The sequence below is a fragment of the Candidatus Pelagibacter ubique HTCC1062 genome (assembly GCF_000012345.1).
Taxonomy (GTDB): domain Bacteria; phylum Pseudomonadota; class Alphaproteobacteria; order Pelagibacterales; family Pelagibacteraceae; genus Pelagibacter; species Pelagibacter ubiqueversans.
Map to the genome: position 1 here is coordinate 1 of NC_007205.1, position 57,671 is coordinate 57,671.

Here is a 57,671-nt window from a genome sequence, read left to right on the forward strand (position 1 = left end):
TCATCTGTTAAATTTCTTGCATAAGTTACACTTTCTTTTATTGCATCCAAAACTTGTTCTGGAGTTTTATTTAATTTGTGTTTCATGTGTAATGGACTTGTGGAAATAAAAGTATGAATTCTAAATCTTGGGGAAGCTTTTAATGCTTCATGACATGCATCTATATCCTTTTTGCTAGCTCTTGATAATCCACATGGAATAGAATTTTTTAGAATTTTACTTATTGCAGTTACAGCCTCAAAGTCACCAGGGGATGCAATTGGAAAACCAGCTTCAATTACATCTATGCCTAATTCATCAAAAATTCTAGCAATTTGAATTTTTTCTTCAAGACTCATTGATGCACCAGGTGACTGCTCACCATCTCGCATCGTAGTATCAAATATAAAAATTTTATCTTTGTCGCTCATAACCAATAATTTTAGAAAATCTATAATACAATCTATAATAGAGATTGCAAAATAAATGTTGTATTTTGGTTATAATTTATGATCGATTGAGGTTTTTAGTAAAAATTAACTCTTATCACTATCTATTAATTTTTTCTTACCAATCCAAGGCATCATGGCTCTAAGTTCAGCACCAACCTTTTCAATTGGATGATCCGCAAGATCTTTTCTCATTTTTAAAAAGTTCTTTTGGCCACCTTCACACTCTTTCATCCAGTCTTTTGTGAACTTACCAGATTGAATATCAGCTAGAACTTCCTTCATTCTTTTCTTGCTCTCACTATCAACAACCTTTTTACCAGATACATACTCTCCATACTCTGCTGTATTGGAAATTGAGTAATTCATATTAGCAATTCCACCTTCGTAAATTAAGTCTACTATCAACTTTACTTCATGTAGACATTCAAAGTATGCCATTTCTGGTTCATAACCAGCTTCAGTTAGGGTTTCAAAGCCATTTTTAATAAGCTCAACTAATCCACCACATAAAACTGATTGTTCACCAAATAAATCTGTTTCACACTCATCTTTAAAGGTAGTTTCAATAATACCAGATTTCCCCCCACCTATTGCTGAGGCATATGATAATGCAAGGTCTCTTGCTTTACCTGTTCCATCTTGATGAACTGCAAATAAACATGGAACTCCACCACCTCTTTCAAACTCACTTCTAACCAAGTGACCCGGTCCTTTTGGAGCAACCATAAATACATCTAAATCTTTTCTAGCATCAATCAGCTTGTAATGAATATTTAATCCATGAGCGAAAGCTAAACTTGTTCCTTGTTTGATTCTTTGCTCAATATGATTTTTATAAATTGAAGCTTGCAATTCATCAGGTGTTAAGATCATTGCAACTTCTGCCCATTCAGCAGCATCTGACATATTCATAACTCTTAATCCTTTTGACTCAGCTTTTGCTTTACTTGCTGACCCATCTCTAAGCGCTACAACAACTTCTTTGGCTCCACTATCTTTTAAATTTAGTGCATGTGCATGACCTTGGCTTCCATAACCAAAAATTGCTATTTTTTTACTTTTAATTAAATCTACATCTGCATCTTTTTCATAAAACATTTTCATTTTTTTTCTCCTATTGGTAATTAATTTAAAATTTCTGCACCTCTAGTCATTGCTACCGCTCCCGTTCTTGAGGCACTGACAAGACCAAGTGGTTTTAAATTCTTTATCATACTATCTATTTCTCTTCTTAATGCTGTTATTTGAATTACAGCAGATTTATTTGTCTGATCTAATATAACTGGATTATACTTTTTACAAGCATTTAAAGCTTTCTTAATTTTGATAGAATTTGCAACAATTTTTAATAGTGCCATTTCTTTAAATATCACTTTTTTATCTTCTCTTTTAAAATTAACAACATTATGCACTGGAACTAATTTTTTAAGCTGCAATACAATTTGTTCTATAACTTGTGGTGTCCCTGTTGTGACAATAGTAATTCTAGAAAGATTTTTTTTATGGTCAATTTCAGCAACTGCTAAAGATTCAATATTATATCCTCTACCTGAAAATAGCCCTACCACTCTGGATAAAACACTTGCTTCGTTATCAACCCATACAACAATAATGTGTGTATCAATTTTTCCAGATTTACTTGGTGTGCTATATGCGGATTTAGATTTTACCATTTAAACTAATGCTTTTCCTTTTCCTGTAATTTTATTTGCGTCTTGATCCTTTGGGCCTAAAAGCATTTGGTTGTGAGGTTTTCCAGATGGGATCATTGGAAAACAATTCTCTCCTTGATCTACAAGACAGTCAAAAATAACAGGTCTATCTGTGTTAATCATTTCTTCAATTTTTTCATCCAATTCACTTGGATCTTTTGCTCTAATACCAACACATCCATAAGCTTCTGCTAATTTAACAAAATCTGGTAGAGCTTTTGAATAACTTTCAGAATAATTTTTTTCGTGTAGTAGCTCCTGCCACTGTCTAACCATTCCCATATATTGGTTATTTAAAATAAATATCTTTATTGGCAAATTATACTGAACTGCTGTTGATATCTCCTGCATATTCATAAGAATTGAGGCTTCACCTGCTATATCTACCACTAGTTTTTTTGGATGAGCTACCTGAACACCAATAGCTGCTGGTAATCCATAACCCATAGTTCCAAGACCCCCAGATGTCATCCATCTATTAGGTTTATCAAATTTATAATGCTGTGCTGCCCACATTTGATGCTGTCCGACTTCAGTTGTAATATAAGTGTCACTGTTTTTTGTTAATTCGTACAATCGTTGAACTGCATACTGAGGTTTAATAATTGTATCGCTGTTCACAAAACTTAAAGATTGTTTAGTCCGCCATTTTTCAATTTGTAACCACCAGTTTGAAATTTTTTGTTTATTAGATTTTTCTAGATTTAATTTTTTCTTTTTTAATGTTTTAGTCGTTGAACTGATTACATCCGATACATCACCAACTATTGATAAATCAACTTTAACTATCTTATTGATTGAGGATGGATCTATATCAATGTGAACCTTTTTTGATTTCGGAGAGAATTCATCTATTTTTCCTGTGATCCTATCATCAAACCTTGCACCAATATTAATTAATAAGTCACAGTCATGCATTGCATTATTAGCTTCATAAGTTCCGTGCATTCCAAGCATTCCTAAAAATTGATTATCATTTCCAGGATAAGCACCTAGGCCTTGTAAAGTTGAGGTTATAGGAAACCCTGTTAAAGAAACTAGTTCTCTTAACAATTCGCTTGCTTTGGGTCCTGAGTTAATTACTCCACCACCAGTATAAAATATTGGTTTTTTAGACTTACTCATTAATTCAATAAGTTGATCTATGTTTTTTTGATTAAATCTATTTAAATTTTTAGTAACAACTTTTTTATCTTTATTTGGTTTTGAGTATTTTGTTTTTGCAAATTGAATATCTTTTGGAATATCAACTAATACTGGTCCTGGTCTTCCTGTTGTTGCAACCTCAAAGGCTTCATGCATAATTCTTGGTAAATCATTTATATCTTTAACTAACCAGTTATGTTTTGTGCAAGGTCTTGTAATTCCTGTAGTATCACATTCTTGAAAAGCATCTGTTCCAATTAAGTGTGTGGGTACTTGTCCTGAAATACAAACTAGAGGAACTGAGTCCATATACGCGTCGGTTAATGCAGTTACAACGTTTGTTGCACCTGGTCCTGAAGTAACCAATACAACACCTGGTTTTCCAGTTGATCTTGCATAACCTTCTGCAGCATGACCTGCTCCTTGTTCATGCCTAACTAAAATATGTTTTATAGTTGGATGATTTTTTAGTTCATCATAGATAGGAAGAACTGCTCCACCTGGATATCCAAAAATATGTTCAACTTTTTGGTCTTCAAGACACTTGAATACTATCTCTGCTCCTGAATATAATTTTGGCATCCAGGCAATCTATCGGACTTTATGTTAATTGGTCAAGTTTAAGAGAAGATTTTTTTAATTTTTTTATATAACCATCTAATTTGATTGGATCAACTTTAATCCACGATGTCATCCTAGTTCTTGCCCAAGTCGCTTGTCTTTTAGCGTATTGTCTTGTTTTAATTGATATTAACTCTTCTGCTTCATCCAAGGTAATTTCATCATTTAGATACTGTGTCAATTCGGCAATCCCAATTACCTTGTTTACACTCTGATCTTTTTTAATTTTTAGTTTAAGAAATTTTTTAACTTCAGAAATGGCTCCATTATTTAGCATGCTAGAAGTTCTTAAATTAATTTTTTCAACAAGCTTTTCTCTTTTTGTATCAATATGTAGTTTTAAAAAGTCACTATCATTAAATTCAGATTTAGTCTTAGCTAACCAATCATACATAGATATATTTGTATAAGATTTAATCTCATAAGCTCTTATGGATCTTTGAGTATCATTTGGATCAAATTTGTCTTTGATTTTAGGATCAAGTTTTAAAAGTTTTTTATAAAATTTTTTTTGTCCTTCTTTTTTAGACATTAGTCTAACTTTATTTCTAAACTTAAGAGGTATCTCTGGAATTTTAACTAGTCCATTGATTAATGATTGAAAATATAGACCTGTTCCACCAACTAAAATTGGAATTTTTTTCTTTTTTTGAATATTTTCAATTTTTTTAATTGTTAGTTCTAACCATTGTCCAGTTGAAAATTTTTCATTTAAATCAACAAATCCATATAAATGATGTTTAATATTTTTTTGTTCTTGCTTGTTGGGTCTTGCAGTTAATATTTTTAATTTTTTGTAAACCTGCATACTGTCGGCATTGATGATTTCTCCTTCAATTTTTTTTGCAATCTTAACAGCAAAATTTGATTTACCTGATGCAGTCGGTCCTGAAATTAAGATAATTTTGGACTGCTTGTCCATTATTAATCTAGCTTAACACCAATATATCTTCTTTGGTTTTGATTATTGTAAATTACAATCAAAATAGTTTTTTGATTAGATTTTAAAACAGTGCCTACAATATCTTCAAGATCTTTAGTAGATTTTATTTTTTTCTTTTGAGCTTCAACAATAACATCTCCAACATTTAAGTAATCTATTGGGCTATTTTTTCCAATATTTGTTATAACTAAACCTGTTGTTTGATTGGGTAATTTTCTTTGCTCAATATCTTCATCATTCAATGGTCTTACAATTATTTTTAAAGATTTAATTTCAGAAATTTCAGGTGTTTCTTCTTTAGTTTCTTTTTTTTCTACTTTAAAATCCTCTGAAGTTTCAAGTCTTCCTAGTTTAATTTTTTTTGTAATCTCTCTTTTATTTCTCCAGATTTTAACATCTACAGTTTTACCAACTTCTGTTTGTGCAACAATTATTGGTAATTCTTTCATCTCTTTAATCTTAGTGTTATTAAACTCTAATATAATGTCTCCTGCTTTAATTCCTGCTTTGTCAGATGGGCTATTTTCTGCAACACTAGCAACTAATGCTCCTCTAGGTTCATCTAATTTTTCAACTTCAGCAATTTCTTCAGAAACTACCTGAATTCTAACACCCAGCCATCCTCTTTTAGTTTCACCAAATTCTATCAATTGATTTACAACTCTTTTTGCATCGTTCGATGGTATTGAAAAACCTATCCCAATAGAGCCACCTTTACCCAAAATTGCTGTGTTAATTCCAATTACATCACCATTCATATCAAATAAAGGTCCGCCTGAGTTTCCTGAGTTTATTGATGCATCAGTTTGAATGTAATCTTCATAACGAGACAGTCCGATTGATCTATTTCTTGCTGATATTATTCCTGCAGTAACCGTTCCTCCTAAGCCAAAGGGATTGCCGATTGCGATAACCCAATCACCAATTCTTGCTTGATCAGAATTTCCAAATTTAACTGGTATAAATTTTTCTTTTGAATCTATTTGAAGGACTGCAATATCAGATAAGGGATCAGCACCAACAACCGTCGCTTTATATTCTTTATCACCATCAACTCGAACTAAAATATCTTCTGCATTTTGAATAACATGATTGTTAGTGATTACAATTCCACTCTCTTCTATTATAAATCCTGAACCAAGTGCAGCAGACTTCCTTGTTTGAGGTGTTCCAAATTCTTTGAACATATCTTCAAAAGGTGATCCTGGGGGAAACTGAAAACCAGGAAATGGATTAGAATTTGTAGTAACTGTTGTCGTTGTAGAAATGTTTACAACAGATGGCATTAATTTTTCTGCCAGATCCGCAAATGAAGCTGGTGCGTCTTTTGCAAACCCTTGTGATGCAAAACTTATTGCAAAAAATATAATAAATAATTTTTTAATTCTGTTCATTTTAACTTTTTATATACCAAATAATTATAAAACCTATAACTGCAAAAATTAACCCACCACTTCTTAATTGTGAATCTTTTATCATCTCCATTTTTTTTAACATACTTTTCATTTTTGATGGAAATAAGGCATATAAAATTCCTTCTATAAAAAGAAAAAGTCCAAAAGCTATAATTAGCTCTTTCATTATTTTAGATTAATTTTTAGGTTTTATGTTACCAAAAAATTTAAAGAATTCACTGTCAGGTGATAAAATTAAAGATGTCTGTCCACCAATTAAAGCAGTTTCATAGGCTTGCATCGCTCTGTAGAAAGCAAAAAATTCTGCATCTCTTCCAAAGGCTTCTGCAAAGATCTTATTTCTTTCACCATCACCTTGACCCTTCATGATTTCAGATTCTTTATTAGCATTTGCTAAAATTACAGAAACATCTTTGTCTGCAGTTGAAGTAATTGTAACCGCCATCTCTGCACCTCTTGCTCTAAATTCTTTTGCTTCTCTTTCCCTTTCAGTCTGCATTCTTCTATAAATTGCATCACTGTTTGCTTGTGGAAGGTCCGCTCTTTTAATTCTAACATCTACTATTTTAATTCCAAAACTTTCAGCTTCAGTATTTACACCTTCTTGTATTAAAGCCATTTGTTTAGTTCTGTCTTTTGAAAGTAAAGTTTGTAATTCTTGCTGACCTAGTACATTTCTCAGTCTTGAGTTAATAATTGTTGCTAGTCTTGATCTTGCAACTCTTTCATTGCCAACTGAAATATAAAATTTTAAAGGGTCTACAATTCTAAATCTTGCAAATGCATCAACAATTAAACGTTTTTGATCTGATGCAATAACTTCTTCTGGTGGTGTATCTAAATTTAAAATTCTTGTATCTAGAAAAACTACGTTTTGAATAAAAGGAATTTTAAAATTTAAACCTGGTTTTGTAATAATTCTTTTAGGATCACCAAATTGAAGAACAATCGCTTGGTTTGTCTCTTTAACTATAAACATAGATAGAAACGCTAACGCTCCTACTGCAATAATTATTGGTAATAAAATTTTTTGTACTTTCATTAGTTACTTGCCTTTTTTTTACCTAGCTCTGGTAATGGTAAATACGGCACCACACCTGAACCTGCATTTTTTTCTATAATTACTTTATCAATATCAGCTAAAACTTTTTCCATAGTCTCTAAGTACATTCTTTCTTGAGTAACTTCTTTTGCTTTTGCATACTCTTCATAGATAGATACGAATCTGCTAGCTTCACCTTCTGCTTGAGCAACCACTTGTTGTTTATAAGCTTCAGCTGCTTGCATAATTTTTGCAGCTTCTCCTCTAGCTCTTGGGATCACGTCGTTTGCATAAGCCTCGGCTTCATTTTTTGATCTTTCCATATCCGCCCTTGCAGCTTGCACGTCTCTAAAAGAATCAATTACCTGATTAGGTGGGTCTGCTTTTTGCGTTTGTACTTGAGTTACCTGAATACCACTATTGTATTCATCTAATATCTTTTGAATAATTTCTTGTGTTTCAATTTCAATTTTAGCTCTTCCTTCAGTTAAAATTGATTGAATATTACTTTTAGCAACAACTTCTCTCATTGCAGTTTCTGCAGCAGCTTTCACAGTGCTTTCTGGGTCTTGGACCTCAAATAAGAATTTTCCTGCATCCTTAATTATCCAGAATACTGAAAAATCGATATTAACAATATTTTCATCCCCTGTTAACATTAAACTTTCTTGAGGGATATCTGCCACTCCTCCACCTTGTGAAAAACCACTTTCTCTTTCAGATCTAAAACCAATATCCATTCTATTAACTTTTGTAACTTTTGGTGTTTCAACAGCCTCTACTGGAAAAGGAATATGATAATTTAATCCTGGTTGTGTAGTTTTAATAAATTTACCAAATCTAAGAACAACACCTTGTTCATCTGGAAGTACTCTATATAGACCACTTGCTAACCATACGAAGGCTAAAATAATTAGAACTAATATAATTGGTTTTCCTCCTGATGAGCTTCCACCAGGTAAAAATTTATTTATTTTACTTTGAATATCTCTAATAATTGCATCTACATCAGGTGGTGTAGGTCCTTTTCCCGAACCATTTCCTCCTCCTGGAGGTGTTCCCCATGGGCTTCCACCTCTACCTTGAAAATCGTCTGACATATGGCAAAGTATATAATGTCTTTCTCACAAAAAACAAGTAATGATAAAAATATGACAGATAAAAAGCCAGAACTAAGTGACGCAATGAAGAAAAAATTGGAGCCTAGAAAGTTCACTAAAAATCCTATTTTGGGAACAAAATTTACAATAGCTGTTTCAAGTGCAAAAGGAGGGGTTGGAAAATCAACCTTTGCAACTAACCTTGCTTTAGCTTTAAAACAAATTGGCTGCAAAGTAGGTTTACTTGATGCTGATATTTATGGTCCTTCAATTCCAAAGATGTTTGATATTAATGAAAAACCAAAAAGTGATGGTCAAACCTTAACGCCAATTACAAAATATGACATTCAATGTATGTCCATTGGTTTTCTCGCAGACCAACAAACTCCAATGATTTGGCGTGGACCTATGGTTACTAGCGCAATCAAAACTTTCACACAAAAAGTTGGATGGAAAGATTTAGATTTTATCATTGTTGATATGCCTCCAGGGACTGGTGACACTCAATTAACTTTTTCTCAAGAAATTAAAATGGATGGAGCAATCATTGTTTCAACTCCTCAAGAAGTAGCTCTTCTTGATGTTAAAAGGGGTATCAAGATGTTTGATAAACTTGGAGTTAAAATTTTAGGTTTAGTTGATAACATGAGCTATTTCACTGGTGATGATGGTAAAAAATATAAAATATTTGGTGAAGGTGGGGTTAAGCGAACTGCGGAAGAATTTGAAAAAGAATTTTTAGGAGAAATTCCAATAAATCCTGAGGTTGGAAAATGTGGAGATGAAGGAAAGCCAATTGTTGAGGCTAATCCTGAACACGAAATTTCTAAAATATATTTAGACTTTGCTAGAAAAATTAAATCAACTTATCTTTAAGATCAAAAGAAACCATAAGTTCATTCCATTCTCTTTTGGATAAGCCTGAACTATCTGGATTAACATCCTCACCTTTAATAAGTTTTTGAATGATAATTTTTCCTTTAGCTGAAACTTCTGTGCCCCCTACTCTATAATCCATGAACGCATCATAAGTTATAGGTACCCATTTCTTAACAGTATCTAACATGATGTCAGCATAAACTCTTATTTCATACTGAGCATGACTATCAGCTCTTAATCTTAAAAAATTCATTAAGTTTAATAAATCAGTTTTCCAATACCACTGGGTATAAGTGTTTAAAGTTAAATTCATTCTTGCAAGTTCTCTTGCTAACCCTTTTTTATTTTCATCAATCGTTGATCCATCAAATCTTTGATTGAGCATCATCTCATAGTTGTCATAAGTTTGTTCAGCATCATTTTTTAAAAGTTCTAAAACTTCTTTTGCTTGTTCACCTTCAATAACATCACCTCTACCTTGTCTGTTGCTTGAAGATTGAGCTGCTAAATTTTCTGCAGATGGCAAATAAAATTCTTTATCTAAAATTGAATACCTAGCTGAGTACTCATTAACATTTGCTGTTCTATGTCTTATCCATTGACGAGCAATAAAAATTGGAAGCTTCACATGATATTTGATTTCACACATTTCAAATGGAGTGCTGTGCCAATGTCTCATTAAATATTTAATTAAACCTGCATCTGTTGAAACTTGTTTGGTTCCTTTTCCATACGAAACTCTAGCTGACTGAACAATTGAAGTGTCATCTCCCATGTAATCAATAACTCTTACAAAACCATGGTCTAATGCTGGCATTGCCTCATACAGAATATTTTCAAGCGCTGGGGCAGTAACCCTTTTCGTTTGATTTTGCTGACCTTGTTGATCTTTGATCTCTTGTGATTGTTCTTTAGTTAATTTCATGATTTTTATTGAATCTCTCTCAAATGCTTTTATAGTAATAGTGTTGGCTTGCCAACTACGACGATAAACGAATTTCGTAATAACCATTACGGACGTGGGGGCAGTACCCACCACCTCCACCATTTACAACTTACGGGGGTGAAATAGGATCGACGGGTGACTAAAGGCTATTCTTTCGTTCGGGATTGTTCCACCGTAACGGGCTAAACTTTAAATGCTGACGAAAGTTACGCACTTGCTGCATAATTAACTTAGGTTAATTTTAGAAGCACGGTCTGGGGCACCGGGTAACAGAACGCCCCTACTAATTTACAAATTTAGTTAGATCAGGTTTAAAATATTTAGGGCCCTTCATAACTTTTCCAGATTCGTTATAAATTGGTTTACCATCTTCACCTAATTTGCTCATATTTGAGTTTTGCACTTCTGCAAAACACTTATCAAGATCAATGCCAAACGCATGTCCAGCCCCATAAGTTACATACAATATATCTGTTAAAGCATCTGCAACTTCCAAAAGATCTTTATTTTCCATTGCTTCTTTAAGCTCTTCTAATTCCTCTTTTATTAAATCATATCTAAGACTATTGATCTTATCAGTGCTAAAAGATGGCTTAGTTTTGACTTCTTGACCAAAGGTTTCCATAAAAGTTTTTACTTTGTTAAAATTTGACATTTAGCTCCTGTAAGTTTTTAAAAATTAATATATAAGTATACTAAATTACTAATTATATATTAATCAATGAAATTAAGAAAAGAATTCGATAGCATTGGAAGTATCAACGTACCTAGTGATAGATATTGGGGTGCATCAACTCAAAGATCTAATAAATTTTTTAATATTGGAAAAATTTTAGTTAATATTTCAATAATAAAATCTATTGCGATCATTAAAAGATCTGCTGCTTTAGTGCATTATAAAGAAAAGCAAATAAATAAAAAAATTACTAATTCAATAATTAAAGCTTCAGATGAAGTTATTAAAGGAAAACTAGATGAAAATTTTCCTTTAAAGGTTTGGCAAACAGGATCTGGCACACAAACTAATATGAATGTTAATGAGGTAATTGCAAACCGAGCAATTGAAATATTGGGTGGAAAAAAAGGTTCAAAAAAACCAGTTCATCCAAATGATCATGTAAATAAATCTCAATCAACAAATGATGTTTTTCCAACAGCTATGCATATATCTGTTGCTCAAGAGACTATATCAAAACTATTACCTAACTTAAAAATTTTAGAAAAAGAATTAGCAAAAAAATCTAAAGAATTTAAAAATATTATTAAAATTGGCAGAACCCATTTACAAGATGCAACACCATTATCACTTGGGCAAGAATTTTCAGGCTACCAGGTACAGCTAAAAAAATGCATTGAAAGAGTAGAGCTTTCACTTAAAGAAATATATTTTTTAGCGCAAGGTGGGACGGCTGTTGGAACAGGTATTAACTCTAAAAAAGGTTTTGATAAAAAAATTGTTAAAGAGATTGCTAAATACACAAAAATCCCCTTTAAACCAGCTCCAAATAAATTTGCAGAACTTGCAGCTCACGACTCTATTGTAAATTTTTCAGGCACACTAAATACCTGTGCTGTTGCATTAATGAAAATATCAAATGATGTGAGATTTTTAGGTTCAGGGCCTCGTGCTGGATATGGTGAATTAATATTACCAGAAAATGAACCTGGTTCATCTATTATGCCAGGAAAAGTTAACCCTACTCAATGTGAGGCAGTAACAATGGTTTGTGCCAAAGTAATGGGCAATCATAATGGAATTACAATTGCTGGATCACATGGGCATTTTGAATTGAATGTATTTAAGCCAATGATTGCTCATAATGTACTTCAATCGATAGATCTTATTGCTGATAGTACTAAAAATTTTGCGATTTATTGTGTTAAAGGAATAAAAGCTAACAAGAAAAGAATTAAAGAGCATCTGGATAATTCTTTAATGCTAGTAACAGCGCTAGCCCCGCACATTGGATATGATAATGCAGCAAAAATTGCAAAGACTGCTTTAAAAAATGGGACAACACTAAAATATGAAACTCTTAAAACAGGTCTTGTTGATGAGAAAGATTATGAGAAAATAGTAGATCCTAAAAAAATGATTTACCCCTCATAAAGACCTATTAGTTCGTTTAATAATCTTCTACTTTTAGTTAAATTATTAAAATTAGTATCATTAAAACCTTCAGTTATATTGTAAAATTGATCACTTACTTTATTCTCGTCTATCTTAATATTTTTAAATGCAATTTCATCACCCAATAGATCATAAATTATATTTAACTTAATATTTCTAATGTTTTTTCTTGAATTTTTACTGGTGTTTAAAAAAGAGTATAATTTATCAATATCTTTAATGTCTATTGATAAATTAGCAGTTAAAATTAATCTATCATTTTCTAAAAATAAATCACTATTTGAAACTTCTAATAAACCAATATTGTTGTTGATAAACATTGATTTATCAAAATTTATTTTACCATTTAAAACTTTTAACTCTAGTTTAGCTTCATTAAAGATTTTATCTTTTTTTGTAGATTTAATATTTACTAAAGTTTGTACACTAATATTTTCATTAAACAATAAACCTGATTTAATAAATTCATAAATGATAGAATTTGGTGTAAATAAATTTGAAATTTTATAATCGTATAAATTAATTTTTAGATTTAGATCAAATGGATTTATTGCAAGTTGTCCATTGTAATCTATTTTAGAGTTATAAATTCTAGAACCATCTGATTGAAATATAACTATTTGATCCTTAATACTGTATTTCGTATTGATAGATGAATTTAGTATAGAAATATTATTCATTCCACTTTTTAAATCTTCATCTTTTTTAAAAAATTTATCTATAATTTTAAGTTTAAGATCAGGAGCCTTTATATTAATATTTTTTTGTGAATTTATTGTATTTTGATAATTTAATGTAAAAGGTATATTGAAAATTTCTCCATTTAAATCAAAAAGGTTAAATAAATTTTTTTCATCAAAAAATAAAAATGCATTGGAGATTTTTATAATTGAAATTACTTCATTTAAATTATCTTTTAAAAAAATATTACTATTATTAATTTTTATTTTTTTTTTTGAAAATTTATTTTCACTGTCTTTATAAAGTGGTTTTAAATTATTACTTAATAAAGAAAAATTTGCCTCTTCAATAACTACTTCGTTTATTCTAATACTATCCTTATTGAAAAAATTATTTTGACTAATAAAAACATTTAATGTTTTAATCTCTGCTAAAGAAATTTTGCTGTCTCTAATTAAATAATGAGGTTTTGGTAAAATACGATATGAGATATCAAAAGAGTTACTTAGATTTATATTAAATTCATTACCTAATTTAGTTACAACTTTATTTTGTATCCAATTTTTGTCATATAAAAGAGGTATTAATAAATAAAAAATATAGGTAAATAATATAATAATTGTTGTTATTATATATTTATTAAAAGTACTAACATGAAACTTATTATTTGTTTTATTTTTAAGTTTGAATATTGTCTTATTAATTAAGTTATTAAAATTTTTAACAATTTGTTTCATAAATCATATTGAAAGTTTTAATAGCTTATAATCAAATTTAAAAAATGATAAACTCTGAATATTTAAACAACCTGAATAATGCTCAAAAAGAAGCTGTTTTATATCTTGATGGACCGTTACTAATTGTTGCAGGAGCTGGATCTGGAAAAACGAAAGTTCTCACTTCAAGAATTGCTCATATAATCAACGAAAAAAAAGCTTTTCCAAACCAAATCTTATCAGTGACTTTTACTAATAAGGCTGCAAAAGAAATGCAAAACAGAGTAAGCTCAATATTAAATTCTGAGGCTATAGGACTTTCTTGGCTTGGAACCTTTCACTCTATATGTGCAAAACTACTTAGAAAGCACGCACCAGCAGCTGGATTAACTTCAAACTTTACAATTATTGATACAGATGACCAGGTAAGATTAATCAAAAATATATGTAAAGCTGAAAATATAGACATAAAACAATTAGCCCCAAAATTTATTCTTTCAATAATTGATAGGTGGAAAAATAAAGGCTTCCATCCAGATGAAGTCGTTATCAATAAAAATGATATTTTTGAAAGAACTATACGTCCTCTATATAAAATTTATCAACAAAAGTTATTAGATTTAAATGCATGTGACTTTGGAGATTTAATTTTACACGTGGTTAAAATTTTAGAAAAAAATCATGACATTAGAAATATTTATTCAAATAATTTTAAATATATACTTGTAGATGAGTATCAAGATACTAATTATATACAAAGTAGATGGCTAAACTTGCTCTCAGAAAAGCATAAAAATTTATGCTGTGTTGGAGATGATGATCAATCCATTTATAGTTGGCGTGGAGCAGAGATAAAAAATTTCTTAGAGTTTGATCAAGTATATAAAAATTCAAAAGTAATAAGATTAGAAGAAAATTATCGTTCCTCACAAAATATATTATCTGTTGCTTCAAATCTTATAGCTAACAATCAAAACAGAGTTGGAAAAACTTTAAAGACAACTATGGAGGAAGGAGATCTTGTTAAGCTTAATTGTTTTAAGAATGGAAAAGATGAAGCAATAGGGGTTTCTGATGAAATTGAAAAAAAACTTAAAAAAAAATATTCTTTTAATAATATTGCTATTCTAGTTAGAGCTATTTTTCAGACAAGAGAATTTGAGGAAAGATTTTTAAAAATTGGCTTACCCTACAGAATTCTTGGTGGGACAAAATTTTATGAAAGAGCAGAAATTAAAGATTGTGTTGCCTATTTAAGATTGATTCACCAGCCAAAAGATGATTTAGCTTTTGATAGAATAGTCAATAATCCCAAAAGAGCAATTGGAGAAAGTACTATAAAATTAATTCATGAGTTTTCAAAAACAAACGCTGTTAGTTTAGAAATTGCTTCTAAAAAATTAATTGAAGAAAATTTAATTAAACCCAAAACTAAAATTGGTCTAAGCTCTTTTTTATTCTTAATGGATAAGTGGAGGAATGACATTAATATTAAAAAAATTAACCATGTTAAATTATTACAACTAGTTTTAGATGAATCTGGTTATTCAAGTATGTTAAAAAACAAAAAAGATTTGGAAAATGAAAACAGACTTGAAAATATTAAAGAGCTTTTAAGTGCGATGAAAGATTTTGATAATTTAGAAAATTTTCTAGAACATGTGGCTCTTGCCACCTCAGTTGATCAGGATTGGGATGGGGAAAAAGTTAACATGATGACAATGCATGGATCTAAAGGACTTGAATTTGATGTGGTTTTCTTACCCGGTTGGGAAGAAGGTCTTTTCCCACACCAAAAATCCATTGAAGAGAAAGGCCAAAATGGGCTTGAAGAAGAAAGGCGATTGGCATATGTGGGAATAACAAGGGCAAAAAAAAAAGCACTGATATCTTTTGCTATGAATAGGTTTTATCAAGGAAATTGGATAGATAGTATGGCTTCAAGATTTATTGAGGAATTACCAGAAAAATTTTTAGAAAAGAATTCTTTTTTTGACGACTCTAAAGATAATGAAGAAGATTTTGAATTTAATCAAGATTTTGAAATTGAAGAAGGAACTAGAAGTCCTGGATGGATAAGATATCAAAAAAGAATTAAATGATTTTAAAAAAAATAAAAATTCTAAGAAAAAAATTTAAACAATATAACATTGATGGTTATATTATTCCAAAAAATGATGAATATTTTTCTGAATATGCAAAAAATGATAGGTTAAAGAATATTACAGGATTTTCAGGTTCTGCAGGTTTTACAGTAGTTTTAAAAAAACAAAATTATCTATTTGTCGATGGAAGGTATACTATTCAAGCGCATCAACAATCATCTAAAAATTTTAAGATTATTGAAATTCATAAAAAACTGCCTCACACAATTATTAAGAATTTTAATTTAGGCTATGACCCAACACTATTTACATCAAAATTACTTAATAAATATTTCAAGAATAATAACTTAATTTCAATTGACCAAAACTTAATTGACCAAATATTTAAATTCAAAGAAAAACCTACTAAACCATTCTACTCTTTAGACACAAAAATTGCAGGTGAGCCATATAGTTATAAAATTTCTAAAGTAGTGCGATTTCTTAAAAAAAACAAAGCAGATTATTGTTTCATTTCTGCACCTGAAAATGTGGCATGGCTTTTGAATATTCGTGGATATGATAATCCAAATAGCCCAATTGCAAATGCAAGATTGATACTAAATAAAAAAAAAGAATTTTTTTTAATAGCAAATGAAAAAAAATTAAAAAATCTTCTATTAGATAAAAAGATTAAAAAAAAACAAATTTTACCAATCAAATCACTTCCACAATTTTTAGATAATTTAAAAGGTAAAAATTTTATTATTGATAATAAAACCTGCTCGATTTTTTATGAAAAAATAATTAAATCAAATTTTAATATACTTAAATTTGATGATCCTGTTTATGAATTAAAATCAATGAAAAATTCTAATGAAATAAAACATATGATCGAAGCCCATAAAAAAGATGGCTTAGCGTTAACAAAATTTATTTATTGGATTAAAAATGTTAATAAAAAAAAAATTACAGAAGTGTATGCACAAAACAAATTAGAAAAATTCAGAAAACTAAATAAAGATTATTTATTTCCAAGTTTTGACACTATTGCTGGCGCTGGCTCAAATGGGGCAATTGTTCATTATAGGGCTAATAAAAAAACAACTAAAAAAATTGAACAGAATGATATTTTATTGGTAGATTCTGGTGGACAATATCATTACGGTACTACAGATGTTACGAGGACTATTTCATTCTCAAAACAAAATAAATTTATCAAAAATGCTTATACGAACGTATTAAAAGGACATATTGCAGTTGCCTTAACAAATTTGAATAAAGATGACACTGGAAAAAAAATCGACATAAGAGCTAGAAAATATTTAAAAAAAGAAGGTCAAGATTATGCTCACGGAACAGGCCATGGAGTTGGTTTTTTTTTAAACGTCCATGAAGGACCTCAATCTATCTCAAAACATAATTCGATAAAGATAAAAAATGGAATGATCCTGAGTAATGAACCAGGTTTTTATAAAAAAAACCACTTTGGTATTAGGATCGAAAACTTAATCTATGCCAAAAAAACCAAAAGAAGCTTTAACTTTGAAAACCTCACACTTGCTCCGTTAGAAAAAGATTTAATTAACTACGAGTTATTAAATAAAATAGAAAAAGATTACTTGTTTAAATATCATTTAAATATTTATTCAGAATTTTCTAGTTTACTTAATAAAAAAGAAAGAAAGTGGTTAGCCACTCTTATTTAACATTTTTAACCATTCTGTCTGATTAATAATTTTTATATTCCACTCCTTAGCTGTGTTTATTTTTTTTAGAGTTGGTTTGTCTCCAGCAATTAAATAATCAAGTTTTTTATTAACGTTACTAATTATTTTTCCTGAATTTTGTTCTATCAATGATTTTGCCTCCGCCCTACTTATTCCATTTAACTTCCCAGTTAACATAAAAGTTTTATTTTTCAACAATCCATTATTATTAATTAAAATTACATCTTTGATTAATAAATTTTTTTCTAACTCAGACAGCACTTTAAGATTAGTTTTATTTAGAAAAAATTTTTTAATGGATTGAATTTGAGTTATTCCAATTCCATCAATATTAGATAAACTTTCAATATTCTTTTCACCTGATAATCTAAAAAAATTAGATGCTGTTTTAAGGTGTCTTGCAATAAGCTTAGCATTTTCTTGTCCAATATGTCTTATTCCTAATGAATAAATAAATCGCTCTAGAGAAATATTTTTTTTTTCTTCAATTGAGAATCTTAAATTAGCAACTGATAATTTTCCCCATCCTTCGAGTTCTTCTATTTTATTATAATTAAGCTTAAATATATCCTGTGGAAGTCTTACTAATTTTAGATTCCAAAAATTTTCAACAATTTTCTTGCCAAATCCGTCTATGTTAAATGCGTCCTTAGAAACAAAATGTTTAATTCTCTCTATGGCAATTTTTTCACATTCAAACCCCTCACTAGCACACCTTCTTACAGCATCCTGTCTTTTAGTTGTCTCATTATAATCTTTAATTGTTTTGCTTCCACACGATGGGCACTTTAATGGAAAAATAAATTTCTTTGAATTTTGTTTTCTTTTTTTTAAATCTACTGAAACTACATGTGGAATTACATCTCCAGCTCTTTCAACAGTGACCGTATCCCCTACTCTTATATCTTTTCTAACAATTTCATCTTCATTGTGAAGCGTTGCATTTGAAACAATTACTCCCCCTATATTAACTGGTTTAATTTTTGCAACCGGGGTAAGTGCCCCCGTTCTACCAATTTGTATTTCAATATTCATTATTTCTGAAATTGAGCTATTAGCTGAAAACTTATGTGCTATCGCCCATCTTGGTGCATTAGCAGCAAAACCCAGTCTTTTTTGTAAATCAAAATCATTAACTTTATAAACAATTCCATCTATATCAAATGCCAGCTCTTTTCTTTTTTCCTCTAATTCTTTATGATTTAACATTAAATTTTTAACCCCAATAATTTTTTTATTAAATGGGTTTGTTTTAAACCCCCATAATTTTAAATTTTCTAAGAAACTTGTTTGATTTTTGATATTCATTTTTTTTTCATAACCATATGTGTAAGCAATAAATTTTAATGGAATTTTTGCAGTTATTAATGAATTTTTTTGTCTTAATGATCCAGAAGCAGCATTTCTAGGGTTTGCAAATTTGTCTTTAATTTTTTTAAAATCATTATTTTCTATAAAAACTTCACCTCTAATATCTATTTCTTTAGGGAAGTTACTCTTAGTAATCTCTAAAGGTATATCCTTAATGGTTTTTAAATTTTGTGTAATATCCTCTCCTTCATTACCATCTCCTCTAGAAAGCCCTTTGGTTAATTTTCCATCAATATAAATTAGGGATGCAGATATTCCATCAATTTTTGGTTCAGCACTATATTCGATAGTATTTACATCTTTTAAACTTAAGAAATTAATTATTTTTTTTTCAAAATTTTTTAAGTCTTCTTCATTAAAAGCATTTCCAAGCGACAACATCGGAACTTTATGTTTTATTTTTTGAAAGTTTTTTGATGGTTTAAATCCTATGGATTTAGTGGGAGAATATTCACTTTTTAAAAATTTATATTTTCTCTCTAAATCTATTATATCTTTTTTTAAAAGATCAAATTCTTGATCTGATACGATAGGTTTGTTTTTATCATAATAATGCTTGTTATGTCTCTGAAATAAATCAATTTTTTTTAAGTATTCAATTTCAAGATCTTTATCATTCATTTTACTCGAACAATCCCTTAAATCTTTTTATTAAACCTATCTTTTTCTTTTTATCTTTTTGTAATTCTTTTACACCATCTCTATAATCTTTATTAAATACTTTGTAAGAATTTTTATACCAATCAGAAGATTGGTAATTGTATCCTAAAGTGCTTGCATATTTTTTTGACTCATTAATTAATCCAAGTCTATAATTAATTTCAACCAGTCTATGAAGAGCTTCCTCTGTATAAATGGTTGTATTGTAATCTTTAACAACTGTTTTAAATCGATTAAGTGCTGGAATCCACTTAGTTTTTTTTAGATAATATCTAGCTATGTACATCTCTTTTGCTGCTAAAATTTCATTAATTAAATCTATTTTAAATTTAGCATCCATGGCAAATTCTGTACTAGGATAATCTCTAATTATAGTTTCAAATTGCTCCTTAGAATCTAATATTGATTTTAAGTCTTTTTTTTCATCAACTATTTGTTCATAAAAACTCATACCTAGAAGAAAATGTGCATAAACTTTATCTTTATGATTTGGATATGTTACTAAATATCTTTCTAACTCAAAAATTGCATCACTGTAATAATATTGAGTATAGTATGCATAAGCTGCCATAATTGCAGATTTTGCAGCCCAGGGTGACTGTGGAAATAACAACTCAGCCTCATTAAATTTTTTAGCTGCTAATAAAACATCTCCTCTTTGAAGTTCAAAATAACCCTCTTTGTATGCATCTGACATCTGCATTTCCATATCCACTTCTACAATTTCAGATATTTTTTTTGTTTTATCTCCACAAGACCAAATAAAGGTAAAAGTGATTAAAAGAAGTATAATTTTTAATTTTGAAAGCATGGTCTTATTCTAACAGATTATGAATAAAACTCTATTTTTTAAGCAATAGATCTTAGGTGACTCTTATTTATGAAGGTATTTGGCAAATGTTTTTCTGTAATCTCTATTAATGAAAAATTTTCGTCTTGTTGAAAAACTTTTCTCAATAATTGGTTAGTTAATTTATGCCCTCCTTGAGAACAAATAATTTTTCCAATTATTTTATAACCTGCTAGATATAAATCTCCCATACAATCTAAAATCTTATGGTTTACAAATTCTTTTTTATTTCTAAGACCTTTTTCATTTAAAATTTCATTGTCCTTAACAACTATTGCATTTTCAAGACTTCCTCCTTGAGCTAATCCCATTTCTTTTAGCTTTGCAATATCCTCAAAAAGACAGAAGGTTCTTGAATTATAAATATCAGTCAAATCTGACTCGAATACACTTACTAAATTTCTTTGCGTTCCAATTAAATTATTTTCATATTTTAGTTCAAAATCTATATCCAAACTAACTTTGCTTGGCTCTATAGAAATTGTTTTTTTACCATCATTAAATTCAATTCTTTTTTCAATTTTAATAATCTTTATTGGCGCTTCACTACTTTTTATTCCAGCTTTTGATATTTCTTCAATAAAAATTTTTGCTGACCCATCAAGAATTGGTACTTCCTGATTATCAATCTCTACTAGGACATTATCAATTCCTAAACCATATAATGCTCCCATTAAATGCTCTATTGTTGAAATACTAACCCCACTTTCATTTGCTATGGTTGTACAAAATACTGCACTACTAACATTAAAAATATTTGGAACTACTATATTATTTTCTTTTAAATCAACTCTTTTAAAAAGGATTCCCGAATTTGGTTTTGCTGGCTTAACCGTCATAGTTACATTTGCTCCACTATGAAGCCCAACGCCTTTAAAAATAATATCTCTATTGATAGTTTTTTGATTAAGAACAGACATTATTATTCTTATAAATAATTGGTTTAAATTTAGAAAAACAACAAATGTTACGAGAAAATACTAGTCTATTTGAAAAAATGAAAAAGTTTTTCAAAAAAACCTTGTTTTATTTGTTTTTTTGGCACAACTACAACCTCTTGTTTGTCATACATTTTTCTTAGTTTATACCCAGATTGACAAACATCACCTAGGGTTTCCTCTAAAAAATCAATATCTTTAGAAAATGAAATTTTATCTTTAAATTTATTATCTAAAATTTTTGATCCTTCTCCCATCAGTATCATCTTAGATTGGGTCTTTACCTTTGCATTTGAGACAAGAGATTTATCACATAATTCAAGAATCTCTTCCGTTCTAGCAAAAGCTATTTTTTGTAGCATTTCCAAAGAAAAATTTGGATTATCAGTATGTTCGTTATTTTTTTCAAAATTTAATTTAAGTTTTTCTGCTTCATTAATATCAATTTTTAAAAGTAGAGAAATATCTTTAGTAATATGGTTTCCACCTATCGGCAGAACGTCCAAAAAGATTAATTTATCATTATAAAAGGAAATAATTGATGTTTTTTTAAAAGCAATATCAATGAAAGATACCTCTCCTGTTAAATTTAAATTATTTTTATAATTAATTGATTTTGCATAACTAGAGCAAATTATTTGATTAATTGATATATTTAATTCTGAAAAAATATTTTTAAATCTAAAGACTAATTCACTTGGAAGACAGATAAAAATAATGTCTAGCGATATAAATTGGCAATCGATTTCATCTGGTAACTCAGAATAATCAACATTATCAATTTTATAATTATTTATAATTATGTGTGCAATATTATAATCTGAATAATATTTTTTTATTTGCTGCTTTGCTTCTTGAATTAAAAATATGATATCATCTTGTCTTAATTTCAGTTCTTCAATTTTTTTAAATACAGAAATTGCAATAGAAATCGTTTTTGAACTATCTATCATCAAATTTATATTATCAATAAATTCATTTGAGGATTTTTCTAGCGATGCAATAACTTTTTGAATATCTGGTTTAAGATTAAATTGCTCTGTATAAAAATTACTCTCAATAAAAAAAGGGTTATTCTTACTTTCTTCATTAAATGCGCCTGCTCTTATTTTTGAAGAACCACAGTCAATTATTATTTGAAATTTTTTATCACTCATTACTTAGCAACTAAATGACTTTTAATTCTCAAATCAATAAATTTAAAATCTTTAAAATTATCATTATTGATAAGTTCCTTAGATAAGTTTAATGACGCTACAATATGTTCTTGTGGTAGCTTAATCAAAATATCCTTATCAGTTAAAATATCCCATCTACCTGATGGGAAAAAAGATAATTCTTTTAAATTTGAAAAAGACCACATAGATTTTTCAATATTTTTTTTAAATGATAAAAAATCTTGAGAATTAAATTCACCAAAAATGTATGGGAGTAGTTCGTTGTTACTTTTATCTTCAATTAACTTACCATTGGCACCTACTAGATATTGACTATTATTAGAAACTCGAGCAATTAATTTAGTTGGTTTAATTTTAATGTTAAGTGTTGATGGGTAAATTTTTTTTATATTAAACTCTTGTATAATATTATGTTTTTCTAAAATTTTTATTATTTCTTCCTCATTAATGACAAATATACTTTTGTATAAAAGGTTATTAAGGTTATCTAAGATCTCCAAATTTTTTCTCTCAGAAAGACCTGTAATGTTTATTTTAGTTATTGATGAAGATAATTTTTTTTGATCGTTAATAAATTTTGCACTAGTAGTGCTTAAAATGAATAAAAATAATAAATAAATTATTATTTTATTTTTTTTACCTATTGATTGATGCATCTTTTAAAATCCATTCAATTAATTTTATAAAGCTTATACCCTTATGTTTTGCAATCTCAGGGACTAATGAAAGTTTAGTCATTCCAGGCTGAGTATTAATCTCTAACAAATAAAACTTCCCATTAAAAAATTTAAAGTCAGATCTTGTAACACCTTTACAACCTATAATTTTATGAGCTGCTCTTGCTATGCCAGTAATTTTAGCAAGATTATTTTTACTCAAATCTACAGGAATTAAGTGCTTAGTCTTAGCACTAGAATTATATTTTGCCTCATAATCATAAAACTTTCTTCTAGGCTCAAGTTCAATTGCACCAAGTGATTTATTATTCATTATTGCAACTTGGATTTCTCTACCTGGTATAAATTCCTCAATTAATATTTCATTATAACTTTTTAATACTTTTAAGTTTTTTAATATATTGGTCTTGTCACAAATATATACATGAACGCTAGACCCTTCATTTATAGGTTTTACTACTACAGGGAATTTTAAATTTTTTTCAATTAATTTTATAATGTTAAGTTTATTTTTTTTATGATTAAATTTAATATATTTCGGAGTTAGTATTTTATTTTTTATAAAAATTTTTTTTGAAATTTCTTTATCCATTGCTATTGATGATGCAATTACACCTGAGTGTGTGTATGGAATTTTTTTAGTCTCTAAAATTGCTTGAATGTATCCATCCTCACCAAATTGTCCATGTAGCGCATTAAAAATAACATCTGGTTTAAATGAAGTGATATTCTTTGAAAGATTTTTATCAGGCTCACTAATTAAAACCTTATATCCATTTTTAATTAACTCTTTGGCAACTTGCTTTCCAGTATCTAAGCTAATTAACCTTTCCTTAGATATACCACCAGATAATATTAAGATTTTTTTTGTCATTTTATTTTAAAATTTTAATTTCTTTTTCTAGCACTATTCCAGTTTTTTTTTCCACACTTATCTTAACAAATTCAATCAATTTATTCATATCCTCAAAACTAGCATTATTTTTATTTACAAAAAAATTACAGTGCTTATTTGAAATATGAGCATCCCCAAAGCTTATATCTAGTGGTACAGAATCTTTTATCAGCTTCCAGACCTTTTTATCAGTTTGATCAATTGGATTCTTGAATGTACTACCACTTGTTTTTAATTTTGTTGGTTGTGCTTTATCTTTCTTTTTCTTTAATTCTAAAACTTCGTTTTCTATTTCTTCTTTATTTTTTTTTGTTCCTTTAAAAGATGCACTTAAAAAAATTAAGTCCTCTTTTAAATCATTGCTTCGGTATTTAAATATAACTTTACTCGCTGGTATTGTAAAAACCTGTCCATTTTTATCAATTGCTTGGATTGATACTAGCACATCTTTAAACTCTTTATTAAAGCATCCAGCATTCATCTTTAATCCACCACCTATAGTACCAGGTATGCATGCTAAAAATTCAAATCCACCTATTCCATTATTCAGTGCAAAATCAGAAAGCTTTTTATCAAGACAGGCACTGCCAGCTATAATGACATCATTTGGTAATATAGAGATGTTGGAAAAATTTTTTCCTAGTTTGATAACAACACCATCAAATTTTTCATCACTTATAAGAGTATTCGAACCTGCACCTAAAATATGTATTTTTTCTTTTTCTCCAAATTTTTTTAAAAACAAAATTAAGTCAGGTAAATTATCTGGTCTAAAGTAAACTTTAGTTTGTCCACCAATATTAAACCAATTGCTCTTTTTTAAATCATAATCAAAGTTAATTTTACTACTAATTTCATTAGAAAATTTTCTTATTTCTTCAATGCTCATTAGATCAATTCTGGTAATTGTCTCATCCATGCTGAAATTGTACCAGCACCCATACCAACAACTATCTTTTTGCCAAAAATAGTATTTTTAATAAATTTTGCTAACTGGTACTGATCTTCAACCATAAACAATCTTACTTTTGAATTTTTAACAATATCTTTTGCAAAATTATTATATTTAAAACCTAATTTTATTTTTTCTCCAGCGGTATAAATAGGGCATAATATTACAACATCAGCTTTTTTAAATGATAAGCTGAATTCTTTTTTAAGATCTTTTAATCTGGAAATTCTGTGTGGTTGAAATATGCAAATCACTTCTTCATTTTTATAAGCAGCTCGCACACCATTTAATACTTCTCTAATTTCAGTTGGATGATGGGCATAATCATCATAAAAATTAGTTTCTCTATGTGTAAAAATTTTATTAAATCTTCTTTGAACACCCTTAAATTCTTTTAATCCTTTTTTGATTATATTTTGTGATATTCCTATTGTTACTGCCACAGCAATTGCTGCTGTAGAGTTTCTAATATTGTGAATTCCTAATAATGGTAATTTAATTTTTCTTATAGTTAAATTCTTTTTTCCTGGCAAATTTATAGCTAAATCATATTGAGAATATTCTTTTTCTTGTTTTATATTCTTAATATAGAAATTTGATTTATTATCAGTTCCATATGTATAATAATTCTTCATTTTTAATTTACTTAATAAATCTTTATTGTTCTTGTCATCTATACAAATAAAAGACTTCCCAAACGAAGGGACCTTATTGATAAATTTTATAAATAATTCTTTAAGATCTTTCATTGAATTATAAAAATCCATATGCTCACGATCAATATTTGTTACTATAGAATAAGTTGGTGGCACATGTATAAAACTACCATCTGACTCATCAGCTTCTAATATACACCAATCACTTTTACCTAGTTTTGCAGAATTTTTTATTGCATTAAGGACACCTCCATTAATAATTGTTGGGTCCAATTTTGTCTTTGAAAATATTGAGGCTAATAAAGATGTAGTTGTTGTTTTTCCATGTGAACCGGTAACAACTATATTTTTTGTTAAAGAGACTATATTTGCCAACATCTCTCCTCTTTTATAAATAGGTAATTGTTTTAGTTTGGCTTCAATTAATTCAGGGTTATTATTTTTAATAGCTGACGAAATGACAACAATTGTTGCTTTTGCTATATTTTTTTTAGTATGACTAATTGTAATTTTAATCTTATCTTTTTTTAATCTTTCAATATTTTTATTTCCAAGGACGTCACTCCCTTGAACATTAAATCCCATCCTTTTCATAATGAGTGCAAGGCCACTCATTCCAATACCCCCTATACCAACAAAATGTATAATTTCAGTTTTAGCTAATTCAATTTTCATTAATAACAGATATAATTTTCAGATTTATATTATTCCATGTGTTTTCATAGTTAAAATCCTTCATGTTCTTTTTTTTAACAAGATATTCTTCTTTATTATCAATAATATTAATTAGTTTATTGAGTAATGTTTTCTCATCTATTTCTTTTTGATTTAACAACCAATTAAAGCCAAGTTTATTATAAAAATGTGCATTTTCAAATTGATGGTTATCTTTCGCAGTTGGCAAAGGTATTGCTAAATATGGAGTCTCAGTAAAATTTAACTCTGCTAATGTTGATGCTCCTGCTCTAGTAATGCACAGGTCTGTTTTTTGCATAAAATTTACGACATCATCGTTAAAATTGAATAATTCACATTGAATATTCTTATCTTCGTAAATTTTTTTAAAACTTTCAAAGTTAATAGAATTAGTTTGTTGGTAAATTTTTAGTTTATAGTTTTTAGCTAATTCAATAATTGCATTTTTAACTAAATCATCAAATATTTTAGCTCCTTGACTACCGCCTATTATAAGTAAATTAATTGTATCTAAGGATTTATTGTAATCTCTCTTATTATAAAAATTTTTTCTTAATAATGCTGGAATTACTTTAATTTTATTTTTAAATTTAATAGGAAATTTTTTGATATTATTAGAATAACAAAATATTTTTTGACAGTAACTTAAAAAAAATTTATTTGATCTACCTAAAACCATATTTGGTTCAAATAACAACAGCTTAATATTTAAAATTCTAGCTCCTAAGCATAAGGGTAGTGACATGTATCCACCTGTTGAAATTAATGTATCAATTTTATTTTTTCTAAAAAAAGAAATTGATTTAAAAATCAAAAATATCATAAAAATAAAATCAAGTGGTATGATTAATAAGTTTTTTGAAATTGGCCTCACATTAAATATTTTTAAATTATACTCATCTTTGTTTAAAAATTTGACACCCCTAAAGTCAGATGTCATTGAAACATCAAAATTGTCCTCTAAATGTTTATATATTATGGTTGCGGGTATAACGTGACCTCCTGATCCACCAGTACTAATTAGTATTTTTTTATTCATTTAATTAATTTTTCTTTTTGTTAAATTTAAAATTATTCCAGATAATATAGAAACTCCTATAATTGAAGAACCTCCATAACTTAAAAATGGCAATGTCATTCCAGTTGTAGGAAATAGTCTTATATTCACCCCAAGATGTATTAATGCTTGAAAAATTATTAGACTTATTGATCCAGTTAGCACTAGTTTATTTTTTTCACTTTTTTCTAAATAAATTTTTTTAAAAACAGAATAAATAAAAAATAAAAATAAAATTAATAAAAATATTATTGCAATAACACCAAACTCCTCTGAAATAACTGAAACTATATAGTCGGTATGAGCCTCTGGAACTCTTGTTTTTAAGGTACCTTCTCCTATTCCTTTACCAAAAAAACCACCACTACTAATTGCTTCTATAGCTTTATCAGATTGAAAATTATGGGTTCCACCATCAGGGTTGAAGAAAGAAAGTATACGACTTTTAATATAAATAAATTTTGGGATAAAAAAAACTACATATAGCAGGCTTATAATAGAAAGACTTATAAATAATAAAATGAATAATAAGTTTATGCCAGATACAAAAACTAATATTACCCAGGATAAAAACACCAAAAGTGTTTGTCCGATGTCAGGCTGCATTATTAATAGTAACCCAGTTGGGATAATAGAAATGATAGTCAATAAGTATTTGATATAAATATTATAATTTTTTTCACTACATAAAATTGTTGCCACAAAAATAATTATAAATGGTTTTAGTAATTCAATTGGTTGAAATTGAGGAAGAAAAAAAAGATTTAACCATCTTTTTGATCCTTTAACTTCAGTACCAAAAATTGGCACTAAAAATAAAAAAAATAAAGTAATAAAAAAAAGATAAATAGAGAATCTAAAAAGATTCTTTTCACTTAGAGAAGAGAAAAACACTAAGGTCAACAAGCCAATGAAAATATATACCAAATGTTTAAAAAAGAAAAAATAATTATTTGTATCTAATTTATCAGAAGCAATAAATGAAGTTGAAACTAAAGAAAAAAATAAACCCAAACTAAACAAAATTATTATCAATAAAAAAATTGTTTTATCTATATTTTTCCACCAGTTATAATATATTGAGTTGAGCGAACTATTATTTATCATTTTATATAATTTTTAATAAGTTTATTAAAATATCTACCTCTTTCTTCAAAGTTTTTAAAAGTATCAAATGATGCAGAGGCTGGACTAAAAAGAATTGTCTTTTTAATAAAATTATTTTCATTTTTAATATCTAAAAAAACCTTAGCAATTAGACTCTTTAAATTTAAAAATGATTTAAACGCCATCTTATTTTTTAATTCATTAATAAAAAATTTTTGATTTTTACCAAAAATGTATAATTTAATCTTTTTACAATCGTTTTTTTTAAGTAGAAATTTATCTCGTTTTTTAGGTAAACCACCTACTATCCAATAAATATTTTTTAATGATTTCAATAATTTTTCTGATGAAGAAAAGCTTGTTGCTTTAGAATCATTAATAATTTTTAAAAATTTAGAATTATGAATTATTTCTTGTCTAAAACTTAGTCCTTTAAAATTTTTTAATGATTTTAATAGCAAGTTATTCTTTAACTTTAATATCTTTGAAACCTTCAGCACAAATGTCAAATTTTCTTTATTACCATCTGTATCAAAATAATGATTATCAATTTTTTTAATAAACCTATCACTTATATATTTTTCTATTTTCAAAATTGATGGTGCAAATTTTTTTTGCTTTAATTTTCTTTTAATGTAAAAATTTTTTGTATTTAAAATTGCAATATCATTTTTAGATTGATTTTTTATTAATTTAAATTTAGCACTTACATATTTATTTATAGTCTTGTGTCTTTCGAGGTGATCTGGTGAAATGTTTAAGATTAAAGATATATTTGTTTTAAATAACTTGCTGTATTCTAGTTGATAGGATGAAGCTTCTATTACAAATAAAGTGTCTTTTTTGATCTTTTTTTCAAGTAAAACTGGATTTCCTATATTGCCAACTAAACGAACATCTTTTTTTTGATCCTTTAATATATCGTACAAAAGCTTAGCGGTAGTTGATTTTCCGTTTGTTCCTGTAATAGTTATTTTTTGATTAAAAGCATATCGACTATAAAAAATGTCTAAATCTGTATAAATTTTTTTATGGTTTTTTTTTAAAAATCTACTTAATTTACAATTATTAATATCTATTCCTGGACTAATTATAATACAGTCAAATTCTTTTTTAATTATTTCTTTGTATGTTGTGTGAGTATCTTTTATATTTTTTTTAGTAATTATTTGATCATCATATAAACTAATAATATTATTTTTTTTTAAATAACTATAAGTGGATAGACCACTTTTACCCAGACCATAAATCAGTATTTTTTTTTTTAAAAAGTTTTTTTCTAGATTTAACATTATCTAAGTTTTAATGTCGCTAATCCAATCATTGCTAAAATTATTGATATAATCCAAAACCTAATTACAACTGTTGATTCTGCCCAACCTTTTTTTTCAAAATGATGATGTATAGGTGCCATTCTAAAAATTCTTTTACCTGTAAGTTTGAATGAAAATACTTGGATTATAACTGATACAGCTTCTAGTACAAATAACCCTCCTGTTATTGCTAAAACAATCTCATGTTTAGTAATAATACCAATTGCCCCTAAAGATCCACCTAATGCTAATGAACCAGTGTCACCCATAAATATTTTAGCAGGTGGAGCATTGAACCATAAAAATCCTAAACAAGCTCCTATAATTGATCCACAAAAAACTGAAACTTCCCCCATACCTTCAAGATAGGGAATATTTAAATATTCAGAAAATACAATATTGCCCGTTACGTAACTAATAAATGCAAAACATGCTGCAACTAATATCACTGGCACCGTTGCTAAGCCATCTAAACCATCTGTTAAATTAACTGCGTTGGAGGATCCAACAATTATAAAAATTGAAAATGGAATAAAAAACCATCCAAGATTAATAATTAAATTTTTAAAAAAAGGAAAATATAAATTGGTAAGTTCAGTGTTTTGAGATAATTGAGTTAAACCATAAATTCCAACAATGGCTATTAAAATTTGAGAAATAATCTTAAATTTAAATGAAACGCCAGATGAATTTTTAAACTTAATTTTTTTATAATCATCATATGCACCTAATAGCCCAAACCCCGAAACAATAAATAACAAAAACCATATATGGTAATTTGATAAATCACCCCAAAGTAATATTCCTGAAAAAAGTCCAAGTAAAATTAAAACACCTCCCATTGTTGGTGTTCCAATTTTCTTAACGATATGTTCAGTAGGACCATCATCTCTTATTGGATTTAATATTTTTCTTGCTGAAAAAAATTTAATAAAAGGAGTGCCAATTAATAAAACTACAAACATTGATGTAAACATTGAAAGGCCCGTTCTAAATGTTAAATACTTAAATACATTTAGAAAACTATATTGATCAATTAATTGCGTAATAAGACTATAAAGCATTAAACTTTCCAGTTTTTAATTTGTTAACTAGATTGTTAAGTCCAGTAGAGTTTGAGCCCTTAATCATTAAATAATCATTATTATTTAAATCATTTTTAATCAAATCAATTATTTTAGACTTATCTTTCAAAATGACCCCTCTTCGGTGCTTATCAAGGTTTTTATAAGTATGTAAAATATGTTTACCCACTACATTAATATTTTTAAGAGAAGTTTTATTAATTTCTTTGCCAGCCTCTAAGTGTAGTTTCTTTGAATAATTTCCTAACTCCAACATGTCACTCAGTATTAATTTTTTTTTAGAATTATCAATTTTTAATTCATCAAAATTTTTTATAGCAGACTTTAATGATAATGGATTAGAGTTATAACTCTCATCTACAATGTAAATACTCTTTTTTTTTAATTTAACCTTTATAATATCACCACGGCCTTTTGTCATCTCATAATCAAGAAATATATTTTTTTCTAATTTTTGTGTATCTTTAAAAATTGATATAATTGCAATTGTGGCTAATAAGTTTTTTAAATTATTTTCAAAAATTAATCTTACATAAAAATAAATTTGTTTTTTATTAACATTTACAAATATTTTGTATTTAGATCTTTCTTTAACTATTTTTTCTAGATAAATATTTGCTGATTTATTTTTTAAACTAAATGTAAAAATATTTATGTTTTTTTTCTTGGCAATTTTTTTATGTAAATTATAAAATCTGTCATCTTGGTTTAAAACAAGAATTCCATTTGTTTTTATATTATTAATAATTTCTGACTTTGCTAAAGCTACTTGATGAATGTTTTTAAAATTTTTAATATGTGCGTAGGAAATATTTGTAATAACACCCACATCAGGCTTGATAATTTTTGATAGATAATCAATCTCACCTTTTTTATCCATTCCAATCTCAAAAATACCAAATTCATCATTTTTTTTTAGATTAAATAAACTTAATGGTACACCAAATTTATTATTAAAAGATTTTGGTGAATAAGTTACATTACTAATCTTACTTAAAGTTTTTCCTAATAATTCTTTAAGAGAAGTTTTTCCACAACTGCCTGTTATAGATATAATTTTACTAGATAAATTTTCTCTTAATTTTGATGAAGCCTCTGTTAAAAGTTGCAATGTATCATCTACTACAATTTTTTTTTTAGATTTTTTTTGATTGTTAGCTATTACTAATGATGCACCATTTTGGAAAGCTTCATTAACATATAGATTTCCATCTTTATTATTTCCTTTTATTGCAAAAAATATGTCATTTTTTTTTATTGTTTTTGAATTAATTGATGCATTTTTTATTTTTATATTTGAATTAATTTGGGGAGAGTTGCTGATTTCTTTTAAAATATTTATTTTAATATTAGTTGAAAGAATTTTATTTTTTAATTTAATATTCTTAAGTATTTCTAATCTGTCAGAAAATTTGTTTACAAAATTTCCATAATCTTGTGTCTGTTCATGACCTTTGCCTGCAATAACTAAGATATCACCAGTTTTTAAGTCTAATATAGCCTTATGAATAGCTTTAGACCTGCTTGAAATCTCAAAAACTTTTGATTTATCAATAGTTTTTTTAATAGCTAGTCTTATTTTTTTTGGATTTTCGTCTCTTGGATTGTCGTCAGTTAAATAAACTCTGTCACAATATTGATTGGCTATTTTTCCCATTATGGGTCTCTTGTCTTTATCTCTATTACCACCACATCCAAATACAATGAAAATTCTTTTATTTTCAAATTGTTCTTTCAAATTAGTCAAACAAGTTTTTAATGCATCAGGTGTATGAGCATAATCTAAAATAACCTTTGAATTATTTTTTAAAGTTCCAATTTTTTCAAACCTACCAATTACTGATTTTACTCTTGAAGCTAATTTTACTATTTGATCAAATTTTAAATTACTTTTTTTAGCAGCAAGCATTGCCATAAATAAGTTTTTTAATTGAATTTTACCAATTAAGTTTATTTTTAATTTATAATGTTTCTGATTATATTTAATTTCGACTATTTGTTTATCATCCCTAAATTGATGAGAATAAATATCTATTCCATTATTACTTTTTGATAAAGCCTGAAGATCCAATTTATTATTTAGCGATATTCTTTTTAAATTTTTATATTCGGGAATTTTACTATCGGTGATGATAGTTCCTCTAGGTTTTAATAGCTTCTCAAAAAGATATAACTTTGATTTGAGATAATCATTAAATGTTTTGTGATAATCTAAATGATCATGAGACAAATTTGTAAAAATTGTAGTATTAAATTTTAAACCATCAAGTCTATTTTGCTTAAGACCATGACTAGAAGCTTCCATTATAACATTGTCAATTTTTTGTTTTTTTAAATCATTTAATATTTTGCTTAATTTAATTGGATCTAATGTTGTATTAGAAACTTTCTTTAAACTATTTTTTGTCTTAACTCCTAATGTTCCAATAGAAGCTACTTTTTTATTACCTAAGTTGAGTAGCTGAAAATAAAAATCTGCAATTGATGACTTTCCATTTGTTCCTGTTACAGCAATTAAATTTTTAGGTATATTTTTTTTTGTCTTATATGATAATTCTGATAATATTTTTCTTACATTTTTTGATCTTAAAAATAACACTTTATTTTTAATACCTTCAAATTTTTGCTCTGAAATAATAACTGTTGCACCCTTTTTAATTGCATGGTCTATGAATTTAGTTCCATCTGATTTTGTTCCCTGGATTGCAAAAAAAATATAATTCTTTTTACAATCTTCACTGTTAAAACTAAGACCAGCAAACTGATGATTTTTAAATTCTTTTTTAATATTTTTAAGGAAGTTGCCAATCAACATATAAGTATTAATTTTCTATATGTTTTGTGGCCAAAATAGGCCCAATTTTTTCTATGATTTTTCCAGCTACTTCAACAGATGTCCACCCTGCTGTATTAAATGGGGTTCCTTTATATGAACCTTTTTTATTTTTATATTCATATACGTAGTCTGATGAAGTTTTTGGCTCATCAAGTAGAACTATCAGCACATATTTAGGTTTAGAAGTGGGGAAAATACCTGCAAATGTATTTACTTTTGCTTTAGAATAACCTCCTACTATTGTTTTTTGAGCAGTTCCTGTTTTTCCACCAACTTCATAACCTTCAATGTTTACAAGTCCTGCTGTACCTTCTTTAGTATTTACAATTTTTCTAAGTATTGGATTTATCTTCTCTGAAATACCAGCTTTGATTATTCTTCTTTCTTTTTCAGGATCTTTTAATTCTTTTTTTATTAAGCTGGGCTCAATAGCAAAACCACCATTTGAAATTATTGCATAAGCTTTTGCTAATTGTAATGGAGTGGTAGTTATTCCATGTCCAAAAGACACTGTCGCAAGTTTACATTTTCCCCACTTAAATGGAATAGGCTCTCCAACCTCCTCTATGTCAAAATTTATTTTACTTAAGATTCCAATTTTTTCTAAAAAAGCTTTTAATTTAATAATTTCTAATTTTTGTCCAATTCTTACAGATCCTATATTTCCAGACCTAATTAAAATTTGTTCTACAGTAAGATCTGATGGTATTTTATTGTCATATTCAGAAATACTACTTTTTCCACATTGTAGTTTTTTTTCTAAATTTAAAAATTCTGTGTCAGTATCAATTAAGCCTTCCTCTAATCCAGCTGCTACTGTAAAAGTTTTAAATACCGAGCCCAGCTCATACACTCCTTTTGTTGCTCTATTAATAAAGTTGAGATCAACTATCTTCTCTCTTTTATTTAGATCAAAATCTGGATATGAAACCATAGATATAATTTCTCCATTATTAACATTCATCAAAATTGCTGTACTACCTTTACTTCTAAATATAGATTGAAACTTTACTAACTCTTCTCTAATTAAAAATTGTATGTCAGTATCTACTGTTAATTTAAGTGGTTTATTTGTTTGTTTTAATTTTTCATTAAAGGATTTTTCAAGTCCTGATATACCTTTATTGTCATCATCTATTTGACCAATGATGTGACTAAAGAGATTTTTTTGAGGATAAATTCTAGTTAATTTTTCTTCTGACTTAATTGATTTATCTCCAAGTAACATAATTTTTTCATAATTGTCAGAAGATATTTTTTTTTCCAAATAAAAGAATTTATTTTTTTCAAGCTTCTTAGTAATCTCTTCATAGTTTTTATCTGGGAATATTAACTGTAAATTAATTAATAGTTTTTTTTTATCAATTACTTCAATAGGGTTAATACCAATATCTATCGACTTAACTGTTTTAACTAAATAATTTCCATTTCTATCAAGTATGTCTGCTCTATAGTTTTTATTTATAGTTGAGAATTCCTTGGTATTTTCTTCTTTTAACGAGCCTAAATGAAGCAATTGTATTGAATAAATTACTGAAATCACCAAAAAAACAAAAAAAATAAACGCTATTCTATTAAATTGTATGTCTAAATTAGTTTTACTTTTTTTATATGAAAATTCATTTTCATATTCTTCTAGAATAATATTCTTTTTATTATTCATTTCCATTTTTGCTGATTAAGTCTTTTATTTCTAAAGTTTCATTATTTTTAAAGATTTCCTTAATATTCATAATTTCAATTTTGATTAAATCTTTTTCAAAATATTGCGTTTGATACTGAACTAGTTTTTCAGGAGAGCTCAAATAGTTAAACTCAAGCAATACATCTTCAAGTTCCGATTTTAAAGGTCTTATATTTTCTTTAACTATAAAAATTTGATCTTCTATTTCTTTTGTAGAATTTTTAATAAGTGATGTAATTAATATTAATACTAAAATAACAGCTACCACTAATTGTTTCATAGTTTTTTTGACAAATTTTCAATGTCAATTAAATGTTTAAATTTATCCAAGATATCTGTTTCAAAATCAAAAAAATCTTCTTTTTTAATTACATAACGTAACTTGGCTGATCTAGAAGGTGGATTTTCTCTAATTTCTTTATCACTTGGTACTATTGGTTTTTTTATAACAGATTTAAATAAATTTAATTTTTCTTCTGTTTTTGGCATATGTCTTGAGATGCTTTTATTTTCAGATAAACTTTTAAAAAAGTATTTAACAATTTTATCTTCTAAAGAATGAAATGTTACAACTGCAATAACTCCATCCTTTTTAACAACTTTAGCAGCATTAATTAATCCATAAATTAGTTCACTAATTTCTTTATTTACAAATATTCTTAATGCTTGGAAAATTTTAGTTGCACTATGTGTCTTATAATTTCTTTTTCTTTTCGAAGATTCTATAATCCTAACTAGCTCTTCTGTTGTGATCTCTCTTTTAGATCTGTCTTCAACAATATTGTGTGCTATTCTTTTACTGTCTGCTTCATCCCCAAAATATTTAAATATTTTGGTAAGTTCTTTTTCATCTAATTGATTAATTGCTTCTTTTGCTGAAAATTCATTTATACCCATTTTCATATTAAGTTCACCAATGCTATCGAATGAAAGACCTTTTTTTGGGTCTTTAATCTGGTTCAAGGAATACCCTAAATCAAAAATTACAGCTTTTATATTTTCATGTTTTAACTTTAGATTGTTTAATTGACTGAATTTTATATTTTTAAATAATAGCCTATCCTCAAAACTATTTTGAAGTTCTTGAGCTTTTATAGAGCTCTCAGAATCTCTATCTAATGCAATTACTTTTGTTTCAGGAAAGTTTAATATTCTTTTTGTGTATCCGCCTTGACCAAACGTACAGTCAATAAATGTGCCACCATATTGAGGGGTAATAATGCTAATTATTTCACTTAGCAATACCGGATAATGATTTCTCACATCTGGTATTATGGTGGCTATCATTTATTTTTTTGAAGACCATTAATTCTTTTGTCTTCTTAAAAATGCTGGAATTTCTAGATCATCATCTTCTGAGGTATTTTCCGAAGTTTCAGTTGATAAAAATCCTTCTGTCTCTGAAGTTGCACTATCCGAACTAAATAGATCTGGCGCGTCTTCACCTTCTACACCAAAGTTTTCAAGTCCATTAGAAACATGCTCCTCCTCCATTGGGCTATTTTCTTCAGGCTTTGCAGTTGTAAGTGCCTCCTCTGAAAAAGATTGCTCATAATCATTTGATTGATTGTTTTCAACAATACTTTCAACTTCTTGATTGCTAACAGTTTGCTCATTCATCATTTCTGATGATGTAGTATTTGTAACTGGTTCTGCAATTATTTCATTTTCTAACTTTAATGCATTTGCTCCATGAGAAATAGGGCTAGTCATTGTAGGTGAAAAATTAAACGATTGAGCAGAACTAGCACTGTTAAAATCTGAATAACCAGGATTTCTATTTTGTATTCTGTGAACCATATTGATTACAGATTTACTTTCTGGTTGTTGTCCATCTAGTGCCGTTGCAACTATTGATACTCTAATTTTTCCATCAAGGTCGCCAGATGTAATAGCACCAATAATCACCTCTGCTTCAGGATCTACTTCAGCTCTTATTTTATTAACCACTTCATCAACCTCAAAAAGTTTAAGATCCTTACCACCGGTAATATTTACTAGTAATCCTTTCGCACCTTTTAACGTATAATCATCAATCAATGGGTTGCTAATTGCCATGTCTGCTGCTTTAGCTGCTCTACCTTCTCCTTCAGCTTCACCAGTTCCCATCATTGCTTTACCCATTGAAGCCATTACAGTTTCAACATCAGCAAAATCTAGATTAACTATACCTGGTCTAACCATAAGATCGGTCACACTCTGTACACCTTGCATTAAAACATTATTTGAAAGATTAAAAGATTCTTCAAATGTAGTTTGTTCATTTGCAACCTTAAATAGGTTTTGATTTGGAATTACAATAATTGTATCCACATGTTTTCTTAATTCTTCTAGGCCTACCTGAGCTCTTCTCATTCTTGATGGCCCTTCATATAAAAAAGGAAGTGTTACAACACCTACTGTTAAAATATTTAATTCTTTAGCAGCTCTTGCAATAACGTGTGCAGCACCTGTGCCAGTTCCACCACCCATACCAGCAGTTATAAAAACCATGTTTGCACCCTGAAGAGTATTTACAATTTCATTTAAAGATTCATCTGCAGCTGCTTGACCAATGTCATGTTTTGCTCCAGCACCTAAACCTTTTGTTAAACTTAGGCCAATTTGAATTCTTGCTTTAGCTTTACTTAACTTTAAATCTTGAGCATCTGTATTTACTGCTATGAACTCTACTCCTTGAAGTCCATTATCAATCATTTCATTAAGTGCATTTCCACCTGCTCCGCCAACTCCCACTACTAATAATCTTGGTTGTAATTCTTTTATTTCTGGTGATTTAAAGTTAATTGTCATTTTTATTTCCCCTCATTGTTATTAAAATGTTTTTCCCATTTAAGACTTGCACGATTTAGATTTGCTTTTTTTCTTGCGTTGATCTTAAATTTTTCAAATGCTGCTGGTTCCCATATTTGGAATGTTTGACCTTGACCAACAAACAACATGCTATTTTTTATTTTTGCATGTTTTAATAATTTTGTTGATAATGAAATTCTACCTTCACTATCAAATTGTAAATTCATACTCTCAGATAAAATTGATGTTGCAAAATAATCTCTTTTTTCTTCAAATGGACTTAATGAATCTATACTTGCAGAAAGTTTTTCAATTCTATCTTGTGAGCAAGCTTCTATAGACTGATTATTAAATGAGGGATAACAGATAACACCATTGTATCCTAAGTTAGAAAGGTGAGATCTAAAACTAGCAGGCACAGATACCCTTCCCTTTTTGTCTATTTTGTTCTCGTAAGTAGATAAAAACATATTTTTTATATTTCATAAATTCCATATTTGGGAATATATGGGACAATATGGGTTTTTAAAGATAGAGTCAATATGTTCATTTTAGGCTTATTTGGCAATGATTGTAGATAACTTTTATGTATCTACATAAAGTCAAAAATCAATTTTTAGTTTTAACTCAATACAATTCTAAGACTAAAAATAAGAACAGAAATGATTCAATTATGAATCAAAAGGTGAACATCTAAAGTTAATTAAAATTGAACTGTGGATAAGTTTGCTAGACAAACTATAAGCCGGGTTCTGTCATTTAAACCTATCATTTCTCTAGGCTTAAGATCACTCTTAAGCTCATGCAACTAACCCTGATGACTAGCCAAAGACGGCTTTTAGTTTTGCAACAATGTCATCTCTACTTAGTCTTGCTCCCAGTGGGGTTTTCCAGCGTTCATTGTTACCAATAGAACCGGTGCGCTCTTACCACACCTTTTCACCCTTGCCATGTTATGGCGGTATATTTTCTGTGGCACTATCCCTAGGGTTTCCCCCGCCAGGTATTATCTGGCACTGTGTCTTTGCGGAGCCCGGACTTTCCTCTTTAATAAATTAAAGCGATAAGTCGTTCATCTAGCAAATGTAATTTATTACTTAATTATAGAACTTCAAGAAAAATTTAATTGTATGCTTTGATGAGGCTTTTATTGATTAATAAGGACTCTTGATCAATTTTTCCATCAACCAACTCTTGTCTAAATCTTCTTTGAAAAGATTTTATTAATTCTATTAAATATTTATTCCTACCAATATTTTTTGGAAATGTTTTTGAATATCCAATCTTAAACAGGTTTCTAAAAAAAATATTCTCTTCTACCTTGCTTATTTTTAGCTTTCTATTCTTTAGTAAATCTTGCTTATTTAATGTGTGCCATATCCCTATTTTATTTTTAGCCAAATATTCCCATGGGAACTTTTCACCTGGATCTTTTTTTCTAAGTACTGCTATGTCTGAGTGTCCCAAAATATTCTTAGGATTAATTTTATATTTTTTTATTAAAAACTTACTTAACTTTACAAGAGTAGTAATTTGTTTTTGTGTAAAATTTTTATAACCGTACTCATGTCCTGGGTTTGTAATTTCAATACCAATAGAATTTTGATTTAAAGACTTATAATTTTTCCAAGAAGATTTTCCTGCATGCCATGCAATATATAAATCAGGTACTATTTTTACAATTTCTCCATTATTTTTGATTAAATAATGACAGCTAACCTCAGATTGTATTTCTGTTAATCTTTTCAAAGCATCAGATTCGCTTTTCATACCCGTATAATGAAAGATAATAAATTTGATTTGCTTAGAGGTTCTTTTTTTAGGATTAAAATTTGGGGAATAGTTTAATATTGTTTTTAAAGCCATTTTTGCGTCATATTTAGAGCTAAATCTAGATTTACATTGATATTATATACATTATATAATCATAGGATAATGAAAAAAATTTTAATAACTTCACTAATAAGTTTAATGTTAGCAACAAATGTGAGTGCTGATACAGACGGTGAAAACAACTTATCTAAAAAAAATTCTGGTGAAGTTAAAGACTGTTTTGAAAATGTAAATAGAGCAACATTTAAATTTAACCAAGTGTTAGATGGTGTTATTTTTGAACCTGTTGCAAAAGCTTATAGAATTTTACCCTCTCCAGTTAGAGCTGGGACAGGTAATGCTTTAGACAATCTCTCTACACTTGTAACAATACCTAATAATATTCTCCAAGGAGAATTTAAAAAAGCTGGAGTTAACACAGGTAGATTTATTGTTAATACAACAGTTGGAGTTGTTGGAATATTTGATGTGGCTGAAAAAATTGGTTTTCCAGAGTATGAAAAAGAAGATTATGGCCAAACACTTGGTGTAATGGGTGTTGGTCCAGGATGTTATCTTGTTCTACCTGTTTTAGGACCATCCACTGTTAGAGACACAGCTGGATCATTTGCAAATATATTAGGCGGAGATGCTTGGTATAACGTTACTGTAGCTAATGATACTCAGCATTTTTCTGACTTTGATTATTATGCATCAAGAGCAAGTTCTGGGATAGATTTTAGAGCAAAAAATATAGACTCGTTTGAAAACTTGGAAAAAAATTCAATAGATTTTTATGCTTCAGTTAGAAGTTTATATTTGCAAGATAGACAACAAAAAATAGCTAACTCTAATGCAATAACTGAAACCCAAAACGATAGTGATTGGGAAGAAATAGAAGCTCAATAAATTATAAAACTTAATGAGATTAAAAAAGTTTTTAATATTTACCTTCGTCATAATTAACTTTGTTGGTATTAATCAATCATATTCAATTGAACCAGATGTATTTGTTCAATCAACTGTGAATAGAGCCTCTGAGGCCTTAAATAACAAATATTCAAAAGAAGAAAAAATAGAAAAGCTAAAACAAATTGCAAGTGAAACAGTTGATATCAATGGTATTGGTTATTACACTTTAGGAGCTTATAGAAAAAATATAAGTGACAATGAAATAAATCAATATGAGATGCTTTTTGAACAATATTTTCTAAAAAGTTTTTCTAGTCGACTGGCTGAATACTCAAATCCAGAGATTGAAGTTGTATCTAAAGAGAAATTAAATGAAAATTATACAATGGTATCTAGTATTTTAGTTGGAACAGAACAAAGGCCTGAGGTTAAAATTGATTGGAGAATTTATACAAAAAATCCAGAAAATCCTTTAATCAGAGATTTAATTATTGAGGGCTTAAGTCTAGCAAGAACTCAAAAGGAAGAATTTTCTTCTATCATTCAAAGTAAGGATGGGGATATCAACGCTCTTTTTTCTATTTTAAAAGAGTTTATTAAATAATCATCTATAAAAATAATTTTTGGTGGGCCCGCCAGGACTCGAACCTGGGACCAATACATTATGAGTGTACTGCTCTAACCAACTGAGCTACAGGCCCTAAAAATTAAGCTTTAATTATATTATAATGTAACCGATGTCTAGCATAGGTAAAAGATAATGAAAATGGTGGGACTGGTTGGTTACGCTCCAACTACCCCTGCAATGTCAATGCAGTACTCTACTATTGAGCTACAGTCCCTTTGAATTTTAACTTTCTAAAAAGCTTTTTAACTGTTTGGATCTGCTTGGGTGTTTTAATTTTCTTAAAGCTTTAGCTTCTATCTGTCTAATACGCTCTCTTGTTACAGAAAACTGAAGACCCACTTCTTCAAGAGTATGGTCTGTATTCATTCCAACACCAAATCTCATTCTAAGAACTCTTTCTTCTCTTGGTGTTAAAGTTGATAAAATTTTAGTCGTAGCTTCACTTAGATTAGATTTAATAGCTTGTTCTAAAGGTGCTAATGCTTTTGTATCTTCAATAAAATCACCTAAACTACTATCCTCTTCATCTCCAACTGGTTTTTCAAGAGATACTGGTTCTTTTGATATTTTTAAAACTTTTCTAACTTTATCTAAAGGCATTCTTAATTTTTGTGCTAGTTCTTCAGGCGTAGCCTCTCTACCAAACTCACTTAAAATTAATCTTTGGGTTCTTACAATTTTATTTATAGTTTCAATCATATGAACTGGAATTCTAATCGTTCGAGCTTGGTCAGCAATAGATCTAGTGATTGCTTGTCTAATCCACCAAGTGGCATATGTTGAAAATTTATAGCCCCTTCTGTATTCAAATTTATCTACAGCTTTCATAAGACCGATATTTCCTTCTTGAATAAGATCTAGAAACTGAAGTCCTCTATTTGTATATTTTTTTGCAATTGAAATTACCAATCTTAAGTTTGCTTCAACCATTTCTTTTTTTGCAATTCTAGATTCTTTTTCACCTTTTTGAACTCTGCTAACTATTTTTTTATAATCAGTTACTGAAATTCCAAGTTTATGACTAATCTCAATTAATCTCTCTCTTATGTTTTTAAATTCATCTTTATTTTTTGAAAAAAACTGTTTCCACATGGGGTTAGTATCCAAGAACTTTTTAAGATTTGGATTAATTTCATTGCCAATATAAAACTTAATGAATTCATTTCTTGGAATTTTTTGATCCATTGCTAGTCTCAGAAGATTTCCTTCTAGTGAAACAATTTTTTTATTTTCCACATAGTGTTTTTGAACCAATTCCTCTAATACAGAGGGTGACAATTGTAATGATTTAATATTTTCTAAAATATCACTTACAATTTTATCATGTCCTTTTTCTTTAGCAGCAGAGAAACTTACTGCATTTAAAATACAATCAAGTTTTTCTTTTTGATACTTGATTAATTTTGCATATTCTTTTGTTAAAGTATTAACAGTTTTTAAAACTTTTGGTTTGATTTCAGTTTCCATTGCTGCAAGCGTTGGATTAAACTCATCATCGTCTCCATTATTCTCTTCATTTTTATCAGTTTCCCCAGAATTTCTTTGTTTAGCACTTGGCCCTGTATTTTCATCTTCCATGTAGTTAGTATCAATATCAATAATTTCTCTAACTAATATTTCATCACTTTGAAGTTTTTCATCCCATTCTACAAATTGTTGTGCAGTAATTGGGCTTTGTGCTAATGCGATCAGCATTACATCTTTCCCAGCTTCTATTCTTTTTGCAATTGCAATTTCACCTTCACGAGACAAGAGTTCTACTCCACCCATCTCTCTTAAATACATTCTTATAGGGTCATCACTTTTCTCAATTGTCTTACCTTCTTCTTTAGATGAATTTTCTTTTTTTCTTAAAACTTTAAAGTCAGATTTTTTTTCAACCAATGCTACACTCTCATCAAGAATGTGCATGAAGGCTTGTTCTAAATTTTCGTCTGAAAGATTTCTTTTACCTAATGATTTATTTAGCTCATCAAAAGTTATAAATCCTCTATGGGTTCCACGACCCATAAGTCTAGCAAATGATTTTGTAATTATTCTTTCCACAATAGTATATTTGAGAAGACTTATATAAGCCCAATTTGAGAAAAATCCACGTATTTTTTGAAGGATTTAATTGATGTTTTTTTGTTTTTTTAGCTCTCTTATTTCGTTGAAAGTGCTTTCGCTTAAATCTTTAGAAAACTTCGACTCGAGCTCTTCAATCCTAAACTCTAAATCGTAGTTTTTGAGGTCTCTAGAAACTTCGTCTAATAATTCAAACATTTTATTCTGATCATTTTGGTGATTATTTAGAATATGTTTTATTGAGGCAAATTTAAAGATTTTTTCAGTTAATTGAGGGTCAATTGGAATTTGATCTAAGGTAAGTTTTTCTCCACTCTTTAGTTTAGTTATCAAAGTTTCAAGGATTAATTTATTTTCTTCACTAAATAGATTTATATTTTCAATCATGTGAATATTTTCTTGAAATAAATCCAAGTTGTTCATTATTAAATAAAGCAATGAAAATTCTTTAAGCTCAACACCGCTCAATAATTTACTTTCGTTAAAGTGTTTTTGAGTAGACTGTAATGACTTAACTTTTTTAGTATAAAATTGTTTTTTTCCAATATTGCTATGTGGGGTTAAAGATGAAATTTTCTCCAAGAAAAACTCTAGTACGTATTTTTTTATGAAATCATCTTTAATAGTTGCGGCAATAGTTCTTAATTTTTTTTCAAAAATAGCCATTGATGAAGGATTGTTATCAGTTTGTTGTTTGTAATGGTTAAATATAAACTGATGAATTGAAATTTTTGCCTGTTTTGTAAAATCAATAAAATTCGCTTTACCATTTTTATTTGCATAACTATCAGGGTCTTCTCCATCTGGTAAAAAAAGAAACGAGATTTGTTTTTCTGGTTGTAATTCTTTAATTGAATTTTCTGCTGCTCTAAGTGCTGCTTTGTATCCACTTTCATCACCATCAAAACAGATAATGATGTCTTCAAAGAATTGGTTAAGCATTAAAATTTGTCGATCCGTTAAAGAAGTTCCAAGATTTGCTACAACATTCTCAATTCCATTTTTACTTAAACCAACCACATCCATATATCCCTCAACTAAATACACATGATCTATTTTATTAGATAATCTTCTAGCTAAATCTAAATTATATAAGTTAGAACCCTTTTTAAAAAAAGGTGTTTCAGGAGAATTAATATATTTTGCTGAATAACTATTTTCCTGGATGGTTCTTCCTCCTAATCCAATAGGTTGACCTGAAATATTGTTAATTGGAAATATTATTCTATCTCGAAATCTTTCAACGTATGTATTCTTTTTTTCATCTAAATAAAAAAGACCACTTTCAACTAAAACTTTTTCACTAAATTCATCTTTTAATTTTTCATAAAAATTTGAGTTTCTTTCAACAAAACCTATTTTAAAATTTTTAACTTCATCTTTACTAAGGTTTCTTTTCTTTAAATATTCTCTTGCAATAGTTAAGCTTTCATTCTTTAAAATTTCATCATGATAAAATTGAACATATTGATTGTAGATTGAGCAATATTCTTGCCAATTTTTTTCACGCTCTTCATCTTGCTTTGAAAACGTATAAGGTCTCATACCTGCAAGATTTGCTAATGATTTTACTGCTTCTCCAAATTTCAAATTTTGAGTTTTCATTACAAAATCAAAAATATTTCCATGTTCCGATGTTGCAAAACAATGATAAAATTCCTTCTCATCATTAACTGTAAATGAAGGTGTTTTTTCAGTTTTAAAGGGTGATAAACCTACAAATTCTTTGCCTCTTTTTTTTAGACTGACAGACTTTGATACAACTGTCGAAACCTTTAAACGAGTTTTAATTTCGTCCAAATACTCTTTTGGGTATTTCATTATTTATTTAATAGTTCTTTTAGCAAAGGTCCAGCTTTAGCAAAATCTAGATTGTCAGGGTATGACTTCTTTAATTCACCCATTACTTTACCCATGTCTTTAATTGATGCAGCACCCAATTTACTTATTGTATCTACACATATTTTTCTAGTTTCTTCATCACTTAACTGCTGTGGCAAAAAACTAGATAAAAGATCAAATTCATTTTGCTCAACTTCTAACAAATCCATTCTCTCATTTTTTTTATAAATCTCTATTGATTCGGTTCTTTGCTTAATCATTTTCTTTAAAAGTTTTTTTATATCATCATCGTCTGTTTCTTTTATGTTGGCTCCAGATCGATTGACAATATCAAGATCTTTTATTCCAGATAAAATTAACCTGTAGGTTGAGATTTCAACCTTATTTTTTGATTTTAGAGAATTTTTATAGTTAGTTTCTATTTTTTCTTTCAATGTCATAATATTTTTTAATCTACTGCAAAGTGAAAATTCTTCAAAAGAAAAATTGTTTTTTTATAATTTTATAATACATCTCTGTTGCGATAATTAGGGTTTTATTGTATTAACCTTTAACTCATGAGTTGTAATTGATCAAAAAAGCAAAAAAGATTAGCTCTAACAAAATCTCACAGATTCACACAGGCGTTTTAGTTCTTGAAAATAAAACTATCTTTAAAGGAGTTGGTATTGGCTATCAAGGAACAGCAACAGGTGAGGTATGCTTCAATACTTCTCTAACTGGTTATCAAGAAATTATTTCAGACCCCTCTTACGCTGGGCAAATTATCAATTTTACCTTCCCTCACGTTGGTAACGTTGGAACTAATAAAGAAGATTTAGAGTCTGATAAAGTTTGGACCAAAGGTGTAATTTTTAACTCTGAAATAACAAATCCTTCTAACTATAGATCTTTAGCTAATTTAGACCTGTGGTTAAAAAAAAATAAAATTGTTGGGATCACTGGTTTGGATACAAGAGGCTTGACTAATTATATTAGAGATAAAGGAGCCCCAAAAGGCACTATTTCTTTTTCTAGTAAAGGAAATTTCAATATTAGTAAATTAGCAAATATCACAACGAAATGGAGTGGATTAAATAATTTAGATTTAGCAGAACAAGTAACTACTAAAAAAAATTATATTTGGTCAGGTTTTAAAACTTGGAAAAAAGAAACTGGTTATTTAAAAAATAAAAAAAATTCATTACATGTTGTTGCTATTGACTATGGGATAAAGAAAAATATTCTAAGATATTTCTCAGATCTTAATTGTAAAGTAACAGTGGTTTCGTGCAAAACGAGTGCAAAAGACATACTTAAATTAAAGCCAAATGGGATCTTTTTATCTAATGGTCCTGGTGACCCTGCAGCAACTGGTAAATATGCAATTGGAATCATTAAAGAATTAGTCAAAAATAATTTACCTATTTTTGGTATTTGTCTTGGTCATCAAATTCTAGCTCTAACACTAGGTGCAAAAACTAAAAAAATGAAACTAGGTCATAGAGGCGCTAACCATCCAGTTAAAAATTTAATTAAAGACAATGTTGAAATCACTAGTCAAAACCATGGCTTTGAAATTGTAAGAGCATCATTGCCAAAAAATATTGAAGTCACTCACAAATCTTTATTTGATAATTGTATTGAAGGAATTAAATTAAAAAATAAACCTGTTTTTTCTGTTCAATATCACCCTGAATCAAATCCAGGACCGCAAGATAGTGTTTACTTATTTGAAGAATTTATTAACAACATAAAAAAAAATGCCAAAAAGAAAAGATCTTAAAACTATATTAGTCGTTGGTGCTGGACCCATTATCATAGGTCAAGCATGTGAGTTTGACTACTCAGGGACACAAGCCTGTAAAGCCCTTAAAGATGAAGGTTATAAAGTTATTTTAATTAACTCTAACCCAGCAACGATCATGACAGATCCTGGTGTTGCAGATAAAACTTATATTGAGCCAATAACGTTAGAAGTATTAGAAAAAATTCTAAAAAAAGAAAAACCAGATGCAATTTTACCAACAATGGGTGGCCAAACTGCTTTGAATTTAGCAATGGAAGCAGAGAAAAAGGGAATTCTTAAAAAATATAAGATTGAGTTAATTGGAGCTAATTCAAAAGCGATCTCAAACGCAGAGGACAGAAAAAAATTCAGAAAAAACATGTTAGATATTGGTTTGGACTTACCAAAATCTAAAGTGGTATCTCATATTAGAGATGCTGCAAAAGCTTTAAAACAAATTGGGTTGCCTGCAATCATTAGACCTGCTTTTACTTTGGGTGGTTTGGGTGGAGGAATTGCTAAAACTGAAAAAGAATATCTTAAAATAGTTAAAGATGGTTTACACGAATCCCCTGTTAACCAAATTTTAATTGAAGAATGCCTTGAGGGTTGGAAAGAATTTGAAATGGAGGTTGTCAGAGATAAAAAAGACAACTGTATTATTATTTGTTCTATTGAAAACATCGATCCAATGGGAATTCACACAGGAGATTCAATTACCGTTGCACCCGCTCTAACACTTACGGATAAAGAATATCAAGTTATGAGAAATGCCTCAATTGCTTGTCTTAGAAAAATTGGAGTAGAAACAGGTGGATCAAATGTTCAATTTGCAATCAATCCTAAAGATGGCAGAATGGTTATCATTGAAATGAACCCAAGAGTGTCACGTTCATCTGCCCTTGCATCTAAAGCAACTGGATTTCCAATTGCAAAAGTTGCAGCAAAACTAGCAGTTGGTTACACCCTTGATGAATTAAAAAATGAAATTACTAAAACAACGCCTGCTTCTTTTGAACCTAGTATTGATTATGTAGTAACTAAAATACCAAGATTTACCTTTGAAAAATTCTCTACTTCTGAAGCGGTTCTTGGAACATCCATGAAATCAGTTGGTGAAGCAATGGCAATTGGGAGAAACTTTAAAGAATCTCTTCAAAAAGCATTGGTTTCTCTTGAAATTGGCTTTTCAGGCTTAGATCGTATTTTTCCATTAAACAAAAAACAAATTGAAAAAGAATTGAAAAAAAATATTCCAAACAGAATATTATTAGCTGCTGAAGCGTTTAGAAAAAAAATAAATCTTAAAAGAGTTCACCAACTTTGCAAAATAGACCCTTGGTTTTTACAGCAAATAAAGGAAATTGTTGATGAAGAAAATAATATACAAAAAAAAGGTCTTCCTAAAGACTATAATGAGTTTAACAGAATTAAATCAATAGGTTTTTCTGATAAAAAATTATCTGAAATCACTAAAATTCCTGAAGACCTTGTTAGAAAAAAAAGAACTGCTTTAAAAGTATTACCCGTTTACAAAAAAGTAGATACCTGTGCTGCTGAATTTAAATCATTCACTCCTTATATGTACTCAACCTACCAGAGAAATTATGCTCTAAACTCAGAATGTGAGGCAGAACCTTCTTCAAGAAAAAAAATTATAATCTTAGGCGGTGGACCAAACCGTATAGGCCAAGGTATTGAGTTTGATTATTGTTGTTGCCAAGCAAGTTATGCTCTTAAAGATAGCGGTTTTGAAACCATAATGATTAACTGTAATCCAGAGACGGTTTCAACAGACTACGATACAAGCGATAGACTTTATTTTGAGCCTCTTAAAGAAGAGTATGTTTATAATATTATCAAAAAAGAACAGCAAAAAGGAAACCTTGTAGGTATCATTGCTCAGTTCGGTGGGCAAACCCCTATAAGACTTGCAAAGTTTTTACACGATAACAAACTTCCCATTTTAGGGACGCAGTACACCTCAATAGATCTTGCTGAAGATAGAGATAGATTTAGAAAGTTACTTGATAGATTAAAATTAAAACAAGCTGAAAGTGGTATTGCTAAAACTTACAAACAAGCCATTCAAATTGCTGAAAAAATTGGACTGCCTTTAATGGTTAGACCTTCTTATGTCTTAGGCGGAAGAGCAATGGAAATAGTTCATGAGAAAAGCCAATTAAAAAACTTTGTAGAAGAAGCATTTAAAGCTGCAGAAGATAATCCCATATTAATAGATAAATTTATTAGTCACGCTATGGAAGTAGATGTTGATGCAATATCTGATGGTAAACAAGTATTTGTTGCAGGTATTATGCAACATATTGAAGAAGCTGGAATTCACTCAGGGGATTCTGCTTGTTGTCTGCCTCCTGTATCTATTAAACCTAAACTAATTTCTGAAATAGAAATTCAAACTAAAAAATTAGCCTTAGCTTTAAATGTTAAAGGTTTTATGAACATTCAATTTGCCATTAAAAATGATGAAATTTATGTAATCGAAGTAAATCCAAGAGCAAGTAGAACGGTTCCTTTTGTATCAAAAGCTAAAGGTCTTCCTCTTGCTAAAATTGCATCACGTGTAATGGCTGGTGAAAAACTATCAAAGTTCAATTTAAAAAATAAAAACAAAAACCTATATGCAGTTAAAGAGGCTGTATTTCCTTTTAATAAATTCCCAAATAGTGATCTATTGTTAGGGCCTGAGATGAAATCAACAGGTGAAGTTATGGGATTTGATAAAGACTTTGGTATGGCTTACGCAAAAAGCCAAATTGCTGCATCAAACTCATTACCAACAAAAGGTCTAGCATTTATCTCTCTAAAAGATGGTCATAAAGATGAAGGTGTAGATCTTGCAAAACAATTAATAAAATTAAATTTCACTTTATGCGGCACTGGTGGAACTGCTGAGTACATTCGTAAACATGGAATAAAGTGTAAAACAATAAACAAGGTAAGTGGAGGATCACCTCACATTGTTGATGTACTAAATTCTAAAAAAATTGCACTTGTAATTAATACAGGTGGTGGAAATAGTGAGCATCGTCTTCATGATGCAATGGCCTTAAGAAGAGCAACACTAGGGAATAAAGTTCCTTATTGTACTAACATGTCTACTGCTCAAGCTTGTTTAATGGGAATTAGATCTTTAAAGACAAAAGAAATTACAGTAACTGCACTTCAAGATATTTAATGTGAAGACAGTCCAGTATTTGCAATACTGAAAATCATATCTTCGTAACTCATATCAAGGTTTAAAACGTACGATCTATAAAAATATTAATGATTATTAAAAGATTTTCTTTAAATTAATCGTTGCTTCATCAAAAGTATTTGGTTTCAATACATCTTGATTGTTTAATTTAAAATCAATTTCAAAATCATTAATATTTTTACTTATCTTAAATTCAGATCCTAAATTTTCTGAGCCTGCTAATTTAAAAGCATAATTAGTTTTTCTGTTTGGTAAATATCCTATAGCTAAATGTATTTTATCAGTATGACCGGTGCCTAATGCTTGATTTCTCTCATAGATTAAAAAGATACTAAAACTATCTGGTAAAATTATATCTATACCTAATTCACCATTTAAATTGTGTAAAGCACCTGAGTTTAACTTGGTATCAAATTCACCACTTGTTGCATCAGAGACGTAAGAATATTTTATATTAGAAGAACGATTTAAGTTTGCTTTGTATTCTAATTTTCCATGCTTTCTAATTTTATATTTTTCATTTTTTAATTCATCAACTGCAGCAATTGAAAGTCTTGCATTTCTTGATCGAATGCCTTGCTTTTTAAATTTCATAGCAGTGTTACCACTTTCTTGATAACCATCTAATAAAGTGTAACCAAGGTCTATTTGTCCAGAAGGGATTAGAATTAAATTATTTTTCTTAATCTCATCTTTTAATTTAATTGTTCCATATATTTGTCTACCTTTTCTATCAGCTGTTACACGTTCACCATCAAGCACTGATAAAATATCTGAATTAAGGACACCTACTCCAATAACTGTGTCTATAAATTTTGTATCATCTTCAATTGGGGATGAGGAATAATGGGTTAAATTATAAGTATTCGTATCTAAATTGCTTCCAGCTGAGCCAACATCAACATCATTTTTACCAAACCTAAAAGCAAGCCCCCTTATGCCATTATTTTTGGTAAATTTATCTGCTCCAACTGTAATTGCGTTAGTTTTAATCTTTTTAAATGAAGAAACATTTGTCTCTCCAACTCTGCCAACTGCAATACTTCCTTCGCTCCAATAAAATACGTCTTGTTGTTTATCTTTTTTCTTTGTAGTAGCTGAGGTTTTTACAACTTTAGTAAGAGAGGCAAGCATTTGATTGGTAAAATTAAGATCTAAATTAAGATTAGTTAAGTTTTGATTATCTTTGTTTCTTCTAATCCACTTTAATCTATTTAAAGCAGTGTCCGTTGAGTGTTCTATAGTTCTTGTTGCAACTTCTATTTGTGCAATAGCTATTCCAGTTCTGACACCTGTTGTGATACTCGGACATTTTCCTTCAATAATATTAAAAGGACACACTAAATCAAATTCAAAAACTTCATCCTTTCCGTTTTCATCTTTGTCACTACCAATGTACATTTTAAGACCAACCGCACTAAATGCAATTCCTCTTGGTTGAGTAATATCACTAGATATTGAAACTGTACCGTCTATTGTAAATGAAGAAGTGGAAAAAGCCACATCAAGGGAAATTTGAGTTACATCTTGTGTACTACCATTGTGATCAACAGCCCAAAATCTTTTTCCATCTGGACTAAATCTTATTCCTTGAGGGTTTGATACTTCATCATTTAGTTCTATTCCTGCATCTGTAATAATTGATATGGTACTTAGATCGTATGCAGTTGAAAGTTGGTACTCTAATAATCTTGTGTCTTGACCCGTCGCTCCATGAAAAATTGCAAATAATTTTGTTCCATCATTATTAATCTCAATACCTTGAAGTCTGTTATTAGTTCCCTCAGTAATATCTCCAGCATTACTACCATCTTGTAGAGTACCAGTATCAAGGTCTGAAGTTTGATTTGCGAATGCACATGTTGAAACATCATAGGGGGAAGTTAAATCAAATCTAAATACTCTATCATCATTTGCAGTACCTTTAGCATTTCCCCTAGACACAAACAGCATCAATCCATCATTAGAGAATTCTAGATCAGTAATAGCACTAATAGGACCCGAAGTCGTGTCACCACTATTTAATATACATACCTCATCATCACTCGCATAAGTTTTTGTAGAGACATTGAATGGTGTGCTTAAATCATATTCATTTATATGTGCATAAACACTAGAAATTGCTGAAACTTTTCTTTGGGTCACTGTAAACATTTTTGTTCCATCAGAATTAAAATGGATGCCGTTTATAAAGTCACTCCTATCATTGACTGCTGCTGACTGTATTTTGGTAACCATAGCTCCAAATGAATTTGAGATGGGAAGTATAAATAATAAAATTAAAATAAAGTTTTTTATAAATTTCATAAGATTAAAATGTTGTTGACAATTTAATACTCAGGTCTTTAAATTGTTTATTTACCACTTCAACTATTCCAGCTTGTGCTTGCATCAAAATAAAAAATGATGACACAAGTGAACCGACAGCTAATTTTCTTAAAAAAAATACCATAATGAAAAATACTATATAAAATTTAATTTAGCGGTTTTTCAGCTCTTTTAAGTGCTCAAAACGGGCAGAAATTCTAATATTGAGTGCGTTTTATCGAGGATAAAATAATCTTCATCAAAAATTCAAATATATAAATTTTAATAAATCAAGATGCTTAATTTAATAAAAAAAAGTAAAAAATTAATTATAAAAGGTGCTCTTAAACTAAAAGTATTTTTAGTTTTATTTAGTTTATTTTTTTCATCACTAGCTTTAGCTGAACCTACATTTATTGCTAATTTTAATGTCCAAGACAAAGAAACTTCACCTACTGGGATAACATTTAATCCTGATGGTACCAAAATGTTTATTACAGGAATAAATATGCGAAAAATACTACAATATAATTTAACTACAGCTTTTGATGTTACTTCAGCAGCTTTTGAAAAGTCTGTGTTAATCCAAGTAGAACAGGATAAACCACAAGATGTAAAATTTAATTCAGATGGAACTGTAATTTTTCTTTTAGGAACGGGAACTGGAGTAATAGATGGAGTGGATGCTGCTAGAAATGGGATTCATAGATGGTCTTTAAGTACACCATATGATATTGGATCGATCACTCCAGCAAATACCACTTTTACTGAAGTTGGTGGTGATAACCCAAGAGGATTAGCTTTTAATAATGATGGAACAAAAATGTTTATTTTGGATAATACTGCTCAGCGGGTAGAAGAATACAATCTTTCAACACCATATAACCCTGATACTAAAGGTTCTGTAGCCAACACACTTGGTAATGCAAGGAGTGCTAGTCATCAGGGACTAGGTTTTAATAATGATGGATCAAAAATATTTATAGTAAAACAAGACAATAAAATTGATGAATATGCTTTATCTACTGCTTTCGATCTATCAAGCGCAACATTAACTGGTACAGTCTCACCGACATTTCCAGTTACAAATAAAAGGTTAAGTGGCTTTGCTTTCAATAGTTCTGGAACAAAAATGTATCACTTAGATTGGCATACACTTACTGATGCTGACAATGTAAATGAGTATAGCTTAAGCTGTCCTTTTGCAGTTGTTAGTTCATCAACGTGTGGAGCCCCACAAAAAAATAAAGATGTAAGGGGTGTAGTTGATGCACAAATTAATACTGCTAAAAATTTTGCTAAAGATTCAAGTCAGTCTGCTTTAAAAAGATTATCTATTTTAAGAGCGAATAAATACTACAACGCAAGTGCACAAAATATAGAGTTAAACTTTCAAAATGAATTATTAAAGAAAGTATCCAATAATGTTTTAAGTTCCGCACAAGCTAAATTAAACCCACTTCAAAAATTAGATCAAATTTTACCTAATGATTGGGAGGTATGGTCCGAAGGTAGCATTAGTTTTGGAAAAATTGGTGAGAGCTCCTTAAGTTCTGCTCAAGATATTGATAGCCTTGGTATAACTGTGGGTGTTGATACAAAAATGGATGATGATAAAATATTAGGAGTTGCTTTAAGAGTGGGTAGCACTGATGTTGATGTTGGAACCTTTGGTTCTAAAGTTGATACAAATGCATTAAGTTTATCTCTTTATGGAATTAACAGTTTAGAAAACAGTAATTATTTAAAACACGTTTTTGGAGTTAGTTATTTAGATAGCAATATTGCAAGAAAATATGACGGAAATACCGACGCAAATAAGGGTGAACGTGAGGGTAAACAGGTTTTTGGTTCACTTAATTTTGGAAAAGAATATGAAAATAGTGATTTAATTATTACTCCAACAGGTCGTATCGATGGAAGTTATACAGCACTTAATGGTTATACAGAAAGTGGCATTGCAGCACTTAGTTATAATGATCAAGACATCAGTTCATTAATGGCTTCTTTAGGAGTATTAATAGACCAAGATGTTGATCTAGAAAATTCAACTGTAAGATCTAGAATTAATCTTGAATACAGTAAAGAGTTTGCCTCAAGCTCTAAGGTGGTAACAAGCTACGTATCAAACAGTGAAAGTTTTGAATATCAAGCTGATAACAAAAATAGAGATATATACACAGCAGGACTTGGTTTAGATTTTAAGCATGACCAAGGGTTAATAATTAGTACTGATTACGAAAGACAGCAAATCAAGGGTCATGGTTATATTAATAAATTTACATTATCAGCAGGCTTTTTATATAGAAAAGAAACAGAGTTTGCACTTGGTCTTGATGAAGAAATGACTTCGAGCTTTAAAATTTCTAAAGCACTAGGTGTATTTGATTTAGAATTTGATTTAGAAAATAATTTTTCAAATCAAGAAAATCATAATGCTAACTTATCTATATTAAGTAAATTTTAATGAGTAAAATAAAAATAGTTTTCTATTTAGCTTTAGCTTTTATTTTTTATAAAGGCTTTGTTGCATTTCAAAATTTTGAAATTGGTGTTGATGACAGGGTTGCATCTATAGAAGAAAAAGCAGATTTTGAAAAAGAAGGTGAAGTAATTGGTCTCATGATGTACTTGGGCGACCCACCAGAATTATATGAACATTTATTAACTAAGAATAAATCTAGGTGTTTAGAAATGAGACAAACAGCAGAAGAGAGCTCCTCTGCATACTATGAATGCGCAAGAGTGAACGCCGTCCTTAAAGGTGGAAAAATTGTAAGTATTATTAATGAAATTGAAGTTATAGAATAATTATTAAATTAAAATTTATTTGAAATTTCTATATTTGCACCATAGTCAGGTACATCACTTATAAAATTATAATTAGAGCTCATCTTTAAATCAAATCCATTTATGTTATTTGTATATGAGAAACTAGTATTTTCAAAATTATTCAGATCAAATACAAATTTCATTTCATCAATTGGCACATACCCTACAGATAAATAAATTTCATTACTATGACCTTTGCCGTTAGATTGAAATCTCTCAAAATTTCCAACGAATGACCATCCTGTTATGGAAGTGACATCAAAACCATAACCAATTCTAAGATTATGCTTTGATTTATTTTCTACATTATAATTGTAAACTGTACTTTGACTATTAAGATAATAAAATTCTGCATCTGATGATGGGCTTAGATCTGCAATATATTCTAATCGACCATGGTGATTAATAATTTCATCTTCTTCTTTATCTGTATCTGTTTTATCTAAAAGGACACCAAGTGTTATTAATGCTGATTTAATATTTTGCTCTTTATAAAGTAGTGCATCAGCTAAACTATCTCCAACAACAGTTCTTTCTCTAAATGCTTTTAGTTTTGTGTACCCTAAATCTAATTTAATACCTGGATTGAGATTTAAATCTTCATCAACTATTCTTTTTCCAAAATTAAATGATCCATATATCTGTTGACCTTCTCGGTTTCCCTCTAAAATGTTACCATAAATAACCCTTTTTTGATCTATATCTAGTAAACTAACTCCAATTAATGCATCTGTAAAAACGTGATCATCTCTAAGTTTGGTATCATATAGGGCAAAACTATATGCATCTGTCTCTAATTTTGTTCCACTACTTCCAATATCAACATTATCGTTTGCATACTGAAAGACGTATCCATGCATAGCATCTCTGTCATCATCTTTAATTTTATCTGCACCAACTGAGATACCATAGCTGTGAAAATCTCTTGATGATGAATTTATAGATTTATTTTTACCTAAGCTAATTCTACCTTCACTCCATTTAAACCAATCCTCACTATCATAACTTCTATCATTTTCTTTTTTAGAATTTTTAAGAGCACTAACTAATTTTGATATTTTTTCATTTGTAAAATCAATTTCTGCATTAAGATTTGATAAATTATCTTTATTTTTATGTCTTCTTAACCACTCAATTCGATGAAAGATTGGAAGAGTATTGTTTTTAATTATACGTTTTGATAATTCGACATTTGCTTCAATGATTGCTTTAACATCATTATTATTTGAGGCATCAATACAAGTAATGGTACCAGCGCAAGCTAAACTATATTCAAAAATTTTATTTGTTGAAGCAGTAGAGCCAGCATCATTAGTAACAAACAACTTCGTAAAATTTGCTGTGAAAATAAAGCCTCTCATATGACTAACTCTGCTACCTAGCTCGTATTCAGTAGAAGTAGAAGAAATAGTTGTGATATCCCAAGGTGTACTTAGAGTGTATTTATGTATATTATTATTACCATCACCTGCGACATACAAAATTGACCCATCCGAATGCAATTGAATATTTCTCATTCCTCCGTCAGAAGAGCTGGCTAGACTGGCTGATAAAGAACCCACTGAAACTCCAGATCGAAGATCAAAAGGAGTTGTTAATATATATTCTCTTATTTTATCTTGAGTTTTTCCACCCACAAACATACGTGTTCCGTCAGGTTTAAATGTTAAAGTTCTTACTTGATCTTCATTGCCAACACCCGTTATGTCTACTTCAAATATTTTCTCACAATCCAATGTAGAAGTATCCCAAGCAGTTGTTAATTTAAATTGATAGACTGCAACTCCAGGATTTCCAGAGTGATCTTTGTTGGTAGTTATAAACATTCTTGTTCCATCAGGTTTAAATTCAATAGCGTGTGGTAACTGCATATCTGTACTACATGTTAATTTTGTTCCAGCTCCATCAACAAATGTTCTTGTTGCTGTACTTATATCGAATGGAGTGCTGAGCGAATA

At 28.9% G+C, this 57,671-nt stretch carries 46 protein-coding genes, 2 tRNA genes, 2 other RNA genes and 1 pseudogene (1 of these 51 running past the window's edge); 11 read left to right on the forward strand and 40 right to left on the reverse strand.

Annotation, left to right across the window (positions count from 1 at the left end; translation table 11 throughout):
* Window positions 1–2 precede the first annotated feature (2 nt).
* From SAR11_RS00005 to hflK, 9 genes and pseudogenes are all read right to left on the reverse strand, one after another.
* Window positions 3–410 (reverse strand): annotated as a pseudogene (locus SAR11_RS00005) (2-isopropylmalate synthase); the annotation flags it as partial.
* A 105-nt stretch (window positions 411–515) separates the two neighbouring features.
* The gene (ilvC, locus tag SAR11_RS00010) at window positions 516–1,535 is read right to left on the reverse strand and encodes a ketol-acid reductoisomerase (RefSeq protein WP_006997909.1); all 1,020 of its coding nucleotides are present in this window, start codon (window positions 1,533–1,535) and stop codon (window positions 516–518) included.
* Window positions 1,536–1,555: 20 nt separating this feature from the next.
* Entirely contained in the window at window positions 1,556–2,104 is a 549-nt protein-coding gene (gene ilvN / locus SAR11_RS00015; RefSeq protein WP_006997908.1) for an acetolactate synthase small subunit, read from the reverse strand.
* On the reverse strand, window positions 2,105–3,871 hold the full coding sequence (locus SAR11_RS00020) for an acetolactate synthase 3 large subunit (RefSeq protein ID WP_011281400.1): 1,767 nt from the start codon (window positions 3,869–3,871) through the stop codon (window positions 2,105–2,107).
* A 19-nt stretch (window positions 3,872–3,890) separates the two neighbouring features.
* Window positions 3,891–4,832, reverse strand: a complete 942-nt coding sequence (gene miaA, locus SAR11_RS00025) for a tRNA (adenosine(37)-N6)-dimethylallyltransferase MiaA (protein ID WP_011281401.1) — start codon at window positions 4,830–4,832, stop codon at window positions 3,891–3,893.
* 2 nt (window positions 4,833–4,834) lie between these two features.
* Window positions 4,835–6,247 carry a Do family serine endopeptidase gene (locus tag SAR11_RS00030; protein WP_011281402.1) on the reverse strand — a complete coding sequence of 471 codons (1,413 nt, stop codon included), beginning with the start codon at window positions 6,245–6,247 and terminating at the stop codon, window positions 4,835–4,837.
* 1 nt (window position 6,248) lies between these two features.
* The gene (locus tag SAR11_RS00035) at window positions 6,249–6,434 is read right to left on the reverse strand and encodes a DUF2065 domain-containing protein (protein WP_006997904.1); all 186 of its coding nucleotides are present in this window, start codon (window positions 6,432–6,434) and stop codon (window positions 6,249–6,251) included.
* Between the two features lie 9 nt (window positions 6,435–6,443).
* Window positions 6,444–7,310 (reverse strand): protease modulator HflC, encoded by an 867-nt coding sequence (hflC, locus tag SAR11_RS00040; RefSeq protein WP_011281403.1) that lies wholly within the window; start codon window positions 7,308–7,310, stop codon window positions 6,444–6,446.
* Window positions 7,310–8,410 carry an FtsH protease activity modulator HflK gene (hflK, locus tag SAR11_RS00045; RefSeq protein WP_011281404.1) on the reverse strand — a complete coding sequence of 367 codons (1,101 nt, stop codon included), beginning with the start codon at window positions 8,408–8,410 and terminating at the stop codon, window positions 7,310–7,312. Before hflK ends, hflC begins: the two co-directional genes overlap by 1 nt.
* Between hflK and SAR11_RS00050 the strand changes: the two genes are divergently transcribed.
* Complete coding sequence (locus SAR11_RS00050; protein WP_011281405.1) at window positions 8,411–9,286, forward strand: Mrp/NBP35 family ATP-binding protein; 876 nt, start codon at window positions 8,411–8,413, stop codon at window positions 9,284–9,286.
* On the opposite strand, the gene thyX is transcribed toward SAR11_RS00050, so the two are convergent.
* On the reverse strand, window positions 9,267–10,214 hold the full coding sequence (gene thyX / locus SAR11_RS00055; RefSeq protein WP_006997900.1) for an FAD-dependent thymidylate synthase: 948 nt from the start codon (window positions 10,212–10,214) through the stop codon (window positions 9,267–9,269). The genes SAR11_RS00050 and thyX overlap by 20 nt on opposite strands.
* Before the next feature lie 4 nt (window positions 10,215–10,218).
* On the opposite strand from thyX, the gene ssrA reads away from it, so the two are divergent.
* Window positions 10,219–10,520: a transfer-messenger RNA gene (gene ssrA, locus SAR11_RS06890) on the forward strand.
* Here ssrA and SAR11_RS00060 read toward each other — a convergent pair.
* Window positions 10,519–10,890 carry a nucleoside triphosphate pyrophosphohydrolase family protein gene (locus SAR11_RS00060; protein ID WP_011281407.1) on the reverse strand — a complete coding sequence of 124 codons (372 nt, stop codon included), beginning with the start codon at window positions 10,888–10,890 and terminating at the stop codon, window positions 10,519–10,521. The two genes, ssrA and SAR11_RS00060, sit on opposite strands and share 2 nt — an antisense overlap.
* A 66-nt stretch (window positions 10,891–10,956) precedes the next feature.
* Here SAR11_RS00060 and fumC point away from each other — a divergent pair, with 66 nt between their 5' ends.
* Window positions 10,957–12,345: a class II fumarate hydratase gene (gene fumC / locus SAR11_RS00065; protein ID WP_011281408.1), complete on the forward strand. Its 1,389-nt coding sequence runs from the start codon at window positions 10,957–10,959 to the stop codon at window positions 12,343–12,345.
* Here fumC and SAR11_RS00070 read toward each other — a convergent pair.
* Window positions 12,333–13,784, reverse strand: coding sequence for a hypothetical protein (locus SAR11_RS00070; protein WP_011281409.1), 1,452 nt, complete (start codon window positions 13,782–13,784; stop codon window positions 12,333–12,335). The genes fumC and SAR11_RS00070 overlap by 13 nt on opposite strands.
* Before the next feature lie 44 nt (window positions 13,785–13,828).
* On the opposite strand from SAR11_RS00070, the gene SAR11_RS00075 reads away from it, so the two are divergent.
* Together SAR11_RS00075 and SAR11_RS00080 are read left to right on the forward strand one after the other, a co-directional pair.
* Window positions 13,829–15,865, forward strand: coding sequence for an ATP-dependent helicase (locus SAR11_RS00075; protein ID WP_011281410.1), 2,037 nt, complete (start codon window positions 13,829–13,831; stop codon window positions 15,863–15,865).
* On the forward strand, window positions 15,862–17,556 hold the full coding sequence (locus SAR11_RS00080; RefSeq protein ID WP_011281411.1) for an aminopeptidase P family protein: 1,695 nt from the start codon (window positions 15,862–15,864) through the stop codon (window positions 17,554–17,556). Before SAR11_RS00075 ends, SAR11_RS00080 begins: the two co-directional genes overlap by 4 nt.
* Here SAR11_RS00080 and ligA read toward each other — a convergent pair.
* The 20 genes from ligA to SAR11_RS00175 all read right to left on the reverse strand — a co-directional run bounded on the left by ligA (window position 17,539) and on the right by SAR11_RS00175 (window position 40,191).
* Complete coding sequence (ligA, locus tag SAR11_RS00085) at window positions 17,539–19,569, reverse strand: NAD-dependent DNA ligase LigA (RefSeq protein WP_011281412.1); 2,031 nt, start codon at window positions 19,567–19,569, stop codon at window positions 17,539–17,541. The two genes, SAR11_RS00080 and ligA, sit on opposite strands and share 18 nt — an antisense overlap.
* Window position 19,570: 1 nt before the next feature.
* Complete coding sequence (locus SAR11_RS00090; protein ID WP_011281413.1) at window positions 19,571–20,419, reverse strand: outer membrane protein assembly factor BamD; 849 nt, start codon at window positions 20,417–20,419, stop codon at window positions 19,571–19,573.
* 38 nt (window positions 20,420–20,457) lie between these two features.
* Window positions 20,458–21,378 (reverse strand): UDP-3-O-acyl-N-acetylglucosamine deacetylase, encoded by a 921-nt coding sequence (lpxC, locus tag SAR11_RS00095; protein ID WP_006997890.1) that lies wholly within the window; start codon window positions 21,376–21,378, stop codon window positions 20,458–20,460.
* Window positions 21,379–21,443: 65 nt separating this feature from the next.
* Window positions 21,444–22,553, reverse strand: coding sequence for a cell division FtsA domain-containing protein (locus tag SAR11_RS00100; protein ID WP_011281414.1), 1,110 nt, complete (start codon window positions 22,551–22,553; stop codon window positions 21,444–21,446).
* Window positions 22,553–23,230: a cell division protein FtsQ/DivIB gene (locus SAR11_RS00105; RefSeq protein WP_011281415.1), complete on the reverse strand. Its 678-nt coding sequence runs from the start codon at window positions 23,228–23,230 to the stop codon at window positions 22,553–22,555. Before SAR11_RS00105 ends, SAR11_RS00100 begins: the two co-directional genes overlap by 1 nt.
* Window positions 23,211–24,125: a D-alanine--D-alanine ligase gene (locus tag SAR11_RS00110; protein WP_011281416.1), complete on the reverse strand. Its 915-nt coding sequence runs from the start codon at window positions 24,123–24,125 to the stop codon at window positions 23,211–23,213. The genes SAR11_RS00105 and SAR11_RS00110 overlap by 20 nt, the downstream gene beginning before the upstream one ends.
* A 1-nt stretch (window position 24,126) precedes the next feature.
* Entirely contained in the window at window positions 24,127–25,065 is a 939-nt protein-coding gene (gene murB / locus SAR11_RS00115) for a UDP-N-acetylmuramate dehydrogenase (RefSeq protein WP_049752871.1), read from the reverse strand.
* Window positions 25,035–26,429: a UDP-N-acetylmuramate--L-alanine ligase gene (gene murC / locus SAR11_RS00120; protein ID WP_011281418.1), complete on the reverse strand. Its 1,395-nt coding sequence runs from the start codon at window positions 26,427–26,429 to the stop codon at window positions 25,035–25,037. Before murC ends, murB begins: the two co-directional genes overlap by 31 nt.
* Window positions 26,419–27,489: a UDP-N-acetylglucosamine--N-acetylmuramyl-(pentapeptide) pyrophosphoryl-undecaprenol N-acetylglucosamine transferase gene (locus tag SAR11_RS00125; RefSeq protein ID WP_011281419.1), complete on the reverse strand. Its 1,071-nt coding sequence runs from the start codon at window positions 27,487–27,489 to the stop codon at window positions 26,419–26,421. The genes murC and SAR11_RS00125 overlap by 11 nt, the downstream gene beginning before the upstream one ends.
* Window positions 27,490–28,614 carry an FtsW/RodA/SpoVE family cell cycle protein gene (locus SAR11_RS00130; protein ID WP_011281420.1) on the reverse strand — a complete coding sequence of 375 codons (1,125 nt, stop codon included), beginning with the start codon at window positions 28,612–28,614 and terminating at the stop codon, window positions 27,490–27,492. It lies immediately after the preceding gene.
* Window positions 28,611–29,906: a UDP-N-acetylmuramoyl-L-alanine--D-glutamate ligase gene (murD, locus tag SAR11_RS00135; RefSeq protein ID WP_011281421.1), complete on the reverse strand. Its 1,296-nt coding sequence runs from the start codon at window positions 29,904–29,906 to the stop codon at window positions 28,611–28,613. Before murD ends, SAR11_RS00130 begins: the two co-directional genes overlap by 4 nt.
* Window positions 29,906–30,991: a phospho-N-acetylmuramoyl-pentapeptide-transferase gene (gene mraY / locus SAR11_RS00140; RefSeq protein ID WP_006997881.1), complete on the reverse strand. Its 1,086-nt coding sequence runs from the start codon at window positions 30,989–30,991 to the stop codon at window positions 29,906–29,908. Before mraY ends, murD begins: the two co-directional genes overlap by 1 nt.
* Window positions 30,981–33,827 carry a bifunctional UDP-N-acetylmuramoyl-L-alanyl-D-glutamate--2,6-diaminopimelate ligase MurE/UDP-N-acetylmuramoyl-tripeptide--D-alanyl-D-alanine ligase MurF gene (gene murF, locus SAR11_RS00145; protein WP_011281422.1) on the reverse strand — a complete coding sequence of 949 codons (2,847 nt, stop codon included), beginning with the start codon at window positions 33,825–33,827 and terminating at the stop codon, window positions 30,981–30,983. Before murF ends, mraY begins: the two co-directional genes overlap by 11 nt.
* A 7-nt stretch (window positions 33,828–33,834) precedes the next feature.
* On the reverse strand, window positions 33,835–35,517 hold the full coding sequence (locus SAR11_RS00150; RefSeq protein WP_027307127.1) for a peptidoglycan D,D-transpeptidase FtsI family protein: 1,683 nt from the start codon (window positions 35,515–35,517) through the stop codon (window positions 33,835–33,837).
* Complete coding sequence (locus tag SAR11_RS00155; RefSeq protein WP_011281424.1) at window positions 35,504–35,812, reverse strand: hypothetical protein; 309 nt, start codon at window positions 35,810–35,812, stop codon at window positions 35,504–35,506. Before SAR11_RS00155 ends, SAR11_RS00150 begins: the two co-directional genes overlap by 14 nt.
* Entirely contained in the window at window positions 35,809–36,819 is a 1,011-nt protein-coding gene (rsmH, locus tag SAR11_RS00160; protein ID WP_006997877.1) for a 16S rRNA (cytosine(1402)-N(4))-methyltransferase RsmH, read from the reverse strand. The genes SAR11_RS00155 and rsmH overlap by 4 nt, the downstream gene beginning before the upstream one ends.
* A gap of 18 nt (window positions 36,820–36,837) precedes the next feature.
* A complete protein-coding gene (gene ftsZ, locus SAR11_RS00165; protein WP_011281425.1) occupies window positions 36,838–38,325 on the reverse strand; it encodes a cell division protein FtsZ in 1,488 nt (495 codons plus the stop codon).
* 2 nt (window positions 38,326–38,327) lie between these two features.
* Window positions 38,328–38,795 carry a division/cell wall cluster transcriptional repressor MraZ gene (gene mraZ / locus SAR11_RS00170; RefSeq protein ID WP_006997875.1) on the reverse strand — a complete coding sequence of 156 codons (468 nt, stop codon included), beginning with the start codon at window positions 38,793–38,795 and terminating at the stop codon, window positions 38,328–38,330.
* 255 nt (window positions 38,796–39,050) lie between these two features.
* Window positions 39,051–39,405: RNase P RNA component class A (rnpB, locus tag SAR11_RS06885), an RNA gene on the reverse strand.
* A gap of 42 nt (window positions 39,406–39,447) precedes the next feature.
* Window positions 39,448–40,191, reverse strand: coding sequence for an N-acetylmuramoyl-L-alanine amidase (locus SAR11_RS00175; RefSeq protein ID WP_011281426.1), 744 nt, complete (start codon window positions 40,189–40,191; stop codon window positions 39,448–39,450).
* 69 nt (window positions 40,192–40,260) lie between these two features.
* Here SAR11_RS00175 and SAR11_RS00180 point away from each other — a divergent pair, with 69 nt between their 5' ends.
* On the forward strand, window positions 40,261–41,046 hold the full coding sequence (locus SAR11_RS00180) for an MlaA family lipoprotein (protein ID WP_006997873.1): 786 nt from the start codon (window positions 40,261–40,263) through the stop codon (window positions 41,044–41,046).
* A 13-nt stretch (window positions 41,047–41,059) separates the two neighbouring features.
* Window positions 41,060–41,653, forward strand: coding sequence for an ABC transporter substrate-binding protein (locus tag SAR11_RS00185; RefSeq protein WP_011281427.1), 594 nt, complete (start codon window positions 41,060–41,062; stop codon window positions 41,651–41,653).
* A 20-nt stretch (window positions 41,654–41,673) separates the two neighbouring features.
* On the opposite strand, the gene SAR11_RS00190 is transcribed toward SAR11_RS00185, so the two are convergent.
* The 5 genes from SAR11_RS00190 to SAR11_RS00210 all read right to left on the reverse strand — a co-directional run bounded on the left by SAR11_RS00190 (window position 41,674) and on the right by SAR11_RS00210 (window position 46,026).
* Window positions 41,674–41,750 (reverse strand) — tRNA-Ile (locus tag SAR11_RS00190).
* 66 nt (window positions 41,751–41,816) lie between these two features.
* Window positions 41,817–41,891: transfer RNA gene (locus tag SAR11_RS00195), tRNA-Val, on the reverse strand.
* Between the two features lie 8 nt (window positions 41,892–41,899).
* Window positions 41,900–43,723, reverse strand: coding sequence for an RNA polymerase sigma factor RpoD (gene rpoD / locus SAR11_RS00200; protein ID WP_006997871.1), 1,824 nt, complete (start codon window positions 43,721–43,723; stop codon window positions 41,900–41,902).
* A gap of 66 nt (window positions 43,724–43,789) precedes the next feature.
* A complete protein-coding gene (dnaG, locus tag SAR11_RS00205) occupies window positions 43,790–45,565 on the reverse strand; it encodes a DNA primase (protein WP_011281429.1) in 1,776 nt (591 codons plus the stop codon).
* Window positions 45,565–46,026 (reverse strand): GatB/YqeY domain-containing protein, encoded by a 462-nt coding sequence (locus SAR11_RS00210; RefSeq protein ID WP_011281430.1) that lies wholly within the window; start codon window positions 46,024–46,026, stop codon window positions 45,565–45,567. Before SAR11_RS00210 ends, dnaG begins: the two co-directional genes overlap by 1 nt.
* Window positions 46,027–46,154: 128 nt before the next feature.
* On the opposite strand from SAR11_RS00210, the gene carA reads away from it, so the two are divergent.
* Window positions 46,155–47,351, forward strand: a complete 1,197-nt coding sequence (gene carA, locus SAR11_RS00215) for a glutamine-hydrolyzing carbamoyl-phosphate synthase small subunit (RefSeq protein WP_011281431.1) — start codon at window positions 46,155–46,157, stop codon at window positions 47,349–47,351.
* Window positions 47,329–50,553: a carbamoyl-phosphate synthase large subunit gene (gene carB / locus SAR11_RS00220; RefSeq protein ID WP_011281432.1), complete on the forward strand. Its 3,225-nt coding sequence runs from the start codon at window positions 47,329–47,331 to the stop codon at window positions 50,551–50,553. The genes carA and carB overlap by 23 nt, the downstream gene beginning before the upstream one ends.
* Window positions 50,554–50,649: 96 nt before the next feature.
* Here the strand turns inward: carB and SAR11_RS00225 are convergent, their stop codons facing one another.
* The gene (locus SAR11_RS00225) at window positions 50,650–52,881 is read right to left on the reverse strand and encodes an autotransporter outer membrane beta-barrel domain-containing protein (protein ID WP_041185763.1); all 2,232 of its coding nucleotides are present in this window, start codon (window positions 52,879–52,881) and stop codon (window positions 50,650–50,652) included.
* A 4-nt stretch (window positions 52,882–52,885) separates the two neighbouring features.
* Window positions 52,886–53,026 (reverse strand): hypothetical protein, encoded by a 141-nt coding sequence (locus SAR11_RS07040; RefSeq protein WP_011281434.1) that lies wholly within the window; start codon window positions 53,024–53,026, stop codon window positions 52,886–52,888.
* 150 nt (window positions 53,027–53,176) lie between these two features.
* Here SAR11_RS07040 and SAR11_RS00230 point away from each other — a divergent pair, with 150 nt between their 5' ends.
* Together SAR11_RS00230 and SAR11_RS00235 are read left to right on the forward strand one after the other, a co-directional pair.
* Window positions 53,177–55,348: an autotransporter outer membrane beta-barrel domain-containing protein gene (locus SAR11_RS00230; protein ID WP_011281435.1), complete on the forward strand. Its 2,172-nt coding sequence runs from the start codon at window positions 53,177–53,179 to the stop codon at window positions 55,346–55,348.
* Entirely contained in the window at window positions 55,348–55,692 is a 345-nt protein-coding gene (locus SAR11_RS00235) for a hypothetical protein (protein WP_011281436.1), read from the forward strand. The genes SAR11_RS00230 and SAR11_RS00235 overlap by 1 nt, the downstream gene beginning before the upstream one ends.
* An 8-nt stretch (window positions 55,693–55,700) precedes the next feature.
* On the opposite strand, the gene SAR11_RS00240 is transcribed toward SAR11_RS00235, so the two are convergent.
* On the reverse strand, window positions 55,701–57,671 hold the 3' portion of the coding sequence (locus tag SAR11_RS00240) for an autotransporter outer membrane beta-barrel domain-containing protein (RefSeq protein WP_011281437.1). Its footprint extends 204 nt past the window's final position; 1,971 of the gene's 2,175 nt are visible here — the last part of the coding sequence; its start codon lies off the right edge, out of view; its stop codon occupies window positions 55,701–55,703.

Bases quoted from the DNA above. Each gene is read 5' to 3' on its own strand.
- ilvN (WP_006997908.1), bottom strand. From the start codon at position 2,104: ATGGTAAAATCTAAATCCGCATATAGCACACCAAGTAAATCTGGAAAA.
- SAR11_RS00225 (WP_041185763.1), bottom strand. From the start codon at position 52,881: ATGAAATTTATAAAAAACTTTATTTTAATTTTATTATTTATACTTCCC.
- SAR11_RS00050 (WP_011281405.1), top strand. From the start codon at position 8,411: ATGGCAAAGTATATAATGTCTTTCTCACAAAAAACAAGTAATGATAAA.
- carB (WP_011281432.1), top strand. From the start codon at position 47,329: ATGCCAAAAAGAAAAGATCTTAAAACTATATTAGTCGTTGGTGCTGGA.
- mraY (WP_006997881.1), bottom strand. From the start codon at position 30,991: ATGCTTTATAGTCTTATTACGCAATTAATTGATCAATATAGTTTTCTA.
- SAR11_RS00125 (WP_011281419.1), bottom strand. From the start codon at position 27,489: ATGAATAAAAAAATACTAATTAGTACTGGTGGATCAGGAGGTCACGTT.
- murF (WP_011281422.1), bottom strand. From the start codon at position 33,827: ATGTTGATTGGCAACTTCCTTAAAAATATTAAAAAAGAATTTAAAAAT.
- hflC (WP_011281403.1), bottom strand. From the start codon at position 7,310: ATGAAAGTACAAAAAATTTTATTACCAATAATTATTGCAGTAGGAGCG.
- miaA (WP_011281401.1), bottom strand. From the start codon at position 4,832: ATGGACAAGCAGTCCAAAATTATCTTAATTTCAGGACCGACTGCATCA.
- murC (WP_011281418.1), bottom strand. From the start codon at position 26,429: ATGAAAATTGAATTAGCTAAAACTGAAATTATACATTTTGTTGGTATA.
- SAR11_RS07040 (WP_011281434.1), bottom strand. From the start codon at position 53,026: ATGGTATTTTTTTTAAGAAAATTAGCTGTCGGTTCACTTGTGTCATCA.
- SAR11_RS00230 (WP_011281435.1), top strand. From the start codon at position 53,177: ATGCTTAATTTAATAAAAAAAAGTAAAAAATTAATTATAAAAGGTGCT.
- SAR11_RS00035 (WP_006997904.1), bottom strand. From the start codon at position 6,434: ATGAAAGAGCTAATTATAGCTTTTGGACTTTTTCTTTTTATAGAAGGA.
- SAR11_RS00060 (WP_011281407.1), bottom strand. From the start codon at position 10,890: ATGTCAAATTTTAACAAAGTAAAAACTTTTATGGAAACCTTTGGTCAA.
- murD (WP_011281421.1), bottom strand. From the start codon at position 29,906: ATGTTAAATCTAGAAAAAAACTTTTTAAAAAAAAAAATACTGATTTAT.
- SAR11_RS00080 (WP_011281411.1), top strand. From the start codon at position 15,862: ATGATTTTAAAAAAAATAAAAATTCTAAGAAAAAAATTTAAACAATAT.
- SAR11_RS00185 (WP_011281427.1), top strand. From the start codon at position 41,060: ATGAGATTAAAAAAGTTTTTAATATTTACCTTCGTCATAATTAACTTT.
- SAR11_RS00235 (WP_011281436.1), top strand. From the start codon at position 55,348: ATGAGTAAAATAAAAATAGTTTTCTATTTAGCTTTAGCTTTTATTTTT.
- hflK (WP_011281404.1), bottom strand. From the start codon at position 8,410: ATGTCAGACGATTTTCAAGGTAGAGGTGGAAGCCCATGGGGAACACCT.
- SAR11_RS00105 (WP_011281415.1), bottom strand. From the start codon at position 23,230: ATGCATCAATCAATAGGTAAAAAAAATAAAATAATAATTTATTTATTA.
- SAR11_RS00130 (WP_011281420.1), bottom strand. From the start codon at position 28,614: ATGATAAATAATAGTTCGCTCAACTCAATATATTATAACTGGTGGAAA.
- thyX (WP_006997900.1), bottom strand. From the start codon at position 10,214: ATGAAATTAACTAAAGAACAATCACAAGAGATCAAAGATCAACAAGGT.
- lpxC (WP_006997890.1), bottom strand. From the start codon at position 21,378: ATGTCTGTTCTTAATCAAAAAACTATCAATAGAGATATTATTTTTAAA.
- murB (WP_049752871.1), bottom strand. From the start codon at position 25,065: ATGGATGAGACAATTACCAGAATTGATCTAATGAGCATTGAAGAAATA.
- SAR11_RS00090 (WP_011281413.1), bottom strand. From the start codon at position 20,419: ATGCTTTCAAAATTAAAAATTATACTTCTTTTAATCACTTTTACCTTT.
- SAR11_RS00210 (WP_011281430.1), bottom strand. From the start codon at position 46,026: ATGACATTGAAAGAAAAAATAGAAACTAACTATAAAAATTCTCTAAAA.
- SAR11_RS00175 (WP_011281426.1), bottom strand. From the start codon at position 40,191: ATGGCTTTAAAAACAATATTAAACTATTCCCCAAATTTTAATCCTAAA.
- SAR11_RS00150 (WP_027307127.1), bottom strand. From the start codon at position 35,517: ATGGAAATGAATAATAAAAAGAATATTATTCTAGAAGAATATGAAAAT.
- mraZ (WP_006997875.1), bottom strand. From the start codon at position 38,795: ATGTTTTTATCTACTTACGAGAACAAAATAGACAAAAAGGGAAGGGTA.
- fumC (WP_011281408.1), top strand. From the start codon at position 10,957: ATGAAATTAAGAAAAGAATTCGATAGCATTGGAAGTATCAACGTACCT.
- SAR11_RS00110 (WP_011281416.1), bottom strand. From the start codon at position 24,125: ATGACAAAAAAAATCTTAATATTATCTGGTGGTATATCTAAGGAAAGG.
- ilvC (WP_006997909.1), bottom strand. From the start codon at position 1,535: ATGAAAATGTTTTATGAAAAAGATGCAGATGTAGATTTAATTAAAAGT.
- SAR11_RS00020 (WP_011281400.1), bottom strand. From the start codon at position 3,871: ATGCCAAAATTATATTCAGGAGCAGAGATAGTATTCAAGTGTCTTGAA.
- SAR11_RS00070 (WP_011281409.1), bottom strand. From the start codon at position 13,784: ATGAAACAAATTGTTAAAAATTTTAATAACTTAATTAATAAGACAATA.
- SAR11_RS00180 (WP_006997873.1), top strand. From the start codon at position 40,261: ATGAAAAAAATTTTAATAACTTCACTAATAAGTTTAATGTTAGCAACA.
- dnaG (WP_011281429.1), bottom strand. From the start codon at position 45,565: ATGAAATACCCAAAAGAGTATTTGGACGAAATTAAAACTCGTTTAAAG.
- SAR11_RS00155 (WP_011281424.1), bottom strand. From the start codon at position 35,812: ATGAAACAATTAGTGGTAGCTGTTATTTTAGTATTAATATTAATTACA.
- ligA (WP_011281412.1), bottom strand. From the start codon at position 19,569: ATGAATGATAAAGATCTTGAAATTGAATACTTAAAAAAAATTGATTTA.
- SAR11_RS00030 (WP_011281402.1), bottom strand. From the start codon at position 6,247: ATGAACAGAATTAAAAAATTATTTATTATATTTTTTGCAATAAGTTTT.
- SAR11_RS00100 (WP_011281414.1), bottom strand. From the start codon at position 22,553: ATGAGTGATAAAAAATTTCAAATAATAATTGACTGTGGTTCTTCAAAA.
- rsmH (WP_006997877.1), bottom strand. From the start codon at position 36,819: ATGATAGCCACCATAATACCAGATGTGAGAAATCATTATCCGGTATTG.
- ftsZ (WP_011281425.1), bottom strand. From the start codon at position 38,325: ATGACAATTAACTTTAAATCACCAGAAATAAAAGAATTACAACCAAGA.
- SAR11_RS00075 (WP_011281410.1), top strand. From the start codon at position 13,829: ATGATAAACTCTGAATATTTAAACAACCTGAATAATGCTCAAAAAGAA.